We start from the raw sequence: 57,671 nt of genomic DNA, 5'->3' as shown, positions 1-57,671 counted from the left end.
AGCTTGGGAAGGCATCAAGAGTTTTGGTGAAGAAAATGGTCTTGAAGAAGGAGACGGCTACGATTACTTGCAATCCACTTCTGATACAGATTACAACACAAACCTGAACAACCTGGTTCGCCGTGATTTTGATGTAGTATACGGAATCGGTGCTTTGATGAAAGGTTCTGTTGAAGAAATCGCTTCTCAGCAAACTGACGCTCAATTTGCGATTATTGATGAAGTCGTAGATTTGCCAAACGTAGCAAGTGTTATGTTTAAAGAACAAGAAGGAGCATTTCTTGCAGGCGTTGCTGCAGCTCTTATGACTGAAACAGACAAGATCGGTTTTGTTGGCGGAATGGAAATCCCGGTTATTGAACGCTTCGAAGCTGGATTCCGTGCAGGTGTTGCTGCAGTTGATGAATCAATTGAAGTCGATGTTCAATACACAGGTGCTTTTGATAAAGCGGAATTAGGTAAAACTACAGCTAACCTTATGTACGATACGGGAGCAGATATTGTTTTCCACGCAGCTGGCGGAACTGGAAACGGTGTTTTCACTGAAGCTAAAGAACGTAAAGAAGCAGGGGAAGATGTTTGGGTTATCGGTGTAGATGCCGATCAATACGAAGAAGGCCAAATTGGTGATGAAAACGTAACATTGACTTCTGTTCTAAAAGGTGTAGAAATGGCAGTAGTCGAAATTGCTGAGAAAACATTGGCTGGAGAATTTCCTGGCGGAGAAACAACAACTTATGGTTTAGCTGAAGACGGGATTGGCCTTGCTGATTCACGTGGAGCAATTCCGGAAGATGTTATGACTCAAATTGAAGATTACAAGCAACAGATCGTTGATGGCGAAATTACAGTTCCTGAAACTGTGGAATAATCATCGATTCTCACGGTCAACCTCATAAAGACCGGTTCTACCGGTCTTTATGATTTTTTTTTCGCAAAAAATTACATAAAATTAATAGATGAAAGGTTTTTTAAATGGAAACCTTTCCTGTATTAATTAATTCAAGAGAACAGATCAGTTTTCGAGGGAGTGAAAACAGTGGAATATGTTGTAGAAATGCTGAATATCCGAAAGGAGTTCGGAAACTTTGTCGCCAATGACAATATCACTCTGCAGTTAAAAAAGGGTGAAATCCACGCCTTGCTGGGTGAAAATGGTGCTGGAAAATCAACTTTGATGAACGTTCTTTTCGGTCTTTACCAGCCGGAAGGCGGCGAGATCCGCGTCCACGGAAAAAAGGTGGATATTACGAATCCGAAAGTTGCGAACGACTTGGGAATTGGAATGGTTCACCAGCATTTCATGCTGGTCGAAAATTTTTCTGTGACGGAAAATATCATCCTGGGTTCCGAGCCGACGAAGTACGGTGTGACAAATAAGAAAGATGCAGCAAAAAAGGTAAAAGCTTTATCTGAACAGTATGGTTTGAACGTGGATCCTAATGAAATAATTGAAGACATTTCAGTCGGAATGCAGCAACGCGTAGAAATTTTGAAAACGCTTTATCGCGGAGCTGAAATTCTGATTTTTGATGAGCCTACCGCATCTCTGACTCCACAGGAGATCATTGAATTGACTCAGATTATGAAAAGGTTGATTGCTGAAGGCAAGTCCATTATTTTAATTACCCATAAACTGAAAGAGATTATGGAAATTTCAGATCGTGTTACAGTTATCAGAAAAGGCGAAGGAATCGGCACAGTTGACACTTCAGGAACGAATCCGAATGAACTGGCATCTCTGATGGTTGGCCGGAATGTATTATTTACAACTGAAAAAGGTCCGGCATTTCCTAAGGAAGAAGTGCTCGATATCCATGACCTTGTAGTAGAAGATTACCGAGGAGTGGCAAAAGTCAAAGGCTTGAATCTGAATGTACGTAAAGGCGAAATTGTAGGCATAGCCGGGATAGACGGCAACGGGCAATCCGAGTTGATCGAAGCGATTACCGGATTACGCAAAGTGAAAAGCGGAACCATCCGCATCAATGAAAAAGATGTTACAGGTTTGAAACCGCGTAAAGTGACTGAAACCGGTGTTGGCCACATTCCGCAGGATCGCCACAAACACGGACTGGTGCTTGATTTTCCTATTGGATATAATATTGCACTGCAAACATATTACACTTCACCAATCTCCAAACATGGAATCATTGATTACGATAAAATCAACGAAAAAGCAAAACAGATCATTGCCGATTTTGATGTCCGGACACAAGGACCGCACGAACTGGCGCGCTCCCTGTCAGGCGGTAACCAACAGAAGGCCATTATCGGACGCGAGGTGGACCGGAATCCGGATCTATTGATTGCGGCTCTTCCGACACGCGGACTGGATGTGGGTGCAATTGAATTTATTCACAGCCGGCTTATCGAACAGCGTGACAATGGCAAAGCGGTGCTGCTTATTTCTTTTGAACTCGATGAAGTCATGAATGTATCAGATAGAATCGCTGTTATTCATGACGGTGAGATTGTTGATATTGTAACGCCTGAAACAACGACGGAGCAGGAGCTTGGCCTGTTGATGGCCGGACATCATATTAGAGACGAAAATAATGAAACAGAGAAGGAAGGCGAGGATCAGCATGTCGAATAGAGTGACCAATATTCTGGTCCCACTCGTTTCCGTTATACTGGGCTTGCTGGTCGGAGCAATTATCATGCTGGTCAGCGGTTATAACCCGATAACCGGATATACAGCTTTATGGAACGGGATTTTTGGGGATCTGTATACAATAGGAGAAACTCTCCGTCAAATAACACCTTATTTATTGGCTGGTCTGGCCGTAGCGTTTGCGTTCCGCTCAGGTCTTTTCAATATCGGGGTGGAAGGGCAATTGATTGTCGGCTGGTTTGCGGCTGCCTACGTGGGTGTTGCTGTGGAATTGCCGAAAATTATCCACTTGCCGCTGGCTATTTTGGCAGCAGCAGCTGCCGGAGCTTTATGGGGCTTTGTCCCGGGACTGTTAAAAGCGAAGTTTCGTGTACACGAAGTAATCGTGACGATCATGATGAACTATATCGCATTGCACGTAACGAATGCATTAATCAGAACAGTTTCTGACGGCGGAGACCGTACAGAACTGATCTTTACCAGCGCATCGCTGCGTTCTGAGTTTTTTCAAAATCTCACAGAATTCTCACGCCTCCATTACGGAATTCTTTTAGCCTTGATTATGGTTGGTGTCATGTGGCTGATACTTGAAAAAACAACCCTTGGATATGAGCTGAAAGCAGTTGGGTTTAACCAGAATGCATCAGAATATGCAGGGATGAACGTGAATAAAAATATCATTTTGGCAATGGTCATTTCCGGAGCATTTGCAGGTTTGGCTGGAGCGATGGAAGCTCTTGGAACATTCCAATATGTTTCTTCCAAAGGCGGATTTACAGGAATTGGTTTTGATGGGATAGCTGTCGCTTTATTGGGAATGAATACTCCACTTGGCGTTATTTTTGGTGCAACTCTGTTTGGTTCTCTGAAGTATGGTGCCTTGAACATGCCTAACGAAGCAAATATTCCGCTGGAAATCGTGGAAATCGTTATTGCAGTCATCATTTTCTTTGTAGCTTCTGGCTATATTATCCGCCTGCTCTTGCTGCGGGCAGCAAATAAGAAGAAGGAGGCGAAGTAATATGAGTTTCTTGGATGTTTTATATTTCATCATTCCTTCGGCCATCTTCTACGCTGCTCCTTTAATCCTTGTCGCAATCGGCGGTGTGTTTTCTGAAAGATCGGGCGTTGTCAATATCGGTCTTGAAGGATTAATGGTAATCGGTGCATTTACCGGAATTGTATTCAATTTATTCTTTGCGGATACTTTCGGCGGAGCCACTCCTTGGGTGGCGTTGATTGCAGCTATGGTTGCGGCATTGTTATTGTCACTTCTGCATGCTGTGGCTTCGATTTCTTTCCGTGCCGATCAGGTTGTATCAGGTGTGGCAATCAACTTGCTGGCAATTGCTCTTTCACTGTATCTTGTCAAAAAGATTTTTGACAAAGGGCAGACAGATTTTATTACAGAACGTTTCGGTCGTGCTGACGTTCCACTCTTGTCGGAGATACCATTTATCGGGCCACTGTTTTTCCAGTCGGTTTACCTAACCTCCTTTTTTGCAATCGGGGTAGCAGTACTTGCCTGGTTTATTATCTATAAAACTCCATTTGGGTTGCGTTTACGCTCAGTTGGGGAGCACCCTATGGCCGCGGACACGATGGGGATCAATGTTACAAAAATGCGCTACACTGCAGTTATGATATCCGGAGCACTTGCTGGTATCGGAGGCGCGGTGTATGCTCAGACCATTACAAGTGATTTTGGACATGCCACGATCAATGGCCAAGGATTTATGGCGCTTGCCGCTATGATTTTTGGTAAATGGCATCCGCTTGGCGCAATGGGGGCAGCTCTATTCTTCGGACTGGCTCAGTCATTGAGCATCGCGGGATCGAGTATTCCTATCATATCGGAAATACCGAATGTATTCTTGCTGATCCTGCCGTACGTGCTGACAATTTTAGCGCTGGCCGGATTCATCGGTAAAGCGAACGCACCAAAAGCGAATGGTAAACCTTATATCAAAGGTGAGCGATAGAATCTACTATTTAAAGGGGCCGTCAAAGCGACGGCTCTTTTTTTTCTGTTCTCTGAATGACAAGGCTTTTGTCCTTTTGTTGTTGTCCAGACTCCAGCGGCCCAGCTCTTCGGGTCATAAGCCACTCTTGCTGTGTGGCTGAAAACACGCCACTTCGCCAGAGCGTCTTATGCCTTTCAGAGCTTAACGGGCGCCGTCACATTTCTTTATTTGCAATTAACGGAAAGGGTTCGGTATAGTAAAAGAATGAACTATGAGAGGGGATCCATAATGTTTGAAACTATCAGACTCGCGAAAGGCGTGAATGTGCACGTCAATGAAACCACGCAATTCAAAACCGTTAATATTTCGATAAAGTTTAAAGATAAATTATCCAAGGAAAAAGCATCAGCCCGCTCAATCCTGGCGAATGTCCTCCAGCACAGCAATGAAGCCTACCCATCCCATACCGCATTGCGGATGGTACTTGATGATTTGTACGGAACTTCACTGTATATGGACTCTTCCAAGCGCGGCAATGAACATATCGTCAGTTTGAATGTGGAAACGGTCAATGACCAATATCTTTCAGAAACCGGCGTACTCGAAAAAGTATTGAATTTGATGTACCTTGTCCTGTTCAAGCCGAATCTTGAAGATGACCTTTTCAAGGAATCGATTTTCCTTCGTGAAAAAAATGCGGTGAAAGAAAGAATCGAATCCATCTTCGATGATAAAACGCGTTTCGCCCAGCAGCGCATGATGGATTTGGCGCTGCCGGAACATCCGGCGTCCATTCCCGCAAACGGCACAATCGAAGAAGTCGAAGGGATCAGCAATGGTAAGCTGATGGAAGAATACCGGACAATGATCGAATCGAATGAAGTGGAAATTTATGCGGTCGGAGATGTGAAGCCGGAAGTCATCGCCGATTATATCCGCGATTATTTCCATTTTGGGGACCGTGAAAAACCGCTTGCTGCACCATCGATGGAATTGAAAAAACCGGCACAGCAGCGCGTTGCCGAATTTGAAGATATGAAACAGGGAAAACTCCACATGGCGTTTTTCAGCCCGGTAACATTCCGTGATGAAAAATTCCCGGTTATGCAATTATTCAACGGAGTTTTCGGGGGCTATGCACATTCGAAACTATTCGTGAATATCCGGGAAAAAGAGAGTATGGCATATTATGTTTCCAGCTCTTATTCCTCGCAATTCGGTCTGATGTTCGTATTGGCCGGAATCGACGGGAAACTCGAAGAAAAAGCGGTCAAGCTGATTCTGCAGCAACTGGAAGAAATAAAAGCCGGGAACATTTCGGATGTTGAATTTGGTCAGACAAAAGCGTTGCTGACGAACCAGTTGACAGAAGCCCTTGACTCCGCACGCGGCCAAATCGATATTTACGATCAATATATGGAATTGGATGAAGCATTCGAACCGGATTACCTGATCAACAGATGGAATAATGTGACAAAAGAAGATATTGCTCAAGCAGCAAAAGACTTGAGTCTGGAAATGACTTATTTCCTGTCAGGAAAGGAGAGTGACATTGATGCATAAAGTGGAATTCGAACAATTGGATGAAACCTTATACCACGAGAAGCTGGAAAATGGCCTTGAAGTGTTCATTTTGCCGAAAAAGGGCTTTTCCAAAACCTTTGCAACTTTTACCACTAAATACGGCTCGATTGATAATCACTTTGTACCCCGCGGAGAAAAAGAAGCGGTCAAAGTACCGGATGGCATTGCCCATTTTCTGGAACATAAAATGTTTGAAAAAGAAGAAGGGGACATTTTCCAGCAATTCTCAAAACAAGGTGCTTCTGCCAATGCCTTTACTTCGTTTACGCGTACCGCTTACCTTTTTTCAGCTACGGCACAAGTGAATGAAAATGTGGAAACCTTGCTTGATTTTGTGCAGGAACCTTATTTTACGGAAGACACAGTCGAAAAAGAAAAAGGCATTATTGCGCAGGAAATCACAATGTATGACGACCAGCCGGATTGGCGTCTGTATTTCGGCATCATCGAAAATATGTATAAGAACCATCCGGTGAAAATCGATATCGCAGGAACTGTCGAGTCGATTCAGGATATAACAGCTGAACATCTGTATACGTGCTATAACACGTTTTACCACCCTTCCAATATGGTGCTGTTCGTCGTAGGGGCTGTAGATCCGGAAGCAATGATGAAGCTGGTCAAAGACAACCAGTCGCGCAAAACTTTCGAGGATGCGCATGAAATTGAAAGAATTTTTCCTGAAGAACCGGTCGAAACAGCGATTAAAGAACGAGTGCTGGAGATGAGCGTTCAGAAACCGAAAGTTTTCGTCGGCATCAAACCCGAGAAAATGGATATGCAAGGTGAAGAAATGCTGAAACATGAGCTCGCTGCCGAACTGGCGTTTGAATTGCTGTTTGGACGAACTTCGGATTTTTACCATAACGCTTACGAAAAGAACTGGATTGATGAATCCTATTCATTCGATTACTCGTTGGAAAGCGGATTCGGCTATGCCATTATCGGCTCGGATACGGCTGAACCGAATATCCTGGCAGAAGAAATAAAACATACGATTGCGAATGCAGTTGAAAAATGGCCATTCGGACAAGCGGACCTCGACCGTATGCGCCGCAAGAAAATCGGCTTTTTCCTTCGTGCATTAAATTCTCCGGAATATATCGCCAACCAATTTACACGTTACACTTTTAATGGAATGAATCTTTTTGATGTCGTGCCGACTCTTGAGGAAATCGAAGTTGCTGATCTGCAGCGGGCATTTGCACTCGTAAGTGCCGAAAGCCAGCAGTCGGTATTTACGATTGAATCGCCTGATAAGAAGGCAGCGGAGTGAAGAAGTTCGCTCTTGTAATGGGGGCCTCCGGCGAAATAGGGGACTGCATTTCACGGACACTCGCTGCTTCCGGCTGGTCGCTTTACCTTCATTGGAATGCGAACCCGCCGACTGAGCTGGCGGCTTACTTGAGAGAAATGTACCCGCATCTTGAGTTCATTGAAGTTCATGCGGACTTTTCAGAAACGGGATCTTCGGAACATCTCGCAAGCCAGGTGTTTGATGTATCCTGCATCGTTGTAGCGAGCGGACATGCCGTCTCGAAGATGCTGGCGGATACGGCTGATTCCGAAATGGAAACGCTGTGGCGTGTCCATGTCCAAAACCCGGTTTCTGCAGTCCGTCAATTATCGTTCGTATTTCAGCGGCATCCGAAATCCTATATTGTTTTCATTTCATCCATATGGGGAGAAACAGGCGCAGCAATGGAGACCGTCTATTCTTCTGTCAAAGGGGCGCAGCTGGCATTCGTGAAAGCTTACGCGAAAGAGATGGCCTTTTCAGGGACCCGGGTCAACGCCGTTGCACCCGGGTTTATCATGACCAAAATGAACAGCGGCCTGCTGCCGGAAGAACTGGATTCAATTCGGGAGGAGATCCCTCTTGGCTTTGGAAAAACACAGGACGTTGCGGATGCGGTGGATTTTTTGGTCAGCGGAAAAGCGGACTATATTACCGGTCAGACTTTGCGAATAAATGGCGGCTGGCATATCTGAATGCCTAATTACTTATTCTTTGGAAGAGCCCTTTTCTTGCAGCGGTAAATCAGCTATTATAGAAGAATAGGAAAATACTAAAAAATTGACAGCGAAAGGTCGGACGCTCAATGAGAGAATGGTATTTTGAATACGAAATTCAAGTGAACCGTCCGGGTTTGCTGGGAGATATAGCTTCACTGCTCGGGATGCTCCGTGTAAACATCGTCACTATTAATGGTGTGGACCAGGGACGGCGCGGAATGCTGTTGCGCGCGGAGCATGATGTGCAGTTGGAGCGCTTTGAGCAGATCCTTTCTACGATCGAAACAATTGCTGTAACAAAATTCCGTGAGCCGAAACTTCGGGATATTCTTGCGGTTCGCCACGGGCGATATATCCAGCGTGATGCCGATGATCGGAAGACTTTCCGCTTTGTCAGGGATGAACTCGGCCTGCTGGTCGATTTCATGGCGGAGATTTTTAAACAGGAAGGCCATAAACTGGTCGGTCTTCGGGGAATGCCGCGGGTAGGCAAAACCGAGTCCATTGTCGCTGCAAGTGTCAGTGCCAATAAAAAATGGATTTTCCTGTCATCCACCATGATTAAGCAGACAGTCAGAAATCAGTTGATGGGCGACGAATTCAACGACAACAACATTTTCATACTGGACGGCATTGTTACACGACGCGCCCATGATGAACGCCATATGCAGCTCGTCCGTGAAATGATGCGGATGCCGACCATCAAAGTGGTGGAGCATCCGGATATGTTTATCCAGCAATCAGAATACAGCATTGAAGATTTCGACTACATTATCGAGTTGCGCCACCATCCGGATGAGGAAATCACGTATGAAGTGATTGAGAGAGATAATACGATGAATAATAAGAGCCAGATGGACGATATGTTTGGCGGGGGTTTTAATTTTTAGGCAGGCAGGTGATCGTGTTGAATGAAATGGGTACTCGCCTGAAAGAGGCGAGAATCGAGAAAGGTTACAGTCTGGAGGATTTGCAGGACGTAACCAAAATACAGAAACGTTATTTGGCGGGAATTGAAGAAGGCAATTACAGCATGATGCCTGGACAGTTTTATGTCCGCGCTTTTATAAAGCAATATGCCGAGGCTGTCGGACTGAAAGCAGATGAACTGCTGGAACAGCATAAATCCGAAATGCCTGAAACAACAAAAGAGCAGGTAAGGAAACCGATGTCATCTGCCGCTCCGTCCCGCAGAACATCGATTTCAAAACCTTCTTCCAACAGAATCAATGAAAAGATGCCGATGATCATTGTCGCTTTGTTCATTGTCGTGATTTTATTTGTGACTTGGTTCTTCTATAATATGCTGGCTGATCCGACAGAGGAAGAAGCGGAAACAGATGATGGATTGCAATACGAGGCTCCTTCAAAAAACACTTCATCAGCAACTGATGAAGAAGAAGCGGCTAATGAAGAAGAAGAAGAAGAACCCATTGAAGAGGAACCGGCTGAGCCTGAGACAGAATTTACTGTAGTGGGTACTAACGCTGAGACCACGACATTCCAATGGGCAGGGCCTGCAGAACGGGAATTGCTTATTGAAGTTTCCGGCCGATCCTGGGTTGCTGCCACAAATGAAAATCAGGAAGATATGATTACACCGTCTGAAATGCAAGCGGGGGAAAGCGAAACGCTGGATCTCACAGGCGAATCGTATGTTCGGCTTCGTCTCGGCGCTGCGCCGAATGTTAAACTTATATTGAACGGTGAACCGATTGAGTATGAACAGGATCTGACAACACAGAACATTGTCATTGAATTTACAGACGCTGAATAGCCATCTAAACAGATGGCTATTTTTCTTGAAAGTAAGAAAGGAGAAAAAAATGAACATACCAAACCAAATCACTATTTCACGTATTCTTTTAATACCGGTATTCATGATTTTCATGCTGTTTGATTTTGGTTGGGGAGAAATGACCCTGCTTGGTGCAACTTTGCCGATCAGCCATTTTATCGGGGCATTGATTTTCATTTTCGCTTCACTCACGGATTGGGTGGATGGCTATTATGCACGCAAATACAATCTGGTGACGACATTCGGTAAATTCCTGGATCCGCTGGCTGATAAATTATTGGTGTCGGCAGCTTTGATTATTTTAGTGGAACTTGGATTTGCACCATCGTGGATTGTCATCATCATCATCAGCCGTGAATTTGCGGTAACCGGCCTTCGCCTGGTGCTGGCGGGAGAAGGGGAAGTTGTTGCAGCCGGTGGACTTGGCAAAATCAAGACCACTGCGCAAATTCTGGCGATTGCCGCACTGCTTCTGTATGATATGATATTCGCGCTGATCGGCTTGCCTTTCGGATTGATCATGCTTTATATCGCATTGATCTTCACAGTATGGTCCGGTTGGGACTATTTCTACGCAAACAGAAAAGCATTGCTGGCTTCGAAATAAAATGATTTTTTTACCTATATAACGCGAACATAGGAATTATTATTGGAAACCGCTTTGGCGCTTTGGGCAGGGCAAAGGTTATGCTCCTGCATCGCTGCGCTGCTTCGTCGCAGAAGGGCCAAAGCAAAGATTATGCTCCTGCGCACTGCTCGTAGCAAAGGTGCACTATCTCCGTTTGGCGACCTTAGCTCCCGCAAAAAATCGAGAAGACCACTCGTCTTTTACTCCGTCGGCATTCGCCTGCTCTTTGGACGCGCCGGCGCGGGAGATTAACTTTGGTGAAGAGAGTATCAAAGATATGGAGCAAAACAGCGAAGACGCCCAGGGGACCAAGTGAAGTGCTGAGATCCACTCGGACGAAGTGAAACGAGACCGAGTTAGCTCAGCGCGAGCCCCCAGGCAAGCAAGCTGTTTTGCGGAATATCGATTCTTAAATGTATTTTAACTTACATAAGTGCAACAGAAGGGGGATTGCCCGATGAATGCGGAAATAATTGCAGTGGGATCTGAGCTGCTGCTCGGACAGATTACCAATACCAATGCCCGTTTCGTTTCGGGACATTTGGCTGAACTCGGCATCAATGTTTATTACCATACAGTGGTGGGCGACAACCCGGAGCGTCTTGAACAGGCGATTCAAATTGCCGAGAGCCGTGCAGATCTGATTATTTTCTCAGGGGGACTTGGGCCGACCAAAGATGATTTGACGAAAGAAACCATTGCAAGGCATCTGGGCACTACACTCGAAATGGACGACACGGCCATGGTTTCAATAGAAGAATTTTTCGAACGCGTCCAAAGGCCGATGACTGAGAACAATAAAAAGCAGGCAATGGTTCTGAAAGGCAGCGAAGTGCTCGTAAATGACAACGGCATGGCGCCCGGCATGTTCTATAAACATGAAGACCGTGTTTATATCCTGCTCCCTGGGCCGCCGCATGAAATCGAGCCGATGTTCCAGTTTGAAGCCAAGCCGAAATTGATCCGTATGCTGAATAAGGAAAACGTCATCATCTCCCACGTTCTTCGGTTTTATGGCATAGGTGAAGCGGAACTCGAAGACCGTTTGGATAGCATCCTGGAAAAACAGACGAATCCGACAATCGCGCCTCTCGCTTCGGCCGGTGAAGTGACTTTGCGCATCACCGCCAAAACGGACACGACCGAGCAAGCCTGGGAACTGATCAATGCTGCGAAGAAAGAAATTCTCGAGGTTGTTGGCCAATACCTTTACGGCTATGACGATGATTCGCTTGCCTCCCGTGCAGTGGACTTGCTGAAACAGCAGCAAAAGACGATTTCAGCTGCGGAAAGTCTGACTGCCGGCCTGTTCCAATCCGAACTGGCATCGGTTCCAGGGGCCAGTGCAGTGCTTGCTGGCGGAACGATTGCTTATAATGAAGAGATCAAAATCAGCCAGCTCGGTATATCGGCGGAGCTGTTGAAGAGCTTTGGCGTGGTCAGCGAACAGACTGCACTGGCAATGGCCGAGGGAGTTCGGGAGAAATTCGGTACGAACTTCGGCATCGGTTTGACGGGCGTAGCCGGTCCTGATGCGCACGGCGGCCAGCCTGCCGGTACTGTTTGGATCGGAATCGCGTCGGAGTCAGGAACAGACGCATACCGGCTTCAATTGTCGGGCATGCGCAATACGAACCGCATCCGTACGGTGAAATTGGCTTTGCACTATTTAATACGAACACTGAGCAAATAAAAAAACGCGCAAAATTTATTTTTGCGCGTTTTTCCATTCCAAAAATGGGATATGGTCCTGATAGAGCTTTTAAAGTATGAATTTAAAATGCGAACACGAATAAACGTTCGCTTTTTTCTTGTGTATTTCTCAATAACCTAGTATACTAGAAACAGGTAGAAAAATTGGTTTTTATTAAGAGGAGGATTTCTTTTGAGCGATCGTAAAGCAGCGTTAGATGTTGCGTTAAAACAAATTGAAAAACAATTTGGTAAAGGTTCAGTAATGAAATTAGGGGAAAAAAGCGACCGGAATATTTCATCAGTTTCCAGTGGTTCACTGGCAGTTGACTCTGCACTTGGAATAGGCGGATATCCGCGTGGCCGTGTAATTGAAATTTATGGCCCTGAAAGTTCAGGTAAAACGACTGTTTCACTTCATGCCATTGCCGAAGTACAGGCCTCAGGCGGAACAGCAGCATTTATCGATGCAGAGCATGCACTTGATCCGGTCTATGCACAGAACCTCGGCGTCAACATCGATGAGTTATTATTGTCTCAGCCAGATACAGGCGAACAGGCTTTGGAAATCTGTGAAGCATTGGTTCGAAGCGGAGCAGTTGACATCGTTGTAATCGACTCGGTTGCCGCACTTGTACCAAAAGCGGAAATTGAAGGGGAAATGGGCGATTCTCACATGGGCTTGCAAGCTCGTCTGATGTCTCAGGCTCTCCGTAAATTATCCGGTATCATCAACAAGTCAAATTCAATTGTTATTTTCATTAACCAGGTCCGCGAGAAAATCGGTGTTATGTTCGGTAACCCTGAAACGACTACTGGTGGACGCGCATTGAAATTCTATTCATCTATCCGCATGGAAGTCCGTCGTGCTGAAGCGTTGAAGTCCGGCAATGACATCATCGGTAACAGAACGAAGATTAAAATCGTCAAAAACAAAGTTGCGCCGCCGTTCCGTACAGCTGAAGTGGATATCATGTACGGCAAAGGGATTTCGCGTGAAGGTGAAATCGTCGATATCGGTGCAGAACTTGAAATCATTCAGAAAAGCGGTTCGTGGTATTCCTATAAAGAAGACCGCATCGGGCAAGGCCGTGAAAACGCCAAGCAATTCCTGCGTGACCACGGTGATATCAGCAATGAGATTGCAAACAGAATCCGTGAACAATACGGAATGGCTGCAGCATCTTATACGATCGCCGCTTCAAAAGAAGAGCCGGAAGAGTTTAATCTTCTAATCGACGAAGACGATAAATAAGTTCGATTTTTAACAGCTGTTGATGCCGGAGCGATGCTTTGGTGCCACCAGCTGTTTTATTTTCAGCAGCCAGGATTCCAAAGCGCATCTGGCTGACGAAGAGCAGTAAAGCGAATCCCTGCTGCCTTGAAAGGAAGCAGGCAGAAAGTCCGCCTGCTTTTATGGACTTTCACCGGGTTGACACTTCAAAGCTCCATCTATACAATTAAAACTGTATAATTTACTAATTTTACAGCGTTTGAACAGAACGAAAATTCAATCTATTTTTGAAATGTTAAAATGAATAGCAAGAGGAGGTGTCCGAATGGAAAACGTGATCATCTTCGCTTTGCTTGGTATCTTCGTCGGTATGTTTGTTGGTTATTTTGTAATGAAAAAATCAAATGATTCCAAAATGGCTGGTGCGAAAAACTCTGCAGAGCAGATCATTGAAGATGCGAAGAGAGAAGCCGAAGCGCTGAAGAAAGAAGCCCTTTTGGAAGCAAAAGACGAAAATCACAAATTGCGTACTGAAACAGAATCTGATATTCGGGAACGCCGATCAGAACTCCAGAAACAGGAAAATCGGTTGTTGCAGAGAGAAGAAAATTTGGATCGCAAGGATGATGCATTAAACAAAAGAGAAGCAGGGCTTGAACGCAAAGATGAAGCCCTAGCCGAAAAACAACAGCATATTGAACAGATGGAGAGCAAAGCTGAAGACTTGGTTCAACAGCAGCAATCCGAAATGGAACGGATTTCATCTTTGACACGCGAAGAAGCGAAGTCAATCATCCTGCAACAGGTTGAAAATGAACTTTCTACCGATATTGCGGTAATGGTGAAAGAAACTGAAGCCCGTGCAAAAGAGGAATCCGATAAAAAGGCCAAAAACATTTTGTCTCTTGCGATGCAGCGTTTTGCCGCAGACCATGTGGCGGAGACGACAGTTTCAGTCGTCAATCTGCCGAATGACGAAATGAAAGGCCGTATCATTGGCCGTGAAGGCCGGAACATCCGTACGCTTGAAACATTGACCGGCATTGATTTGATTATCGATGACACGCCGGAAGCAGTAATTCTTTCAGGCTTTGACCCAATCAGACGCGAAACTGCGAGATTGGCACTGGAGAAGCTGGTATCCGATGGCCGTATCCATCCGGCACGGATTGAAGAAATGGTTGAAAAGTCCAGACGCGAAGTAGATGAGCAAATCCGTGAAATTGGGGAACAAACCACATTTGACGTTGGGGTACATAACCTGCATCCCGATTTGATCAAAATTCTTGGCCGTCTGCGTTACCGCACAAGTTACGGGCAGAACGTCCTCAAGCACTCAGTGGAAGTTGCATTCCTCTCCGGCTTGATGGCAGCGGAACTTGGCGAAGATGTCACCTTGGCACGGCGCGCAGGATTGCTTCATGATATCGGTAAAGCGATTGACCATGAAGTGGAAGGCAGCCATGTTGAAATCGGGGTTGAACTTGGAACCAAATACAAAGAACATCCAGTGGTTATCAACAGTATCGCGTCCCACCACGGCGACACTGAAGCGACATCGATCATTTCGGTCATCGTTGCAGCAGCTGATGCCTTATCGGCAGCGCGCCCGGGAGCGAGAAGTGAAACTCTGGAAAACTATATCCGCCGTCTGGAAAAACTTGAAGAGATTTCGGAATCCTATGAAGGCGTTGAGAAATCATTCGCCATTCAGGCAGGCCGCGAAATTCGCATCATGGTCAGACCGGAACAGATTGACGATATGACTGCACACCGTTTGGCTCGCGATATCCGCAAGCGGATTGAAGAAGAGCTTGATTATCCGGGCCACATCAAAGTGACCGTGATCAGAGAAACAAGAGCAGTTGAATACGCAAAATAATAGGATGGAGGCTTCGATGAATGTCTATTCAAAGAAGCCTTTTTCTTATGGAAAAAGGTGATAGCATGAAAGTATTGTTTATTGGTGATATTGTTGGATCAATCGGCCGCGATGCATTGGAATCGTATTTGCCGCGCCTGAAGAAAAAATATCAGCCGGATGCGGTAATCGCAAATGGTGAAAACGCAGCTGCCGGAAGAGGAATTACGAAAGCGATTTATCAGGATCTCCTGTTCATGGGCGTCGATATGGTGACAATGGGTAATCACACATGGGACCAGAAAGAGATTTTTGATTTTATTGACGAAGTGGATTACCTGATCCGTCCGGCAAACTTCTCAGCGGAAGCCCCGGGACGTGGAATGGCCACTCTTACGAAAAACGGAAAAACGCTGTCGGTGATCAATCTTCACGGCCGCGTATTCCTGCCGCCGCACGATGACCCTTTCCAGAAAGCGGATGAGCTTCTGGCAGAAGCGAAAGCAATTTCGCCATTGGTGTTCGTGGATTTCCATGCGGAAGCGACAAGTGAAAAAATCGCCATGGGCTGGCATCTCGACGGCCGGGCATCTGTAGTCGTTGGCACTCATACGCATGTCCAGACGGCGGATTCGCGCATACTTCCCGGCGGCACAGCATATATTTCCGACGTCGGCATGACGGGGCCTTACGACGAAGTGCTCGGCATGAGCAAAGAGGCGGTGCTTTACCGGTTCAAGACCAATATGCCAACCCGTTTCGAAGTGCCGAAGCGTGGCCGCGCAGTAGTCAGCGGCTTCTTTACGGAAATTGATGATGAAACAGGCAAAGCGATTTCTTGCGAACGAATCTATATCAATGAAGATCATCCATTCCGAGGATAAGTCACCAGTTGGTGACAATTCATCGACAAATATAGCAATTCACTTGTAGGACGCCGTACCTTTTCAGTATAATAGCCGTAGAGGTCCGAATTCGATTTTGGGCCAACACACCAAAGTAAAAATAACTGAAATTAAATCATGGTCGCTGAACGGTGAACTTTCAAAAGTTGCCGACGGCCAAGAAGTGGGTGTCCAATAGATGACTTATACAAAAGAACAAATCGTGGCAAAATCACGCGAAGTGGCAGATATGATCGCCGCAACTGAAGAAGTGGATTTCTTCAAGCGTGCAGAAGCACAAATTAATGAAAATCAGCAGATCCGCGAAAAGATTGCCAGCCTGAAAAGCCTTCAGAAGCAAGCGGTCAATTTCCAGCATTACGGCAAAGAACGTGCACTAGAATTGATCGAAGGCAAAATCAAGAAAATTGAAGATGAAATTGACGCTGTGCCGATTGTACAGGAATTCAAGCAATCACAGAGCGATGTCAATTCTTTATTGCAGATGGTATCGACTGCAATCGCCAATCAGGTTACAAACAACATCATCACGGAAACCGGCGGCGACCTGCTGCGCGGTGAAACCGGCTCGAAAGTGAAAAATGATTCACAAGGCAGCAGTTGTTCGTAAGTCTTGAGGCCCCATAAATGAAAACAGAAGAACCGAAAGAGCCATCGCTCTTTCGGTTTTTTCTTTTATGCCGCTATTTTTGTTATAATGGAGAAACGAAGAATCGATTGCGAAAGAGGTTTTAAAATGGCGATTACACCAATGATGCAACAATATTTTCAAGTGAAAGCGGATTACCAGGATGCATTCCTTTTTTTCCGGCTTGGAGATTTTTATGAAATGTTTTACGACGATGCCCTGCAGGCATCCCAATTGCTTGAAATTACGCTGACAAGCAGAGGCGGCAACGGGGACGACCGAATTCCAATGTGCGGGGTTCCACATCATGCAGCAAAAAATTACATAGATCAGCTGATTGCCAAAGGCCATAAAGTCGCCATCTGCGAGCAGGTGGAAGATCCGAAACTGACTAAAGGGGTCGTCAAACGGGAAGTAGTGAGGCTCATCACACCGGGCACCCACACAGAAGGCAAAAGCGTGGATTCCAAATCGAACCACTTTATTGCGGCAGCGGAAGAATTGTCGGGTGGCTTTTCGTTATCCTACATCGATATTTCTACTGGGGAATCGACAGCCACATACATAATGGGCCAGGGCAAAGCTTTGCTTCAGGAATTGCAATCGCTCGGAATCCGCGAATTGGTCGTATCCGATTCCCTGTTCCTGTTATTGAATGAAGATGCGCAGGATCTATTGTTGTCGATCGAACCGATGGAGTTTTTATATGAACTGGATGGTTCGTTGGTGAAAGAATGTCCGGCAGAACTGACAGGCAGCAGCCATCGTTTGTTAACCTATATCGCACGTACACAGAAACAATCACTGGAGCATATCCAGCCTTTTGCCTATAACGAGGAAGGGCAATTGCTCAGTATCGATTTCCATTCCAAGCGCAACCTTGAATTATTGCAGTCAATCCGAGGAGCAGAAACGAAAGGGACGCTTCTTTGGTTATTGGATGAAACGGTAACCGCGATGGGCAGCCGCAAACTGAAGCAATGGTTGCATCAACCGCTCGCCAACAAGAGCCGCATCGAAGTTCGCCAGCAGATGGTTGAATCCCTTATCGAACATTATTTCACCCGTGTGGAGTTGCAGAATGCCTTGAAGGAAGTCTACGATCTCGAGCGGTTGAGCGGCCGCATTGCATTCGGCAGTGCCAGCGGTCGCGATTTGGCGCAGCTCAGAAGTTCACTGGAAAAAATTCCGGCAATTATAGACGAACTTAGCGGAGCGGGCAATGGCCGCTTGAGCGATTTTGCAGGACGCCTCGACCGCTGCGGGGAAGTCTGCGAGTTGCTCGAGGCGATCAGCGATAATCCTCCACTGTCAGCAAAAGAAGGTGGCGTCATCCGGGAGGGCTATAACCGGCAATTGGACGAGTACCGAGACGCTTCGCGGAACGGCAAAGACTGGATTGCGCAGCTGGAGCAGCAGGAGCGCCAAAAGACCGGCATCAAAACTTTGAAGATCGGCTATAACCGCATTTTTGGCTATTACATCGAAATTTCAAAAGCCAATATGCATTTAGCCGATTTGGAACGTTATGAACGCAAGCAGACTTTGGCAAATGCCGAACGGTATATTACGCCTGAACTGAAGGAAAAGGAAACTTTGATCCTGAGGGCGGAAGAAGAAAGCTTGAATCTTGAATACAAATTATTCACGGTGATCCGTGATGAAGTGAAACAGTATATATCCCGCATCCAATCTCTCGCTTCTACTTTGAGCGCATTGGACGTCTTCCTCAGTTTCGCGAATGTAGCGGAAAAATACCGCTTTACAAAACCGGATTTTACAGACTCCAGGGACATCTCAATTGTCGGAGGACGCCATCCGGTCGTTGAGAAGATGCTCAACCGGCAGCATTATGTGCCGAATGATTGCATACTGACGGAAGACAGCAATATGCTGCTTATTACGGGACCGAATATGTCGGGTAAAAGTACATATATGCGCCAGGTGGCTTTGACTATTGTACTGGCACAGATCGGCAGTTATGTGCCGGCAGACTCGGCGAAGCTGCCGGTAGTCGATCAGATTTTTACGCGAATCGGAGCGGCGGACGATCTTGTTTCCGGTCAGAGTACATTCATGGTCGAAATGCTTGAATCCCAATATGCCATCACCCATGCCACCGAACGGAGCCTGTTGCTGTTTGATGAAATCGGCCGTGGCACCTCCACTTATGACGGCATGGCGCTCGCACAGTCGATGATTGAATATATACATGAAAAAATAGGTGCCAATACCTTGTTTTCCACCCATTATCATGAACTGACACCGCTTGATCAATCACTCGGGCGATTGACTAATGTCCACGTGGCGGCAATGGAGCAATCCGGTAAAGTGGTATTTCTTCATAAAGTGAAGCCGGGACCTGCGGATAAAAGCTACGGCATCCATGTTGCGGAACTGGCAAATCTGCCGCAAAAAATCCTGTCGCGTGCCCGGGAGCTTTTGACAACTTTCGAAGCAGAGAAAACACAGCAGACCCGGCAAATCGAACAATTATCATTTTTCGATGACCGTGATACAGATAACGAAGAAGTGATTCAGGCAATATCCGATGCGAAAATAACATCAATGACGCCGCTTGAAGCATTGCAGATGATCAATGATCTGCAGCTGAAACTAAGCCGAAAGGAGTGATTCTATGGGAAAGATCCGTTTAATGGATGAGCCTTTATCAAATAAGATAGCAGCAGGTGAAGTTGTGGAACGGCCAACATCTGTCGTCAAGGAATTGGTGGAGAATGCCATCGACGCCGGAAGCGGTACGGTGGAAGTTCTGCTGGAAGAGGCGGGGCTGACGTCGATTCACATCATCGATAATGGGGCGGGAATGGACAGTGAAGATGCTTTGCTGTCTTTTTCCCGTCACGCAACCAGTAAAATCGAGAATGAACACGATTTATTCCGAATCCGCACGCTTGGTTTTCGCGGCGAGGCGCTGGCCAGTATCGCTTCGGTCTCGAAAGTGACTTTGCAGACTTCTGACGGAATTAGCGGCACGTATGTGCACCTCGAAGGCGGTCGCCTGATCGACAGCCGGCCGAATGCCCTGCGCAAAGGAACCGATATAAAAATCGAACAATTATTCTTTAATACGCCGGCACGATTGAAATACATGAAAACACTGCAGACAGAACTCGGCCACACGATTGATTTGATGAACCGATTCGCTCTCAGTTATCCGGCGGTTTCCTTCAAATTGGTCCATGACGGCAAAACCCTTCTGCAGACTTCAGGCAGTGGAGAAATCCGCCGTGTGCTGGCAGATATATACGGTGTGTCCATCGCAAAGAAAATGATTCCGTTTGAAGGTGAATCCCAGGATTATAAAGTTGCCGGTTATACTTCTTTGCCTGAAATTACCCGGGCCAATAAAAACTATATCTCGCTTTTCGTCAATGGCCGCTGGGTGAAGCATTACGCAATCGCAACAACCGTTCACCGCGCTTATCATACTTTCCTGCCGCTCGAACGGCAGCCGATCACCGTGTTGAATATAGAAGGGGATCCCTACCTGACAGATGTCAATGTCCATCCGGCAAAACAGCAGATCCGCCTGAGTAAAGAAAAAGAGCTGATGGAATTGATCCATCAGACAATCCGCCAGGCAGTCAGCACAGCGGTTCGGGCACCGGTCATCGAACAGCCGAAACCGAAAAAGAAAGCCTATTCCCCTTCCAGCCAACTCGATCTCTGGAAAACATCTGCCACTGTAAACGAGCAGAAGGTGACAGAGCAGACGGCATACACGGCGCCATATACACAACAAAATCCAATCGAACAGTCAGTAACTGAAGAAAATCCTGTATCGAATGACACTTCAAATGAATATTCTCCCGGACAACAGGGAATGGAGGAAAGTCCCCAGTTTCCGGAACTGGAAATAGTTGGCCAGATTCACGGCACCTATATCGTGGCGCAAAGCGCGGACGGCTTTTATCTCGTGGATCAGCATGCAGCGCAGGAACGCGTCAAATACGAATATTTCCGTGAGAAAGTGGGACAGGCGGATGCGATGGAACGCCAGTCGCTGCTCCTGCCGCTGACTTTCCATTACAGCCGGGATGAAGCACTCAGGTTGCAGGACAATCTGGACAGTCTGGCAGAAACGGGTGTCTTTCTGGAAGTGTTCGGCGATTCGTCGTTTATTGTCCGGGAGCATCCGACCTGGTTCCCGAAAGGCTTTGAACAGGAAATTATCGAAGAACTGATCGAACAAGTATTGAATGGCAACCGTGCGGATGTGAAGAAGCTCCGGGAGGATGCAGCAATCATGATGAGCTGCAAGCGCTCGATCAAAGCGAATCATTATCTGCAGAAGCACGAGATGGAACAGCTGCTGGTGGATCTCAAAAAGGCAGATCAGCCTTTCACCTGTCCGCATGGCCGTCCGGTCATCATTCATTTTAGAACCTATGATGTCGAAAAGATGTTTAAACGAGTTATGAATTAGAGGAGGTATGTTGTGTTGGAAAGCTATATCTTATCCATCGATCAGGGAACGACCAGCACCAGAGCGATTCTGTTCAATAAAAAAGGGGAACTGGTCCACAGTTCTCAAAAAGAATTCAAACAATATTACCCGAAACCGGGCTGGGTTGAACATAACGCCAGTGAAATCTGGGGCTCTGTGCTGTCAGTTTTGGCTGCTGCATTGACGGAAAGTGGAATCCTGCAGACGCAGATTGCCGGCATCGGCATCACCAACCAGCGTGAAACAACAGTGGTGTGGAATAAAAAGACCGGCCAGCCGATCTATCCGGCCATCGTCTGGCAGTCGCGCCAGACACAGCCCATCATCGATGAGTTGAAAGAAGAAGGTCTTGAGGACTGGTTCCAAAACAAAACGGGGCTTCTGCTCGATCCGTATTTTTCAGGCACGAAAGTCAAATGGATTCTCGACCACGTGGACGGCGCCAGGGAGTCAGCGGAACGGGGCGATCTGCTGTTTGGCACAATCGATTCGTGGCTGATCTGGAAAATGACGGACGGCGCTGTACACGTTACGGATTTTTCCAACGCTTCACGGACGTTGCTCTACAATATCTTCGATTTGAAATGGGACGAGGAAATTTGCGGGAAATTGGGCATCCCGATGGAAATGCTGCCGGAAGTCAAGTCTTCATCCGAGGTCTATGGTGAAACGGACCCGAGTGTATTTTTCGGTCAGCAGGTACCGATTGCCGGCATTGCGGGCGATCAGCAAGCGGCGCTGTTCGGCCAGCATTGTGTGGAAAAAGGGATGGCGAAAAATACATACGGCACCGGTTGCTTCATGTTGATGAATACAGGAGAAGAAGCCGTGAAATCCGAAAATGGCCTGCTGACAACCATTGCCTGGGGACTTGACGGCAAAGTCGTCTATGCTCTTGAAGGCAGTATATTTGTGGCAGGGTCAGCAATTCAATGGCTGCGGGACGGTATGCGCATGCTGAAAAATGCGGCGGATTCGGAGGAATATGCTAAACGGGTCCCCTCTACGGATGGCGTTTATGTGGTTCCCTCCTTCGTGGGTATGGGAACACCTCACTGGGATTCAGAAGCTCGTGGTGCTGTATTCGGTTTGACCAGAGGCACTGAAAAAGAGCATTTCATACGGGCGACTTTGGAATCTTTGGCTTATCAAACTAAAGATGTGCTTGATTGCATGGAGCAGGATTCGGGCATCGACATCAAAGTTTTAAGAGCAGACGGGGGAGCTGTATCGAATGCTTTCCTGATGCAATTCCAGAGTGATATCCTTCAAAAAGACGTGGAACTGGCGAGGCTCAATGAAACCACTGCTCTAGGGGCTGCATATCTGGCGGGTCTTGCTACAGGATTTTGGCAGAATCTGGACGATATAAAAAAGCTCGCAACAACCCAAAAAACATATGAACCACAGATGGATGAGAAAGAAAGAAATGATTTATACAACGGGTGGAAAAAAGCGGTTGCTGCCACCCGTGCATTCAGCAGATAAGGGGTGAGATGTATGTTGTCAGCCAAACTTCGACAAGCGAAATTAGAAGAATTGGAGAATTATAGATTCGACCTACTGGTGATCGGCGGAGGCATAACTGGAGCGGGAATCGCGCTCGATGCCGTTTCAAGAGGATTGTCGGTTGCCTTAATCGAAAAAAATGATTTTGCTTCCGGCACTTCCAGCCGTTCGACCAAACTGATCCACGGCGGTCTGCGCTATCTGAAGCAATTTGAAGTGAAAATGGTGCGTGATGTCGGGCGGGAACGGGAAGTGGTCTACGAAAATGCCGTGCATGTAACAGAACCGCAGTGGATGCTTCTCCCGTTCCATAAAGGCGGAACGTTTGGTCCATTCACCACTTCTGTCGGTTTGCGTATTTATGATTATTTGGCCGGTGTCAAAAAAGGGGAGCGGCGCAAAATGCTGTCCACCGAAGAAGCTTTGGCTAAAGAACCTTTACTCAGAAGTGAAGGTTTGCAGGGCGGCGGCTACTACGTTGAATATCGCACGGACGATGCCAGACTGACGCTGGAAATTCTTAAAAAGGCGGCGGAACTTGGGGCGCTTTGCCTCAATTATGCAAAAGCGGAAGACTTCTTCTATAAAAATGGCAAAGTAGCCGGTGTGGAAGCGGTATGTTCTGTCACGGGCAAAAAGCTGGAGATTTCAGCAACAAAAGTCGTGAATGCAGCTGGACCATGGGTGGACGAAATCCGTGACATCGATTCGACAGCGGCTGACAAACAGATTCGACTGACAAAAGGGGTTCACGTCGTTGTTGACCGCAAAACATTTCCTCTGCGGCAGCCGGTTTATTTCGATGCGCCCGACGGCAGAATGATCTTTGCCATTCCACGTGACGATAAAGCATATATCGGGACGACCGACACATTTTATGAGGGAGACCCGGCAGAAGCAGCGGCTTCAGAAGAGGATGTCACCTATTTATTGAGAGCCATCAGTCATATGTTTCCTTCCGCGAAACTGTCACCTTCCGATGTCGAGTCAACCTGGGCAGGCGTCAGGCCGCTTGTTTACGAGGAAGGCAAAGACCCTTCTGAAATATCGCGCAAAGATGAAGTATGGGAATCGGAAAACGGATTGATTTCCATAGCCGGTGGCAAGTTGACCGGTTACCGCAAGATGGCTGAGGCGATTACCGATCGTGTCATTAAATCGCTGGAGAAAGACGGAGGCAAAAAATACGGCAAATCCCATACCAAAAAGCTTCCTTTATCCGGGGGAGATTTTGGGGGATCCAAAAACTTTCCGCGTTTTGTCCACAGCACGGCGCTGCAATCGCAGCAATTTGGCCTGACGCCGGAAGAGGGACGTATGTTCGCTCAGTTTTTTGGTACCAATGCAGGGAAAGTGTTTGAACATTATTGGAAACGCTCCACAGAACTGCATGAGGATGGGTTGCCCGATGTACTGGCTGCGGTATTATCCTACACGATTGAAAATGAAATGGCCCTCACGCCAAGTGATTTTTTCATTAGAAGAACAGGAGATCTTTATTTCCATATTTCCGATGTCATCCAATACAAAGAACAGGTATTGGGGTATATGGCTAAAGAGTTGAATTACAGTGAAGGGCAGCAAGAGCGCTTCCGCAGGGAATTGAACGATGAACTCGATAAAGCAACCCGTTTTGGAAGGGGACTGCCGCAATGAAGATTACAAAGAATTTTATAAAAGCCTCAGATAACAAAGAAATCTATTACGAGGTTTATTTACCGGAAGAACCAAAAGCCCATGTCCATATTATTCATGGAATGGCTGAACACATTGCGCGCTATGAAGAATTTATCCGATACTTGACTAGTTGTGGCTTTGCTGTATCCGGCCACGACCAGAGAGGGCACGGACGAACAGCGGAAAGAAATGGAGTGCAAGGTTTTTTTGCCGAACACAATGGTTTCAACCGTGTGGTGCATGATGCTCGTGAAGTCATTGAAGCGGTTCAGGATCAAATCGGTGAGCTTCCTTTTATTCTATTCGGCCACAGTATGGGTTCTTTCATTGGTCGCCGATATATTCAACTATTCAGTGAAGATGTAAGCCGCGCTGTATTGTCAGGCACAGGCGGCGACCCGGGAATAGCTGGAAGAATGGGAATCCTATTTGCTAAAGGAAATGGAAAGCTGAATGGCAAAGATGAAAAAAGCAAAGCACTCGGTTCTCTTGTGTTCGGTCCGTTTATCAAGGATTTCAAAGAAGAAGGCTCAGCGTTTGCCTGGCTCAGCAGTGATGCTTCTGAGGTGGCAAAATATGAAAGGGATCCGATGTGCGGTTTTGTTTCCACGAATCAGTTTTTCGCCGATCTTTTTAGAGGGATGCTGCTGATCAATAAAAAAGAGGAAATCAGTAAAATCCGGAAGGACCTGCCTATCCTGTTGATCAGTGGTTCAGAAGATCCTGTAGGGCATAAAGGAAAAGATCTTTTTGCCGCTGCACAAAAATATAAAAAAGCGGGCATTCAAGAGGTACAAATCTTTTTGGGAGAAGGAGCGCGCCATGAACTGCTCCATGAAGTGGAGAAAAAGCGTTATTTCAAGGTAATGGCTGATTGGATGTCCGGCCATGATTGATGTGCTGGCTATAGTCGGTCCGACTGCATCAGGCAAAACGGCTTTAAGCATCCAATTGGCAAAAGCACTGGACGGGGAAATCATCAACGGGGATTCAATGCAGATCTACCGCGGCATGTCGATAGGAACTGCAAAAGTGAAACCTGAGGAAATGGAAGGTATTCCGCACCATCTATTGGATATCAAAGATCCGGAGGAACCTTTTTCAGTGGCAGAGTATCAACAGCTTGTGCGCTCCAAGATAAAAGAAATAAGTGACGCCGGAAAATTGCCGATCATCGTCGGTGGTACCGGACTCTATATCCAGGCTGTTTTATTCGATTACCGTTTTTCGGAATCGCAGGTGGACGAAAAATTACGCAACGAACTTTACCAGGAATTGGAACAGTTCGGACCGGAACATATGCACAATAAATTGATCACATTGGATCCTGAAACCGATATTCATCCGAATAACACAAGAAGAGTGATCCGGGCACTGGAAATCAGGCTTGGCAGCGAAGAACAGGTGGACAGGAGCCTGGCCCTGGAGCCCATGTACAATGAATTGATCGTCGGCATTGATATTGCACGGGACATTCTTTATGAAAGAATCGACTTTAGAGTCGAAACGATGGTGGAAGAAGGCTTGCTGGCAGAAGTGGAAGCTCTCCATAAGCGCGGGTTGCGGGATGTCCAATCCATAAATGCCATTGGATACAAGGAAATTTATGCGTACTTTGATCAAAAAATGGAGCTCGGACAAGCTAAAACTTTACTCAAAAAAAATTCAAGAAATTACGCCAAACGGCAATTGACCTATTTCCGGAACAAACTGCCCGTGCTTTGGATCGATGGAGTGAATGATTTAGAGGAAAATATTGAACAAATTGAATTGTTTTTGCAGGAGAACGACCGTGCACGTCGAATTGAGTTAATGTGTAAACAAAAAAAGAATTGGTGAAATAGGGGGATTTTAATGAAACCAGTAAATATCCAGGACGTTTATTTGAATCAGCTGCGTAAAAATAATATTTTTGTTACTGTCTTTTTACTCAATGGCTTCCAGTTGAAAGGGACCATTAAATCTTATGACAATTTTACGGTGCTGGTTGAGACGGATGGTAAACAGCAACTTATTTACAAACATGCGATCTCCACTTTCTCTCCCGCAAAAGCGGTCTCTATTGAACACCAGGAATAAGAAGTGAAAAGCGACAGCGCCCGCTAAGCTCTGAAAGACATAAGACGGATCAGCGGCGCGGCGTCCTTTGCCGCATAGTCCCGAAATGCGGAAACGGCCGTTCAGCTCCGACAGGCTTAAGATGAACTTCCGAAGCGGCGCTCTTTGCCGTATAGGAAGGACAGCTTAAGACCGAGGAGTTGGCCGTTGGAGACTGGACACGAGCTGGCTTATGACCCGAAGAGCTGGGCCGCTGGAGTCTGGACAGCGAAAAGCGACAACAGACCGGCCACAGTGGTGGCCGGTTTTTTAATTGACAGCACCATTCTTTCCCTATAGCATTTTACTTGGTTAGATTATATATGGAGGTTGATACGGATGAAAAAAATTACAACGGATGAATTGCTGGAGCGTATTGAAGCGGGCGAGCAATTAAATATCATAGACGTAAGGGAAGCGGATGAAGTGGCAGCCGGAATCATTCCAGGTGCGAAACATATTCCTTTGGGTGAAGTGGACAGCCGTGTAGGTGAATTCGAAAAGGACAAGCCATATTATTTGGTTTGCCGGTCCGGTGCCCGGAGCGGAAGAGCAAGTGATTTTCTGAATGAACAGGGAGTTGACGCCACGAATGTAGAGGGCGGCATGCTGAACTGGAACGGGGAAACGACAGCCTGAACAATTTATTGTCCATGAAAAAACCGACCGGATATCAATTCCGGTCGGTTTTTTAAACGGATGTAATTTTTCTGGAAGGCAAACGCCATTTATAGGTGTAGGATAAAATACGCAATACGGTGATGGCTGTAAATAATATATATAGATAAAAATCATTCCGGATCAGATCCACACTGATCAGCAAACCGGCCATTGCTGCCCAGACCGCATAGATCTCCACTTTCAGCACCAAAGGTTTTCGGCCGGCCAGCATATCACGTATGATGCCGCCTCCAGAACCAGTCAAGACCGCTGCGACGACTACTGCGTAAACCGGTAGATTGAGTTCCACTGCATGCAAGGCACCCTGGATGGCAAAAGCCGAAAGTCCGATTGCGTCAAAAAAATGTCCCCAGCGGTTCCATTGTCCAAGCAGGCGGTGAGGGAACAAAAAGACCAATGTGATTGACACCAAAGCCAGCTGGATCATCATTTCTTGCTCCCAAAGATTTGAAACAGGCACGCCAATCAACAGGTTGCGTACAGCACCTCCGCCAAATGCAGTCACTATGCCCAGAAGATAGACACCGAAAATATCGAATTCCTCTTCCATCGCAATAATTGCACCGGATATTGCAAACGCGATAGTACCGATCGCACTTAATACTTCCCACGCCATAAACTTACCTCCCGCTTACTTCAACTCTATGAATTGTAGCAGAATTTGACGCAATTTCAAGCGCATGACAATAATAGGAGGAATAAATAACAGAACGGAGAAAATTATGCTTACTACAATCCGAAAGACAGAAGAAAAAATCCAAAAACAATTACAGGCAGCAGATGAAATCGCTCTTTTTAATCAGCAAAAGGTACTGTCGGCATTCCACAGTCACAAAGTGAGTGATAATCATTTCCACCCTTCCACTGGCTATGGTTATGATGATGAAGGCCGCGATACATTGGAGCGTGTATATGCAGAGGTTTTCAAAGCTGAAGCTGCACTGGTTCGAGCTCAGATCATTTCCGGAACGCATGCCATCACCATTTCATTATTCGGCGTTCTTCGTCCTGGTGATGAGCTGCTGTATATAACCGGAAAACCATACGATACACTGGAATCAATTGTCAGTGGCGGAAAGAAGGATACCGGTTCATTGAAGGATTTCGGCATTGGTTACCGCCATGTCAATTTGACTGCAACTTATGGGATTGACTGGCCGGAAGTCAGCGCTGCAATTAACACGAAAACCAAGGTCATTGCCATTCAGCGCTCGAGAGGCTATGATACGCGGCCTTCTTTTGCGGTTGAGGAAATTGAGGAAATGATTCTGCGGATTCGAGAGCTGAAGCCGGAAGCCGTCGTATTCGTCGACAATTGCTACGGAGAATTCGTGGAAGAGCGGGAGCCGGTTGAAGCGGGAGCGGATCTGATTGCAGGTTCCCTCATTAAAAATCCGGGCGGTGGTATGGCGAAAATTGGTGGATATATTGCCGGCAGACAGGATTTGGTTGAAAAATGCGCTTATCGCATGACTTCTCCGGGTATAGGAGGAGAGGCAGGAGCGTCACTCAATACATTGCCGGATATGTATCAAGGTTTTTTCATGGCTCCGCATATCGTTTCACAAGCCTTAAAAGGAGCGATTTTCACGTCGGCACTGCTACAAAATGCAGGCATGCAGACCAGCCCGCATTTTGCCGATAAAAGGACAGATTTGATTCAATCCGTGTCGTTTGAAACCGCAGAGCAGATGATCGCTTTTTGCCGGACCATCCAAGCCAATTCACCAGTGAATGCGCAATTCCTGCCGGAGGCAGCGTATATGCCGGGTTACGAAGACGATGTAATCATGGCGGCTGGCACGTTCGTGCAGGGTTCAAGCATCGAATTGACGGCGGACGGACCTATACGTCCTCCTTATACAGCTTATATTCAAGGAGGACTTACCTACGAACATGTAAAGATAGCTGTGACCCACGCTGTAGAAGCTCTTCAAAAACAGAAAATAGAATAATAAGTGTCACTTTGTAAGGTTATCTGACAAACTATTGACAGATAACCTTACATCATTTATTATTGTTTAATAAGTACAAATTAAAAGGGTGAACAATATGACGAATCGCATCCGACGGACTATGCCGATCTTACCAATCAGCATAGTAATGCAGCTGACAGATTTAACAGCACGCCAAATCCGTTATTATGAAGAAAACGGTTTAATCAGCCCAGCCCGGACAGATGGCAATAAACGCATGTTTTCGCTTAATGATGTCGATGTGCTGCTGGAAATCAAGGATTTCCTGGATCAGGGCCTCAATATCGCAGGCATCCGAAAAATCATCGAAATGAAAGACCAGCCGCAAAATGTATTGGCTGAACCGAAAAATCTGAGTGATGATGATGTCCGAAGAATTTTTCGGGAAGAAATCATGCCGGGGAATTTTTACAACAGGCCCAATCACAGATCAAGTGATTTATCCCGATTCTATCAATAGAATTGGGCTACATAAAACTTATAGGAGAGTGAAAAGAGCATGGGTAAGTATTCAAAAGAAGACATTCAAAGATTAGTTAAAGAAGAGGATGTAAACTTCATCCGTCTGCAATTCACCGATATTCTTGGAGTTATTAAAAACGTGGAAATCCCGACATCCCAGCTTGAAAAAGCGCTGGACAATAAAATGATGTTCGACGGATCTTCAATTGATGGATTTGTCCGCATTGAAGAATCGGATATGTATTTGTTCCCGGATCTTGATACTTGGGTCGTATTCCCATGGATCACAGGAAAAGGGAAAGTTGCACGCCTGATCTGTGATATTTATAATGCAGACGGCACACCCTTTGCCGGAGACCCGCGCACAAACCTTAAACGCGTTTTAAAAGAGATGGAAGAACTGGGATTCACTCATTTCAATCTTGGACCGGAGCCGGAATTCTTCCTGTTCAAACTTGATGAAAGAGGAGAACCTTCTCTTGAGCTGAATGACCACGGTGGCTATTTTGACCTTGCACCGATGGACCTTGGGGAAAACTGCCGACGCGACATCGTCCTGGAACTGGAGGAGATGGGCTTTGAAATCGAAGCCTCCCACCACGAAGTGGCACCTGGACAGCATGAAATCGATTTTAAATATGCAGATGCCATTAAAGCTTGTGACGACATCCAAACATTTAAATTAGTTGTAAAAACAATTGCCAGAAAACATGGTCTTCATGCTACATTCATGCCGAAGCCTTTGTTCGGTGTCAATGGATCGGGCATGCATATGAACGTGTCGCTTTTCAACGGCAAGGAAAATGCTTTCCTTGATGAAGACGGAGATATGAAACTAAGCCAAACGGCATTCCAGTTCATGGCTGGCATATTAGAGCATGCACAAGGCTTTACAGCCGTAACAAATCCGACTGTCAATTCCTACAAGCGTTTGGTACCTGGTTACGAAGCGCCATGTTACGTAGCATGGTCTGGACGCAACCGCAGCCCGCTTATCCGTATCCCAGCTTCACGCGGCCTTTCGACTCGTGTTGAAGTCAGATCTGTCGATCCTGCAGCAAATCCGTATTTGGCGATGGCAGTATTGCTTGGGGCTGGACTTGACGGCATCAAACGCAAACTGACTCCACCGAAGCCGGTTGACCGCAATATCTACGCAATGAATAAAAAAGAGCGCCAGGCTGTCGGCATTGAAGATCTGCCAGGCACATTGTATGCTGCTTTACAGGAACTTCAGGATGACGATGTGATGACAAAATCATTGGGTGAGCATATCCTCAAGAACTTTGTTGAAGCTAAAGAAATCGAATGGGATATGTTCAGAACTTCTGTACACCCATGGGAACGCGAACAATACTTGAAGATGTATTAATAGAAAAAATTACAGCAGCCTGCGGGCTGCTGTAATTTTAAACTATATTTCATTGAAGTGCGCATAAAAAACTTTGCAGATAGGGTTATAAGCTTTGATATAGTGGTATATTATAAGTGCCGTGCCAATTTAATAACTCGTACTGAATTTTCTTTGTTCGCAAGGAGGATTTTGTTGGAGGTGATTAAATGGCAAAAATTCAAGGGATTGAAAATCTGCTGATTTATCTGGAATCAGTGGGATATCCATTGTCAGAACAGCAAATCAATGAATTTTTATCGGCAAAAAAAATTCCACACAGCAAGCCATATGGAAATATGATTGTATTTGATCGCTCACATATTGAATGGTGGGTGAAAATGCAGCGCAAGACTGACTTATCATTGTAATTTGAACAACACAGGAACTCCGGACTCGCCTGAAATACAGGGCGGCAACGGAGTTTTTGTGTGCAAGAAACAAGGGTTGAGTATTTCTTCCCGGCTCGGACGGTCCACCATTCTATGCTAAACTGTATCAGTAGGGAAGAATCAACGCATAAGGAGGAAATTTTTTGAAAACTTATCAAATTGATTTTCATTTTGATCAAGGCAATACGTTGACGCATTACGTCAAAGCGAGCAGCAAGGAAACGGCCTTGAGCAGTATACCAACAAATGGTACGTATGAATTCCAGGACGAGGCAGACAAGAACAATTATCGGATTACAGTAAACCTGGTAAAATATATAGTCGTTTCTGAACTGTAATATTTTCCAAGTCAATGGATTCGAGAAATGAGCTGCTGACTGCGGCATTTTTAAAAGTTCCAATCGCTGTGAATTAAATTCAAAAAAGAGCCAAGGGAATTTTCCCTTGGCTCTTTTTTACTGACTTTAATGTATTTGGCGATAAACCCCTACGACCTTGCCGAGAATGGAAACAGCGTCCACGATGATTGGGTCCATTGAAGAGTTTTCAGGCTGGAGGCGGAAAAAGTTCTCCTCCCGGAAAAAACGTTTCACAGTAGCTTCGTCTTCCTCGGTCATAGCTACGACTATGTCCCCATTATTCGCTGTCTGCTGCTGTTTGACGATTACATAATCGCCGTTCAGTATGCCAGCTTCTATCATACTTTCCCCCATGATCTCAAGCATAAAGATATGATCATCTTCAGTGCCGTAAGTTTGCGGCAAAGGGAAATATTCCTCAACATTTTCGATGGCTGTAATTGGCTGACCTGCTGTTACTTTACCGATTAATGGCACATGCAGTACCGGGCTTTTGTCAATCAGCGCCTCATCAGTGGTAATGACCTCAATTGCTCTTGGTTTGGTTGGGTCCCGGCGGATCAGGCCTTTGCTTTCCAGTCGTGCAAGATGGCCGTGGACAGTAGAGCTTGAAGCCAGACCAACTGCTTCACCGATTTCACGTACGGAGGGCGGGTAACCCTTTTCACGCACTTCATTTTTAATGAAAGTCAGAATATCTTCCTGGCGTTTCGATACTTTCTTCAACAGTTTCACCTCTTTTAGTAAACTTCTTATTTTCTAATTTAATTATATCAACTTGGGTATTGAAATGCAAACATAGGTTCGAATTTTGTGTTGACAAAAACACCTGTTCGCATTATTATAAGAACATACATTCCGAACGAACATTCCCAGGAGGCGATATTTTTGACATTTATTCAGAAAAACTCATACGTATTTGGATTCTTTTTTCTCATACTCATCCTTTCATTTTACTATGTTCTATCCCATAATAATAATCAGGCCCATACAGTCCAGATGAAGATAGAGCAAGGTGATACCCTGTGGACACTGGCCGATGAATACAGCGGGAATATTCCGCACCATGAATGGATTGATGAAATTATGAGAGAAAATAATTTGACTGCACCTGTCATCACAGCTGGCCAAACTCTGCTGATTCCGGACGAACAGCTGGACTTTGCTCCAGACGACAGCTTAAAACTTGCGAGTGATGCAGAATGAAGAAAAAAGCTTTTCTTTATTGCCGCGTTAGCACAGAAAAAGAGACCCAGGAAACTTCTCTTGACCGCCAGGAAGAAGAACTGATGAAGTTTGCCTTCGATCAGGGATACCTGGTTGAGCAGGTATTTCGTGATCAGCACAGCGGCTATGAAATGGATAGGGACGGACTGCTTGAAATGCTTAACAGCATCAAGACCGATAAAATGGATGCAGTATTCGTTCAGGATGAAACCCGTCTCGGGCGGGGACATGCGAGAATTGCGCTGCTTCATGTCATGAAGAAATACGGCGTCGATGTCTACACTCTGTCCGACAAAGGCCAGATTGCGCTGAACGATATGGACGATATGGTTCTGGAGATATTGGCCATTGTAGAAGAATATCAGCGTAAAATACATAATGCCAAGATAAAGCGGGGCATGCGGCGTGCTGTGGAAAATGGTTATAAACCAGAGAAAAACCTTAAAGGCAAAGGGAATCCGCAAGGACGTGAACGTCTGGAATTGCCTTTGGACCAAATCGTCAATCTGAAAGCCAGCGGTATGACTTTCCATGAGATTGCCGTGACACTGGAAGGTTTCGGCTATAAGGCCAGCAAAGCGACAGTGCACCGGAGATACAAGGAGTTTCAACAATTATCACAACACTAATTTCTTGCACATGCCTTTCTTTTTTTATACCATGTAAAAGTAGAAAGGCGGATGTTTATGTTAGTACCTGATAAAATGAATCGTATAAATGAACTCGCAAAAAAATCCAAGACTGCCGGGTTGTCAGTAGAAGAAGCGAAAGAACAAAGCGCTTTACGACAGGAGTATTTGGAAACATTCCGTAAAACGATGCGAGGCACAATTGAAAATGTTACAGTCATTGATCCCAATGGGGACGATGTGACTCCTGAAAAGGTCAAAAATAGCCGGGAGAATAAGTATTTGAATTAATACTTATTCTCTTTTTCGTTGTATTCTTTTCTATTGTTGACTAAACTAGAAAGGGAGAAAATTTTTTGTATCAGAGAGGATGTTACGATGTCGAATCACACTGACCAATTAGCAGTAACCACTATTCGCACACTTTCCATAGATGCGATTGAAAAAGCGAACTCAGGCCACCCAGGCTTGCCTATGGGGGCAGCACCAATGGCTTATACATTATGGACTAAACACATGAATCACAACCCAAAAAATCCTGATTGGTTTAACCGTGACCGCTTTGTATTATCTGCAGGGCACGGCTCGATGCTTCTATACAGCTTACTGCATTTGAGCGGATATGGACTTGAACTGGAAGAAATTAAGAATTTCCGCCAGTGGGATTCAAAAACTCCGGGGCATCCGGAATATCACCACACTGTTGGTGTAGAGGCCACTACCGGACCGCTTGGACAGGGAATCGGCATGGCTGTCGGCATGGCGATGGCTGAAAAACATCTTGCGGCAACATACAATAAAGAGAATATGGATGTTGTCGATCACCATACTTTCGCTTTGTGCGGAGATGGGGATTTGATGGAAGGTGTTGCGGGCGAAGCTATTTCCCTTGCAGGCCATTTGAAACTGGACAAACTGGTTATTCTTTATGACAGCAACGATATTTCGCTTGATGGAGATCTCAGCATGAGTTTTTCCGAAGATATCCAAAAGCGCTTCGAATCCTACGGATGGAATTATTTGCGTGTCGACGACGGCAATGAATTGGATGATCTTTCAGCGAAGATTGCAGAAGCAAAATCTTCCACTGACAAACCGACTTTGATCGAAGTGAAGACCGTTATCGGTTATGGCGCACCGAACAAATCCGGTAAAGCGGATGCTCACGGGGCACCTCTTGGGGAAGACGAGATGAAACTGGTCAAAGAGTATTATGAATGGACGTTTGATAAAGATTTCCACGTGCCGGAAGAAGTCTACGAGACATTTAAACAGTCTACGGATGAACTTGGCGGTAAAGCGGAAGCGGAATGGAATAAATTATTCGAGCAATACGAAGGAGAATATCCTGAATTGGCTGAACAGCTGAAAGCTGCAATTCGCGGAGATCTTCCAAAAGACTTCGATGCTGAATTTCCTTCATATGAAGTAGGCAAAAAGCAGGCGACGCGTGCTTCATCTGGTGATATGGTCAACGCAATAGCTAAAACTGTCCCTTCTTTCTTCGGAGGAAGTGCTGACCTTGCAGGTTCAAATAAAACGAACATCAAGGGCGGCGGCGATTTCGACGCTGAAAATGCTGCTGGCCGTAACATTTGGTTCGGTGTACGTGAATTCGCAATGGGGACTGCTTTGAACGGCATGGCGCTGCATGGCGGCTTGCACGTTTTCGGCGGCACGTTCTTCGTATTCAGTGATTATGTCCGTCCTGCAATCCGCTTGGCGGCTCTAATGGGCTTACCGGTTACATTCGTCTTTACGCATGACAGTGTTGCTGTCGGTGAAGATGGTCCAACCCACGAACCTGTTGAACACTTGGCGTCTCTTCGCGCAATGCCGAACTTGAACGTCATCCGTCCAGCAGATGCCAACGAAACGAAACAAGCATGGAAATTGGCATTGACTGCAAAATCACACCCTACTTTACTGGTACTTTCACGCCAGGATCTGCCAGTGCTTGAGCAGACAGGAGAGCTTGCTGAAGCGGGAGTGGAAAAAGGCGCATATGTGGTTTCAGGAGCTGATAACCCACAAGCGATTTTACTTGCTACCGGTTCAGAAGTAAGTTTGGCTGTTGAAGCGCAAAAACAACTGGCTGAAGAAAATATTTCAGTGTCAGTAGTTTCAATGCCATCTTGGGATCGCTTCGAAAAACAGGATAAAGAATATAAGCAATCGGTAATACCGTCAACAGTTAAGAAACGTCTTGCCATTGAGATGGGCTCATCTTTCGGATGGGACCGTTATACAGGTGATGAAGGCGATGTTCTTGCAATTGACCGCTTTGGAGCAAGTGCTCCGGGCCAACGCATTATCGAGGAATTCGGATTCACTCCAGACAATGTGGTTGCAAAAGTGAAAAAATTGATCAACGGGTAATGGATTGCGGGAGCGAAATCGCTCCCGTTTTTCTTTTTTTCTTGTTATGGTCAGAGAGCCTGTTTTATAGTATAATTTTTTTGGTGCACTAATATATTTAAGCAACACGAGGGAGGTAATAAATTTGGATACATGGATCTGGATCGTAATCGTGATTTTCGCTTTGCTCGCAGGTGTTGCTCTTGGATTTTTCATCGCACGCCGCTATATGATGAAGTATCTGCAAGACAATCCACCGATTAACGAAGAAATGCTCCGCATCATGATGATGCAAATGGGACAAAAACCATCTCAGAAAAAAATCAACCAAATGATGGCTCAAATGAATAAAGCGTCAACTAAACCTGAAAAACCGGCTAAAAAAGCCAAAAAATAAAAAGCACTCGAATGAGTGCTTTTTCTATTTCTATATAGTTTACATTACTATATTATGTCAACAGATATTATTGATGAAAGAAAATTAAAAACCGATATTCCGCAAAACAGCTTCGAAGACATTAGCCGAAGCATGCGAGGCTAAGTCTTTGCGACGAAGCAGCGAAGCGATGCAGGAGCACCCGAAGGGACTCGCACTTCGTCGAAGCGAAGTTGGAAAGCCAACTCCGCTTCTGCTCCCCTAGGCGTCTTCGCTGTTTTGCTCCATATCTCAGATTACTTTCTATAAAGGAATACAAGTTTAAGTATGTTGCACGTGAGAAAGTGGACACTGCCATTCTGCACACAACAGAATGAAGCGGCAGGCCGCTCCACGTGGGAAGCGTCCGCCTAGAGCGAAATGATTGGAGAAGTTGTTGGTTTCTCGACATTTAAAGAAAACTTCCTCTTCAGGAAGTTTTTTCTTTTTCACTTTCAGCCCTGTCGATGGGGAGTGAGGCAGTCCGCTCAAGTTCTTCCGCCGCAATAATGCCATGCTCGATAAGAAAGCTTTTTACAGTTTCCGTATATTCTTCTGGATTTTCATTGAAAGATTGGGCGTGGCCACCCTGGTCAAACAATTTCAAGGTTTTTGGACCTTGTTTTAATTGGTGCATTTCGATGCTCATTTCGGGGAGCACGAATTCATCAGGTAAACTATGCACAAACAGAACAGGCTTCTTTATCGATTTAACTGCCTCTCTGGGAGACATTGTGCTGATATGATAACCATCCCTTAACTTCATGAAAAAAGCGGCAAGTTTTAGTGCAAAGGGTGTTTTTAAGGGAGTTGTTGTCTGCATAACATGCAGGACCTGTTCAGATATATCCGAATAACCGCAGTCGGATATATAGAATGCGGCGTCATCCCTCATTCCGGCATAGAGCAAAGTAGTGGCAGCACCCATCGATTCCCCGTGGATGCCGAACACCAAATCCGGGCCCGCATGTTGCTTCAGCTGATCCACCACCGCTTGGAGGTCCAGCTTTTCATAATGCCCAAAGCTGGTCGTTTTGCCACCGGACCCGCCGTGGCGCCGGTGATCATAAACTACAGAATTGAACCCGAGCGACTCAAACATCCTTGCAAACTTAAAAGAATTGACCTTTGTTTCTGTGACTCCATGGCAGATGATGACATATCTTTGGGTGTCATGCGGCTCCAGAAATACCGCATGGACCTGATAGCCGTTTTGGGACTCGATCCAGTGTTCCTGCTTTTTAACATTGGCATACCAGACTTCATCATAGCGTTTGGCTGAGGTTTCGCGCTCCAAAATCAAATCTTCGTCTTTTTTCTTTACGTACATAAGCCGGTTGCTGGCAATGATGCCGGTGATTGCAGCCAGCAAGGTAAAAGTACTTGAAATTGCAGCTGAAATTTGGAGGACGCGTTTTTTCATGTCCGATGCTCCTTTAAAGTCGGTTTTTGTATAAGGTATACATTCCCGTATTAATCGGATTTGACACATGCGGTTCAATTTTTTCTATCGCACTATACAAAAGATTCAGGTCAATGCCCGTTGGTATATCCATCCGGTGCAGCATATTGACAACGTCTTCGGTCGCGACATTGCCGGTTGCGCCCGGGGCGAACGGGCAGCCGCCAAGTCCGCCAGCTGAAGTGTCGAAACGGTCGACGCCAGCCTGCAGCGCGGCAAAAATATTGGCGAGCGCCATTTTTCTGGTGTCATGAAAGTGGGCAGTCAACAGAGTTTCGGGGAATTTTTCTTTCAATTGTTTGAACAGAGTGTAACTCTCTGCAGGATTTGCCATTCCGATGGTATCAGCAACACTCAGTTCATCGACACCCCAGTCGACAAATTGCTGGCATAAATGGATAGTATCTGCCGTTTTTACAGCTCCTTCGAACGGACAGTAAAAAGCTGTTGAAATGCAGGCACGGATAAAAATACCGTCTTCTTTTAATTGGAGTATGAGTGGTTTTAAGGCCGCCATGCTTTCAGCAGTCGTTTTATTGATATTTTTTTTATTGAAAGAATCAGATACTCCGACGAAGACCGCAAGAGCATCCGCACCTGCTTCGCGCGCAGCGCCAATGCCGCGTTCATTCGGTGTCAGGACGAATTGGCGGCCGATCTTATTTGCGCTGGCAACAATTTCTTTGGAATCCGCCATTTGCGGCACCCATTTTGGTGACACGAATGAAGTTAATTCCATTTCTTCAATGCCTGCCTGTTGCAGCGCTTTGATAAACGCCAATTTATCGCCGGTCGAGACCAGGCGCTTTTCATTTTGCAGGCCATCACGCGGTCCAACCTCGATAATCGTTACTGTTTTTGGTAAACTTAACATAGTATCCCCCCCTGCTTCCATTGTATCTATGCGGGGGATAAAAGAGCAACCAGTTTCAATCAAACAAGGGGGAAATGAAAAATGTCACAGGAAATTGTAATCGTAAGTGCAGTGCGAACTGCAGTGGGGTCGTTCCAAGGGAGTCTGAAAGATGTACCCGCCACCCAGTTGGGTGCAATCGTCATAAGGGAAGCGGTCAAACGCGCCGGGTTGAAACCGGAACAGATATCTGAAGTGATTATGGGGAACGTCCTTCAGGCAGGGCTCGGGCAAAACCCGGCGCGCCAGGCAGCAATTAACGCAGGCTTGCCGGAAACGGTGCCATCGATGACCATCAATAAGGTTTGCGGATCCGGTTTGAAATCGATCCATTTGGCTTATCAGGCAATATTCGCAGGAGATGCGGAAATTGTTGTTGCGGGCGGAATGGAGAATATGAGCCGTGCGCCTTACCTGCTGGAAAATGCAAGAGGCGGATTCCGGATGGGAGACCAGAAAGTCATCGACAGTATGGTTGCAGATGGTTTGACTTGCGCCTTCAACGATTATCATATGGGCAACACAGCTGAAAACCTTTGCGATAAATATGGCATTTCAAGAGAAGAACAGGATAAATTTGCCGCACGCTCTCAAGCACGTGCGGCTGCAGCAGTAGAAGAAGGTAAATTCGAGGACGAAATTGTTCCTGTGGAAATTCCACAGCGCAAAGGAGACCCGATTATCTTCTCGGTTGATGAGTACATCAAAGCTTCTTCCACCGAAGAGAAACTTGGTAAACTGCGTCCGGCCTTCAAAAAAGATGGCAGTGTAACCGCAGGCAACGCATCAGGAATCAATGACGGGGCGGCTGCAGTTGTGGTAATGACAAAAGCGAAAGCGGATGAACTCGGCTTGACACCGCTGGTTACGATTGCTGCAAACGGCAACGCCGGGGTGGATCCGGCAATTATGGGCATCGGACCTGTGCAGGCTGTGAAAAACGCATTGGCAAAAGCGGGAATGTCGCTCGAAGACATTGAGCTGATCGAAGCGAATGAAGCATTTGCGGCACAGTCCATTGCGGTCGACCGCGAATTGCAATTCAATCATGACATCCTGAATGTCAACGGCGGAGCGATTGCAATCGGTCATCCGATCGGCGCGAGCGGAACACGCATATTTGTTACATTGCTGCACGAAATGCAGAAACGTGATGCGAAAACAGGTTTAGCGACATTATGCATTGGCGGCGGCCAAGGTGTCGCAACAATCGTAAAACGTGCGTAAGGAGCGGGTTCAAGTGGCAAGAAAAGAAGAGAAAAACAATAGTTTATTCAATGAAGACGTTCTGGCAAAATTGAAAGACACCAAAAAAGCGTTGCAGGCTGAAGAGCAGCAACAACGTGAAGAAGCAGAAGCAAAACGGATTTTTGATCGCAAACAGCGTGAAAAGAATATGTCTTTTGCTGAACTTCTGGATAAACACGGTGATCAGGGCGGTAAGTTTTAAAGTTGTAATGTACCGGATGGGCAATTTTGGACATCCGGTATTTTTATTGGCGAAAAAAAATTAATGCGGCGTTGAATATTGTTTTTGACTTGTGATGAAGATTACGTTACATTGTTAATTGGCGAACGATTGCCGGTGAATTAAAATATAATGTTCGTATATAGGAGTGTAAATGATGGAAAGTGTATTTGATTACGAAGATATTCAATTGGTTCCTGCAAAAGCGATAGTAAACAGCCGTTCTGAATGTGACACATCAGTGGAATTTGGCAGACGCAGATTCAAGCTGCCGGTAGTCCCGGCAAACATGCAAACGATCATCGATGAAACGACAGCGATTTATCTTGCGGAAAATGATTATTTCTATATTCTTCACAGATTCAAACCGGAGCAGCGCATTGATTTCATTAAAGATATGCAAAGCCGTGGCTTGTATGCTTCCATCAGCGTTGGGGTAAAAGATGAGGAATATACCTTTGTAAACCAGTTGGCAGAAGAAGGGCTGACACCTGAATATATGACAATCGACGTGGCGCATGGCCATTCCGATGCAGTCATCAGTATGATTAAGCACATCAAGAAATTGGTGCCGGGAAGCTTCCTGATAGCCGGCAACGTCGGAACGCCTGAGGCTGTCAGAGAATTGGAACATGCCGGGGCCGATGCCACAAAAGTGGGTATTGGGCCAGGGAAAGTGTGCATCACCAAAATCAAGACCGGTTTCGGTACAGGAGGCTGGCAGCTGGCTGCTGTGAGGTTGTGTTCAAAAGCAGCGAGCAAGCCGATTATTGCTGACGGTGGAATCCGGACACACGGCGATATCGCAAAATCTGTACGTTTTGGTGCGTCGATGGTTATGATCGGTTCCTTATTTGCAGGACACGAAGAATCTCCAGGCGAAACAGTGGAGCGGGATGGCATCTTGTATAAAGAGTATTTCGGATCGGCTTCTGAATTTCAAAAAGGTGAAAAGAAAAACGTTGAAGGCAAAAAGATGTTCGTCGAATACAGAGGGGCATTGCAGGATACATTGACTGAAATGGAACAGGATCTGCAATCCTCGATTTCGTATGCAGGCGGCGATAAATTGGAAGCCATCCGTTATGTTGATTATGTGGTTGTGAAAAATTCAATTTTTAATGGCGATAAGGTCTATTGAGCAACTTTCCAGTCCGACCAGACGGGCACTAAGATATAAAAGAGCCGGCACAGAAAGCGCGTTGATGCGCTTCCTGTGCCGGCTTTAATTTTGGCAGCTATTTCTTTCTGTTTAGAGGAAGAAGTGGCTCCGGGTTATTCCTTGCTGGAACCATTCAAACTATAACGAACCGTTTCCTTATCGGAATCGGTTGGAAGCTGGAAGTCATGGCTGTATTTTTCGTGGCCTTTGCCGGTAATGACAATCCAGTCGCCTGCAGAACTTTGGCTGATGGCTTGCTGTATGGCTACTGTCCTGTCCATCAATACGCTGCCTTTATTATTGCCATATTGTTCAACGAAATCAGAAGACATTTTCTGCATCTCTTGGGCTGATACCGAATTCAGGTCATCAGTCGTGATGATAAACCGGTCACTGATCCGGGAAGTGATTTCGATCATTTCTTTCCGCTTGGTGGTGTCACGATCTCCGCGGAAACCAAATATATGGACAATCCGTTTTGCGCCGGATTCTTTTGCCGTCGTCAGGCAGTGGTAAACCGCATCGGGGGTGTGGGCATAATCGACAATCACAACGGCGCCGGTTGATGTTTTAGAAGTTTCAAATCTTCCTTCTACTCCCTCAAAATTGGCAATGGTGCGATGAATGGCATCTTTAGGAACGCCGAGGGTTAAGGCGGATGCGTAAGCCATCATGGAATTATAGATATTGTGTATGCCTGCCATCGGAGACAGGAGGATGGTTTCGTGCGGGTCTCTAAAATGGACAGCAGAATGCGCCATATCAATGGAAGCAATTTGCAGTGAACTTTCAGGGCGACGCCCAATGCTGCAGACATTTACTCCTTTTTCCAACAGTTTGTGATTGAGTTTTTCGCCCCATTGGTCATCAATATTGATAATCGCTGTACCGCCTGGCTTTAAATGATCGAATAGCACTGATTTGGCTTCAAAATAATTATCCATTGAACCGTGATAGTCGAGATGCTCATGATGCAGATTGGTGAACAGGCAGAGATCAAATTCGATGCCTTCGATTCTATGCTGTGTAAGTCCGTGCGACGATACTTCCATGACTACTGCCTCGTCATTGCTGAGTGCCAGTAATTGTTCCAGAATAAGTGAGCTGGGAGTTGTGTTGGCGGACTTGATGGATGCATTGTTCACGATATTCTGAATGGTACCCATAACTGAACAGGAGATTCCATTTTGTTCCAGCAGGTGCTTGATCAAATAACTTGTGGTAGTTTTGCCGTTGGTTCCGGTTATCCCAATCATAATCTTACGGCTGGCAGGATCTCTGTAGAAATTCTTTGCCATGACGCCCAGGGCAATCCGCGTATTGGAAACTTGCAGGTAGGGTACAGAGAGGTCTGTTATGTCCTGTTCGCCGACAATTGCTGCAGCACCTTGTTGGATGGCGTGCTGGATATGTTTATGGCCATCTTCTTTAAAGCCCTTGATGGCAACGAAAAGAAACCCCTCATTGACCTCCTGGGAGCTATCAGCCAAGCCATGGATAGGCAGGTCATATATATAGTTGTCTATGTTGTTCAGGAGGGTGACTCCTTTTAGCAATTCGTTAAGTTTCATTATATATGCGGACCTTTCTATCAGTGATTTTTTATTCCCCAGCAAAGTTAGAGGAGCTGAAAAGTAAAACCGGTATGTAGTGGGAATATGAGCCAAAATGAAATAATTAATCCTGTAACAATTACAACACGCATCCGGTTGGAAACCAAGTAACTTTAGAACTAGTACTTTCTTATTTATCAGATAATTCCTACTATTTAGTCTATTATAGAAGAGCACTTAATTCAACAAAAAGGATAGCGATATTCCAGCTTGTTGAGAAAGTAAAAATGAAAATCGATATTCCGCAAAACAGCTTCGAAGGCAGTATCCGACCCCTGCGAGGATATTGCCTTTGCGACGAAGTGCGTAGCACTGCAGGAGCACGATTTTAAGGCTGCTCCTGTCTCTGCATCGCTACGCTAGCTTCGAGACATGAAAGGGCGTTGCATCGCTGCGCTAGCTTCGTCGCAAAGACTCGGCCGAACTACCTTCGGCCAACTCTTGGCTCGCGCTGAGCTAACTCGGTCTCGTTTCACTTCGTCCGAGTGGATCTTGCACTTCGTCGGCATTCGCCTGCTCCCCTGGGCGTCTTCGCTTTTTTGCTCCATATCTCAGATTGCTTTCTCTAAAAGCATACACTTTTAAGTCAGTTTCAAGAAACAAGTATTCCGATTTCACCTTGAACCCGAGTAAAGCGCCCGTCTAAAGCGAAATGATTTGAGAAATGGACAGTTTCTCGACAGCCTGGATATTCCATTTTTCAAAGTTCAGAAAATCAAAAGGAACTGCAATCGCAGTTCCTCACTTTAATCACGATGCTGCGTATAGTTGGATTGTTTAGTAAGTTTTTTTGCTGCAGCGATCTGGTCTGTTGAAATTTCTGTATGATAGGCGGCCACAGTTTGCTGGATCTGGGCAGCAGAACTCGCACCGGCCACTACCGAAGCGACAGTGTTGTGCTGCAAAACAGAATGAATGGCCAGCGCATTTAAATTGTCTTCAATTTTCATTAATTCAGTCAGCACTTTTTCGAGTTCATCTGCATTGTAATCCATATAACCGTCATTATTTTTTAATCGTTCAAGTCCTTCGGTCGTCAATAGACCTTTTGCGAAAGTTCCGCGGGTCACGACAGATCTTCCAGCATCGCCGATTTTGTCGAGAAATTCTTCGGGCCTGCGGTCAAGGAGGCTGTATTGCATCATCACAGAAGCGATGTCGCTGTTTGCCAGATAGCGGTTGATGACGTTCGGCCTGATGGAAGAAATGCCGTATTCGCGAATCAGGCCTTCTTTTTTCAGGGATTCAAATGCATCGATCGTTTCTTCGGAGGAGTCAGTAATCATCCCGCCGTGAAGTTGATACAAGTCAATCCAATCGGTGTCCAATCTTTTAAGGCTTTGGTGTACTTGAGATTTGATATAGGACTTTGATGGATTCCATTGAACTTCATCTGAATCGTGACGCCACTCATTGCCCACTTTTGTCGCTAAAATGATTTCGTTGCGACGTTCTCCGATGGCATTTCCGACGATTTCTTCGTTTTTCCCTTTGCCGTATAGGTCAGCTGTATCGAAATAATTGATGCCGCCATCAAGGGCACTATCAACAATGATCCTTGCTTCATTTTCATTATTTGGCAAAGACATGCAGCCGAGGGCAATTTCACTGACTTCGAGAATACTGTTGCCTAATTGATTGCGTTTCATCGTTTCACCTCATTTTAGAATACTATTCTTCTTATGTTATACTTTGCGATAGAAAAATCACAAATGAAAAGAGGCTCATTATGAAAAAGTTTGAAGAAAAAACAATCCGTTCTGAACGGATATATGAAGGGAAAATCATCAATTTGAAAGTGGACGAAGTGAATTTGCCCAACGGAAAGACGTCCAAGCGCGAATTGATAGAACACCCGGGAGCTGTAGCCATTCTGGCATTCACCCCAGAAAACAAAATAATCATGGTGGAACAATACCGTAAAGCCCTTGAACGCTCGATTATTGAAGTGCCGGCAGGAAAACTTGAAAAAGGGGAGTCTCCTGAAACGACAGCGATGCGTGAACTCGAAGAGGAAACCGGTTATTCGGCTGATTCACTTGAATTGATCCAGTCATTTTCCACTTCCCCCGGTTTTGCTGACGAAGTGGTACATCTGTTTTTTGCAGAAGGATTAAGGAAAGCTGAATCGGGCGCAGTCACGGATGAAGATGAATTCGTTGAACTGATGGAAGTGACGGTGGAAGAAGCTGAGGAAATGATGCGGGACAACCGTATATTTGATGCAAAAACAGCTTTTGCTGTGCTGTGGGCAAAACAACGATTATCAATTGAGAATTAGAAGGATTTGTACATGATAATCATTATAATTAAAAGACTGCTTGCATCCTTGTAATTGAGAACGCACCTTTGATATAATGAAGACAGTTTGAGGGAGGGCGTCGCATGGAAACCAGGATTGATCGGATCAAAAAGCAATTACACGCTGCGAGCTATAAATTGACGCCACAGCGCGAAGCGACAGTTCGAATATTGCTAGACCATGAAGAGGACCATCTCAGTGCTGAAGACGTCTATCTATTAGTAAAGGATATCGCACCGGAAATCGGGCTGGCTACTGTTTATCGGACTCTGGAGCTATTAACTGAATTAAAAATTGTTGATAAAATAAATTTCGGTGATGGAGTTTCCCGCTACGACCTTCGACAAGAAGGCGCAGCACATTTCCATCATCACCTTGTCTGTCTGGAATGCGGGGCAGTGGATGAAATACAGGAAGATTTGCTTGAAGATGTCGAAAATGTTGTAGAAAAACGCTGGAACTTTCAAATTAAAGACCACCGCCTTACATTCCATGGCATTTGTTGGCGCTGCCATGACCGCAGCACACAGGATGATCTATCAGAAAACCGAGGCGATAGTGAGTAACGGCCAGTAATGGCCGTTTTTTTAATTTAAAGATCACTTCAGTAATAAAAGTTCAAGGAGGCGGAGAAAATGAAATACGCAAAAGATGCGCTGGATGATTATTTGCAGTTTCTCAGGGTGGAAAGGCAGCTTGCGGCCAATACATTATTGTCGTATGAGCGCGATCTGAAGAGTTATGTACAGTATTTGAAAGAAGTGGAACAATTGGAATCGCTGCGAAACGTAGAACGCATACATATTCTTAATCACCTCAGCCATCTGAAAGAAACTACAATGTCATCGAGGACAGTGGCAAGGCATATTTCATCGATCCGCTCTTTTCACCAATTTCTGATCAGAGAGCGGATTGTGGATAAGGATCCGACGGTTCATCTGGAGATGCCGCAAATGGATAAAAAATTGCCGAATGTACTGTCGATTGAAGAAGTTGAGGCTTTGATAGAAGTCCCTGACACCTCCAAAGCGAATGGCAAGAGAGATCAGGCGATGCTTGAATTATTATATGCCAGTGGGATGCGTGTCAGTGAATGTATCAGCCTGGATATGGAAGACGTAAATTTGACGATGGGCTTTGTGCGCTGTTTCGGAAAAGGCGGAAAAGAACGCATAATCCCTTTGGGCAAATCAGCACTCGCCGCCTGCAGGGACTATATATCGGATGCCCGTGGCGATCTGGCAAAGCCCGGTATTACGACAGATGCTTTATTCATCAATCAAAGGGGTAAAAGACTTACTAGGCAGGGATTCTGGAAATTGTTGAAGCAGCATGCACAGAAAGCCGGAATTCAAAAAGAATTGACACCTCATACTTTGCGCCATTCTTTTGCCACACATCTGATTGAAAACGGGGCAGATCTTCGGGCAGTGCAGGAAATGCTGGGCCATGCGGATATTTCAACCACGCAAATTTATACCCATGTCAGCAAAACCCGGTTAAAAGATGTCTATTCTCAGTTCCATCCCAGAGCCTGACAAAGGTCAGACATCTGACATTTTAAAAATATATGTTAAAATAATCATGTAAATGAGGAGGATGTTAAATGACAATTAAAAACTTCAATCGCATTCATCTAGTAGTATTGGATTCTTTAGGCATTGGCGAAGCGCCGGATGCGGAAGCTTTCGGTGACGTTGGATCTGACACCCTTGGCCATATCGCTGAAGCGGTTGGCGGCCTATCTATGCCGAATATGAAAAAGTTGGGACTCGGTAACATCAAGTCTGTGCAAGGAATTTCTCCTGTAACGACTCCTGAAGCTTATTATGGCCGTTTGCAGGAAGCTTCTGTCGGCAAGGATACGATGACGGGACACTGGGAAATAATGGGCCTTAATATCGATACGCCGTTCAAAGTGTATCCGGATGGATTTCCGCCAGAATTGATTGCTCAGCTTGAGGAAAAAACCGGCCGCAAAGTGATCGGCAACAAGCCAGCCAGCGGCACAGAAATTCTGGATGAGCTCGGAGAACAGCATATGGAAACAGGAGCAATCATCGTCTATACATCCGCTGATCCGGTTCTTCAGATTGCAGCGCATGAGGAAATCGTGCCGCTTGAAGAATTATATGAAATTTGTGAAATTGCGCGGGAGTTGACCTTATCTCCCGAATTTTTGGTTGGCCGTGTAATCGCCCGCCCTTTCCTTGGTGAAAAAGGCGCATTCAAACGGACAACAAACCGGCATGATTATGCCCTGGCACCATTTAGCCGTACAGTTATGAATGAACTGAAAGACAATGGCAAAGATGTCGTTGCTATCGGAAAAATCGATGATATATACAACGGTGCAGGCGTAACAAAAGCAGTGCGCACGAAAGACAACACGGATGGCATGGATAAATTGGCTGCAGTAGCTGGCGAAGAATTTAACGGTCTCAGCTTTTTGAACCTGGTGGACTTCGATGCGCTGTTCGGCCATCGCCGTGATCCCCACGGATACGGAGCGGCACTTGAGGAATTCGACCGCCGATTGCCGGAAGTGCTCGAAAAGATGGACAGTGACGATCTTTTGATCATCACGGCTGACCATGGCAACGATCCGACATTCCCGGGCACGGACCACACACGTGAATTCGTCCCGTTGCTTGCCTATTCCCCTCGCTTTGAAGCAGGGAAAGAACTGGGTCTTGGTTCAACATTTGCCGACATCGGTGCGACAATAGCAGAAAACTTCTCGGTGCCAATGCCGAAATTCGGCACGAGTTTCCTATCAAAATTAAAATAAAAAGGCGGTTGACCTTCATGAGAATGGTAGATTTGATTGAAAAGAAAAGAGACGGTTTTGAACTTTCTACAGAAGAAATCCAATATATCGTAACGGGCTATACGGCAGGGAATATCGATGATTATCAGATGAGCGCTTTTCTGATGGCAATCTATTTCCAGAACATGACGGACCGTGAACGCGCAGACCTGACACTGGCCATGGCGGCTTCAGGAGATCAGATTGACCTCTCCGCTATTGACGGCATCAAAGTGGACAAGCATTCTACTGGCGGTGTAGGCGATACGACAACCTTGGTACTTGGACCATTGGTTGCGGCATGCGGAGTGCCTGTTGCAAAAATGAGCGGACGTGGCCTTGGGCATACTGGGGGCACGATCGATAAACTGGAAGCGATTGAAGGCTTCCATGTGGAATTATCCACCGAAGATTTTATCAAACAGGTCAATGATATCAAGGTTGCGGTCATCGGCCAAAGCGGCAATTTGACTCCGGCTGATAAAAAGTTGTACGCATTAAGAGACGTTACAGCAACTGTCAACAGCATTCCGTTGATCGCAAGCTCAATCATGAGCAAGAAGATAGCCGCTGGAGCAGATGCCATCGTTCTCGATGTGAAAACCGGCGAAGGTGCATTCATGAAAACGGCTGAAGATGCGGAAGAGCTGGCGCACGCTATGGTCGGCATAGGAAATGCCACAGGGCGCAAAACAATGGCGATCATTTCCGACATGAGCCAGCCTCTCGGCTTTGCAATCGGCAATGCGCTGGAAGTGAAGGAAGCCATCGAAACTTTGCAGGGGAATGGACCTGAAGACCTGACGGAACTTTGCCTCGTGCTTGGCAGCCAGATGGTTGTTGTAGGCGGAGGAGCAGACAACCTTGACGAGGCGCGGAAAATGCTTGAAGAAGTGATCGATAACGGAAAAGCATTGGAAGTTTTCCGCCAGTTTATCGCAGCCCAAGGCGGCAAACCTGCCGTCGTGGACGATGTCAGCCTGCTGCCTCAAGCAAAATTCATAAAAGAAGTCCCTTCACAAAAAGAGGGGTATATTTCCTTTATGGAAGCGGATGAAATCGGTACTGCGGCAATGGTTCTCGGAGCCGGCAGAGCGACAAAGGATTCTGAAATCGATCTGGCCGTCGGCATCGTCCTCCATAAAAAAGTAGGAGACTTCGTGAAAAAAGGCGAATCCATCGCAACTGTCTATTCAAATACAGAGGACCTCGCGCAATGTACGGAGATGTTATATAATAGTATAGAATTCAAAGATGAACCGGTTGAAAAGATTCAGCTGATTTCAAAATTGATTACAGACTAACAGAATCTTGCCGGATTTTCCGGCAAGATTTTTCAAATTCTCATTTCAGGAGGGCGATTATGCATTTATACGGTACTCAAACCATTGACGGACAAGGCCATTTAACTATCGGAGGGGTTGATTCGGTAGATCTGGCCAAACAATATGGAACTCCACTTTTTGTTTATGATATCCAATTATTCCGTGACCGGGCATGGGCGTTTCAGCAAACATTTGAAGACGCAGGAATCGGTTACCAGGTGGCTTATGCCAGCAAAGCCTTTTCGAGCATTGCCATCTACCAGGTGGCTTCGCAGGAGAATCTGTCTCTTGACGTGGTGTCGGGCGGAGAACTGTACACGGCCATCAAAGCCGGCTTTCCGAAAGAAAAAATCCATTTCCACGGCAATAATAAAAGCCTGGATGAACTCCGGATGGCTTTTGATGAACAAATCGGATGCATCGTCGTTGATAATTTCCATGAAATCGCACAATTGAAATTGCTTTCTGAACAACTGGCGAAGCCGATGAACATTCTGTTGCGCGTTACACCAGGCATCGAAGCTCATACACATGATTATATTACGACGGGCCAGGAAGATTCGAAGTTTGGTTTTGATTTGAATAACGGCCAGGCGGATCTGGCATTCAAGGAAACATATCAGCATGAATACCTGGCGGTGCTCGGGCTTCATTGCCATATCGGATCACAGATTTTCGATACGGCTGCCTTCCGGATGGCGGCTGAAAAACTGGTTGCCAAAATGGCCGGCTGGCAGGAGGAATTCGGTTATCGCTGCACAGTGCTGAACCTCGGTGGCGGATTTGGTATACGCTATACAGAGGAAGACCAGCCGCTTGAACCAGCAGAATATGTCAAAGAAATGATTGGAACTGTCAAAGAGGTTTCAGTGAACTCCGGTTTTACAGTACCTGAAATATGGATTGAGCCCGGCCGTTCATTGGTAGGAGATGCGGGCACGACGCTTTATACAGTCGGTTCGATGAAAGAAGTGCCGAATGTGCGGAAATACATTGCGGTTGACGGGGGCATGTCGGATAACATCCGGCCGGCTCTATACGGAGCTGCCTACAGCTCGGCAATTGCCAACAAAGCAGGACATGCATTGACCGAAACCTATACGGTGGCAGGAAAATGCTGTGAATCGGGCGACAAGCTGATTGAACGGGCAGAATTGCCGCAAGCTGAATCTGGAGACATTTTGGCTGTATTCTGTACAGGGGCTTACGGCTATTCGATGGCGAGCAACTACAACCGCTTAGCCCGGCCGGCAGTGGTCTTTGCAGAAAACGGTGAACACCAGCTGGCAGTCAGACGTGAAACGCATGAAGATATCGTCCGGCTCGATTTGGATTACGGAATAAAGGCGGGGCATGAATGAATAAAAATAACCTGATTCTACTGCTCATTCTTTTGTTGTTGGCACTCGGATGGGGCCTGGTCTACTGGTTATTCTTTGCCGATCAGGTGGGATGACTTCACACCAGCTTGAGTTATTGATCGATATATAGTAGGATAAGTTAAGTTGTTTCAAGTAGAAAACGAGGGATTATTATGTTATTCAGATACAAAAAATCATTCGAGAAAATTGCGATGGGCTTGATGTCGTTCATGCCAAAAGAGCGTGAACTGAAAAAGTTGCAGCAGACCATGCATATATATGAAGAAAATCCGAATTGGCAATTATACCTTTGGAAAAAAGACGAGGACTTTGTCGGGTTGCTGGGTGTAGAAGTGGCTGAGGACCGATTCACTATACACCACATTTCCGTCAACCCTTCTCATCGGGGAGAAGGAATCGGACACGCGATGGTCGATAAAATCCAGCAGATTATGCAGGACAAAGAAATGCTGTCGACCAAAGAGACTGAAGCTTTCCTTACAAAATGTCCACAGAAAAAAGGCGAACTTTAATTTAAAGGTTCCGCCTTTTTTTTTGTTCCCGCAAATTGATGATGGATGTTCGGTCACGCAGTCTGTGCTTGTGCATAAGAAAATGTGCATCGAGGCTTTCCCCCGGATTGTCCGCCATATATTCCTGTACCACCTGAGCCAGTTCATCAGAAATGACGGGCAATCGATATGCTGAAAACTCTCGGCGCTCCGTCACAGCTTGAATGGATGCCGATAGCTGCTCTACAAGCAGTTCGCTGTCAAAGCCTTCTGTCCATACTCCCGCATCTGATAACTTGTCTTTCGCCCGGATAAAGGAGCGCAATGCTCCAGGAAAGTTGCTGCGGCGCCAATGGTACATGCCGACAGCCAGTTGGATCCATCCTGCGAGGGGATGCATCTTGTCTTTAGGTGCCACATTCTTCCAATATTCTTCGCCGACTTCATGGCACTCGAAATAATCTTCATTGAAATTGAAGTGTATAATGTATTGGATAAAGAGCGGATGATGGAGTGGGTGCATTTTGATCCCCTTTCTACTATAATATATTGAGTATCTTTAACAGTCAGGTGGTTGAACGGATGTCCTATGAAGTAAAGGTGGAGGCTTTTGAAGGCCCTCTTGATTTATTATTGCATTTAATACACCGTTTGGAAATTGATATTTACGATATTCCGGTTTCGCAAATCACTACCCAGTATATGGAGCATATCCGTGCGATGCAAGTTCTCGAGTTGAATGAGGCAAGTGAATACCTTGTTTTTGCAGCAACTCTGCTGGCTATAAAGAGTAAAACCCTGCTGCCGGTCCATCAGGGCGATCTGGAAGATCCCGAATATGAATTTGAAGAACAGGATCCTCGTGATGAGCTGGTTTCAAGGTTGATTGAATATAGGAAATTCAAGGAAGCATCTGCCCAGCTGAAAGAACTTGAATCCGGCCGCGCGGCAATCTATACAAAGGCGCCAATGGATCTTTCGGAATATCAGACACTGGCGCCTTTCGAGAATATTGACCTCGAAGTGAATGCTTACGATATGCTCGGGGCCTTTCAGAAAATGCTCCGACGAAAGAAATTAAAAGCACCGCTGTCTGCCCGGATTGCCAGACAGGAAATTTCGATCAAAGACCAGATGACATCGATTGTCAGCATCTTAAAGGCCTCCAAAGGGAAAGCGCCATTCACGGAAATGTTCCCAACCGATGACCGGACTGTCATGGTTGTGTCTTTCCTATCGATATTGGAGCTGATGAAAAGACAGGTCGTGTCGGTTGATCAGGAAAAAAATTTCACTGATCTGATGGTCGTACTTAGAAAGGAATCGTGGGATTATGATGACGCATCTTTCGAGTAAAATAGAAGCTTTGCTTTTTGTAGCAGGTGATGATGGCCTGTCGATGAAACAGCTTGAATTTCTCACTGAAACCGAGGATACGCTCATTTTGGAAGAAATTGCCGCGATGGCTGCAAGATATGAACAAAGCGAAACAGCCGGAATTATGATCAAAGAACTTGCCGGTGTCTATCAATTGGTTACAAAAAAAGAAGTGGCCGATACCATTCAACGCCTGGTGGAAAATCCGACTGTCCAATCATTATCTCAGGCTTCCCTTGAAGTACTGGCCATCATCGCTTACAAACAGCCGATTACGAGAGTGGAAATCGAAGATCTCAGAGGTGTAAAAAGCGAAAAGGCTTTATATACGTTGGCTGGCAAAGGTTTGATTCAGGAAACCGGCAGAGCCGAGGGCACCGGACGGGCAATCCTTTACGGAACGACCAGCGAATTCCTGAATTATTTCGGTCTGAAGAATTTGGATGAATTGCCGGTGCTGCCGGAAGAAGCCGGGTCAGACGCAGATGATGATACAGATCTTTTCATGACGAAATTCCAGGAAGCGTTCAAAGAAGAAGCGAAAGTATAACATAGAACATTAAATAAGATGGGGTGAGTTTATGGAACGATTGCAAAAAATGCTGGCACATGCCGGTGTCGCTTCAAGACGGAAAGCGGAACAGATGATCTTGGACGGCAAAGTCCGTGTAAACGGCAAAGTAATAAAGGAACTGGGAACTAAAGTCTCTTCTTCCGATACGATCGAAGTGGAAGGCGTACAACTTGAAAAAGAACAGAAAGTCTATTATCTCTTATATAAACCGCGTGGTGTAATTTCAGCTGTTTCGGATGATAAAAACAGAAAAGTGGTTACCGACTTTTTTGAAGACATTGATAAACGCATCTATCCGGTAGGTCGTCTCGATTACGATACTTCCGGTTTGCTGATCATGACGAATGACGGAGAATTTGCGAATATCCTGACGCATCCGAAATATGAAATTGATAAAACCTATGTGGCAAGACTGAAGGGGATACCTGAAAAGGATGAACTTCGGAAATTGGAAAGAGGCATCAAATTGGAAGACGGAATGACTGCACCTGCGAAGGTTAAGCTTCTTTCAGGTGACAACAAACAAGGTAAAGGAATTGTCCAGATCACCATACATGAAGGGCGTAACCGCCAGGTCAGAAGAATGTTTGAAGCAATCGGCTACCCTGTCCAGAAACTGAGCCGCGAGCAATTCGGATTTTTGACATTGCAAGGACTCAATGCTGGCGAATCGCGGCAGTTGACAGCGCACGAAGTGAAATTGCTGCGTGTGATGGCTGAAACCGGTAAAAGGCATTAACGTTCACAAACCCTTCAAAACTCCAGGTTTTTTGCATATTAAACTTTGCTATAATTGGTTCAACAATGACCTCGGAGGAGGAGAAATGCATGATGGAAGGCAATAAAGCGAAGAAACCGTCTAAAAAAAGAAATCGCGCTGTGATGCGTTCAGTCATATTATCATTGCTTGTGCTCGCCATCGGCTACACTATTTATAATAGTGTTACTGCAGATGATGTCGAAGTGCTGAAAGCCGGCGACAAGGCACCTGATTTTGCCCTGCAGGATATGGAAGGCAATAGCCATAAACTGTCGGATTATGAAGGTGAAGGAGTTTTTCTTAATTTTTGGGGTACCTGGTGTGCGCCTTGCGTAAAGGAAATGCCTGCAATGGACAGACAATATAAAGAGTTTGAAGAACAGGGTGTCCAAGTGCTTGCAGTGAATATAGCCCAATCTGAGTTCGAAGTGCAGTCATTCGTTGATCGTTTCGATTTATCTTTTCCAGTAGTGATTGACAAGTCAAAGTCGGTTATGACAGCTTATAATATCAGGCCATTGCCGACTACCATCCTCGTGAATCCGGAAGGTGAAATCGAGAGAATTGTTACTGGTGAAATGACGGAACAGGATATAGAAGGCTTCATGGAAGAAATCAGACCTTAATGAGGAGTTTTTGGGATGGAAAATTTACAATGCAAATGCGGACACATCAACCCACCGGGAACGATTCTTTGTGAATCATGCGGCCGTTCGCTGACTGAAGAAGAAAAGAACAAGCAATTGGTGGATATGCGCTATGAAGGGACTGCCCGTCGGTCTCAGACGTATAATAAATCGATTATAGATAAGATATGGAATTTCTTTTCCAGCGTGAAAGTAGGAGTCAGCATCATTGTGATTCTGCTGGTTGCCGCCGCTATGGGAACCATACTTCCGCAAGAACAGTATATTAATGTCCCTGACAGAAATGACGCTACCATCCAAGCCTATTACGCTGATGTTTACGGAGAAATAGGTAAGATATACCATTTCCTCGGATTTCACGATCTTTATGGATCCATCTGGTTTATCGTCCTGGTGGGGATGCTGGCCATTTCGTTAATTGTTGCCAGCCTTGACCGGTTCGTTCCACTCTACCGTTCGTTAAAAAACCAGCGCGTCCTGCGCCACCAAAGTTTTATGAACAAACAGCGCATTTACGCAAATGGCAGCGCGCCTGCAGATACAATGCAAAAATCAGAAGAAAAGCTGAAACAGCTGAAATATAATGTTACAGTCGATAAGAATGGCTTACTTGCTGAAAAAGGCCGTTTTTCACGATGGGGCCCTTACGTCAATCACATAGGCCTCATCATTTTCCTGTTCGGGGTTATGCTGCGCATGATGCCCGGATTTTATGTGGATGAAACTTTATGGATCAGGGAAGGGGAAACCCGTGCAATTCCTGACGCTCCTGGGTATTACCTGGAAAACAAGAACTTCATCGTGGAAAGTTATACCGGTGAAGGGGACGAAGAACGTTTTGAAGAAGCAATTGAACGCGTTGGTTCTGTAGCGAAGAATTACCAGACAGACATCGTATTATACGAGGCACCTGATGAAAGTCTTCCTGGAGCCACAGAAAATATGGAAACGGTGAAAGAACATGCAATCCGCGTCAATCAGCCTTTGAAATTCGATGGCTATGCCGTTTACCAGATGGACTTCCGTCAAAATGAATTAAGATCAATGACGTTCGATCTGACGAATAAGGAATCGGAAGAATCGCTTGGTTCGTTTACGGTGGATCTGGTGAGCCCTGAAGAATCCTATGATTTAGGGAACGGAGCGAGTGTTGATTTACTGGGCTATTATCCCGATTTTTCCGGCTTTGAAGACGGTGAACCACAAACTGCAACACCGGTTCCAAACAATCCAGGCTTCCTTGTGAGAATGTTCACTCCCGAAACGCCAGACGGGGAAGTCAGCTTTATCGTTATACAGAACACAATCGAGCCGCTGGGAGACAATCAGTATAAATTGACTTTCCAATCTGCGGAAACCCGGGATGTTTCCGGCTTGACGATCCGAAAAGACAGAACTCTGCCAATCCTTGGTCTGGGCGGTCTGATCTTTATGATCGGCGTGGCTCAGGGGATGTATTTCAATCATCGCCGATTCTGGATTCAGCAGCAGGAGGATGGATCGGTTATATTAGCCGGTCACACCAATAAAAACTGGTTCGGCTTAAAGAAAGATCTTGACCAGGTTTCCGAATTTGCATCACTTCCTCCATATATTGACCAGCAGGAAGAGATCGAGAAACAGGAAAAGCTGAAGAAAGAGCAGAAAATGGAAGGTGATGAATTGTCATGACATGGGCAGATACAAGTTCGAATCTACTGTACGTCGCTTTCATAGCGTATTTGATTGCCTCGATCGTTTTTGGCGGGGCAGTCAAAGGCAATAAGGAAGGGTCATTTAAATCAGAAGGCCGCTGGGGCAATATTGCATTCATCGTCACAGTTATAGGCTTTCTTGCGCACCTTGGCTATTTCATTACCCGTTGGGTAGCAACAGGGCATGCGCCGCTCAGCAATATGTTTGAATTCACAACAGCTTTCGGTATGACGCTTGTTGGTGGATTCATCATCATTTATTCGCTTTATAAAACGCCGGTCCTTGGCATGGTAGTGCTTCCCGTCGCTTTATTGATCATCGCTTTTGCCAGCATGTTCCCGAGTGAAGTCAGTCCGCTGATTCCGGCGCTGCAAACAAACTGGCTGGCGATTCACGTCAGCACAGTAGTTATAGCTGAAGGGGTTTTGGCGATCAGCGCCGGAGCCGGTTTAATCTATCTATTGAAAGTCGTTGATATGAACAAAAAATCGAAACAGCGATTTTGGCTGGAAGCGATGATGTTCTCATTGGTCATCGTACTCGGTTTTGTCGCAGCAAACAGCTATTTCACCTTAACGGGTTATGAAGCTGATTTCACTTATATCGATAAGGACGATAATGAGGCATTAATCACTTATAATATGCCTCCGATTGCCGGTATGAACCAATATACAGCTTTGACAGAAGGGGCAATGGAGCCGTTGTTTGAAACGCCGCCAATCGTCAATGCCGGGAAAGTTACGACAATGCTGTGGTCACTGATTGTCGGTACAGTGCTTTACTGGCTCATTCGTTTAATCGCACGCAAACGCATTGCGGCGATATTCAAACCCTTCGTCAAGAATGTTAATCTGCAATTAATGGATGAAATCAATTATCGTGCTGTAATCATCGGCTTTCCGCTCTTTACACTGGGCGCATTGATTTTCGCCATGATTTGGGCACAAATAGCCTGGTCGCGTTTCTGGGGCTGGGATCCAAAAGAAGTATGGGCACTTATTACATGGTTGTTCTATGCGGCTTACCTTCACCTCCGCCTGGGCAGAGGCTGGCAAGGCGAGAAGTCGGCATGGCTTGCTGTAATAGGGTTTGCCATCATCATGTTCAACCTTGTGGCAGTC

57 protein-coding genes (2 of these 57 cut by a window edge) are annotated in these 57,671 nt (G+C 45.8%); 50 read left to right on the top strand and 7 right to left on the bottom strand.

Features of this window, described 5'->3' with window-relative positions; translation table 11 throughout:
• The 24 genes from ACFQ1X_RS05860 to ACFQ1X_RS05745 form a co-directional block, all read left to right on the top strand.
• Window positions 1-871, top strand: the 3' portion of a protein-coding gene (locus tag ACFQ1X_RS05860) for a BMP family lipoprotein (RefSeq protein ID WP_144837245.1). Its footprint begins 203 nt before the window's first position; 871 of the gene's 1,074 nt are visible here — the last part of the coding sequence; the start codon falls outside the window, past its left edge; it ends in the stop codon at window positions 869-871.
• Window positions 872-1,039: 168 nt separating this feature from the next.
• Window positions 1,040-2,599, top strand: coding sequence for an ABC transporter ATP-binding protein (locus ACFQ1X_RS05855; RefSeq protein ID WP_144837242.1), 1,560 nt, complete (start codon window positions 1,040-1,042; stop codon window positions 2,597-2,599).
• Window positions 2,589-3,638 carry an ABC transporter permease gene (locus tag ACFQ1X_RS05850; protein WP_144837239.1) on the top strand — a complete coding sequence of 350 codons (1,050 nt, stop codon included), beginning with the start codon at window positions 2,589-2,591 and terminating at the stop codon, window positions 3,636-3,638. Before ACFQ1X_RS05855 ends, ACFQ1X_RS05850 begins: the two co-directional genes overlap by 11 nt.
• 1 nt (window position 3,639) lies before the next feature.
• Window positions 3,640-4,599 carry an ABC transporter permease gene (locus ACFQ1X_RS05845; protein ID WP_144837236.1) on the top strand — a complete coding sequence of 320 codons (960 nt, stop codon included), beginning with the start codon at window positions 3,640-3,642 and terminating at the stop codon, window positions 4,597-4,599.
• A 270-nt stretch (window positions 4,600-4,869) separates the two neighbouring features.
• Complete coding sequence (yfmF, locus tag ACFQ1X_RS05840) at window positions 4,870-6,144, top strand: EF-P 5-aminopentanol modification-associated protein YfmF (protein ID WP_144837233.1); 1,275 nt, start codon at window positions 4,870-4,872, stop codon at window positions 6,142-6,144.
• Window positions 6,137-7,441, top strand: coding sequence for an EF-P 5-aminopentanol modification-associated protein YfmH (gene yfmH / locus ACFQ1X_RS05835; protein ID WP_144837230.1), 1,305 nt, complete (start codon window positions 6,137-6,139; stop codon window positions 7,439-7,441). Before yfmF ends, yfmH begins: the two co-directional genes overlap by 8 nt.
• Window positions 7,438-8,157, top strand: coding sequence for an elongation factor P 5-aminopentanone reductase (ymfI, locus tag ACFQ1X_RS05830; RefSeq protein ID WP_144837227.1), 720 nt, complete (start codon window positions 7,438-7,440; stop codon window positions 8,155-8,157). Before yfmH ends, ymfI begins: the two co-directional genes overlap by 4 nt.
• Before the next feature lie 110 nt (window positions 8,158-8,267).
• A complete protein-coding gene (locus tag ACFQ1X_RS05825; RefSeq protein ID WP_144837224.1) occupies window positions 8,268-9,071 on the top strand; it encodes a YmfK family protein in 804 nt (267 codons plus the stop codon).
• 26 nt (window positions 9,072-9,097) lie between these two features.
• Window positions 9,098-9,958, top strand: coding sequence for a helix-turn-helix domain-containing protein (locus tag ACFQ1X_RS05820; RefSeq protein WP_379082016.1), 861 nt, complete (start codon window positions 9,098-9,100; stop codon window positions 9,956-9,958).
• A gap of 49 nt (window positions 9,959-10,007) precedes the next feature.
• Entirely contained in the window at window positions 10,008-10,586 is a 579-nt protein-coding gene (gene pgsA / locus ACFQ1X_RS05815) for a CDP-diacylglycerol--glycerol-3-phosphate 3-phosphatidyltransferase (protein WP_144837221.1), read from the top strand.
• A gap of 478 nt (window positions 10,587-11,064) precedes the next feature.
• Complete coding sequence (locus tag ACFQ1X_RS05810) at window positions 11,065-12,300, top strand: competence/damage-inducible protein A (RefSeq protein WP_144837218.1); 1,236 nt, start codon at window positions 11,065-11,067, stop codon at window positions 12,298-12,300.
• A gap of 192 nt (window positions 12,301-12,492) precedes the next feature.
• Window positions 12,493-13,554 carry a recombinase RecA gene (recA, locus tag ACFQ1X_RS05805; RefSeq protein ID WP_144837215.1) on the top strand — a complete coding sequence of 354 codons (1,062 nt, stop codon included), beginning with the start codon at window positions 12,493-12,495 and terminating at the stop codon, window positions 13,552-13,554.
• 304 nt (window positions 13,555-13,858) lie between these two features.
• A complete protein-coding gene (rny, locus tag ACFQ1X_RS05800) occupies window positions 13,859-15,415 on the top strand; it encodes a ribonuclease Y (RefSeq protein ID WP_144837212.1) in 1,557 nt (518 codons plus the stop codon).
• 65 nt (window positions 15,416-15,480) lie between these two features.
• Entirely contained in the window at window positions 15,481-16,278 is a 798-nt protein-coding gene (locus ACFQ1X_RS05795; protein WP_144837637.1) for a TIGR00282 family metallophosphoesterase, read from the top strand.
• A 199-nt stretch (window positions 16,279-16,477) separates the two neighbouring features.
• Complete coding sequence (locus ACFQ1X_RS05790) at window positions 16,478-16,909, top strand: RicAFT regulatory complex protein RicA family protein (protein WP_144837209.1); 432 nt, start codon at window positions 16,478-16,480, stop codon at window positions 16,907-16,909.
• A 126-nt stretch (window positions 16,910-17,035) separates the two neighbouring features.
• On the top strand, window positions 17,036-19,561 hold the full coding sequence (mutS, locus tag ACFQ1X_RS05785; RefSeq protein ID WP_144837206.1) for a DNA mismatch repair protein MutS: 2,526 nt from the start codon (window positions 17,036-17,038) through the stop codon (window positions 19,559-19,561).
• A 4-nt stretch (window positions 19,562-19,565) separates the two neighbouring features.
• Entirely contained in the window at window positions 19,566-21,377 is a 1,812-nt protein-coding gene (mutL, locus tag ACFQ1X_RS05780) for a DNA mismatch repair endonuclease MutL (RefSeq protein WP_144837202.1), read from the top strand.
• A gap of 15 nt (window positions 21,378-21,392) precedes the next feature.
• Window positions 21,393-22,886 (top strand): glycerol kinase GlpK, encoded by a 1,494-nt coding sequence (glpK, locus tag ACFQ1X_RS05775; protein WP_144837635.1) that lies wholly within the window; start codon window positions 21,393-21,395, stop codon window positions 22,884-22,886.
• Between the two features lie 12 nt (window positions 22,887-22,898).
• The gene (locus ACFQ1X_RS05770) at window positions 22,899-24,563 is read left to right on the top strand and encodes a glycerol-3-phosphate dehydrogenase/oxidase (protein ID WP_144837199.1); all 1,665 of its coding nucleotides are present in this window, start codon (window positions 22,899-22,901) and stop codon (window positions 24,561-24,563) included.
• Entirely contained in the window at window positions 24,560-25,480 is a 921-nt protein-coding gene (locus ACFQ1X_RS05765) for an alpha/beta fold hydrolase (RefSeq protein ID WP_144837196.1), read from the top strand. Before ACFQ1X_RS05770 ends, ACFQ1X_RS05765 begins: the two co-directional genes overlap by 4 nt.
• On the top strand, window positions 25,473-26,423 hold the full coding sequence (gene miaA / locus ACFQ1X_RS05760) for a tRNA (adenosine(37)-N6)-dimethylallyltransferase MiaA (RefSeq protein ID WP_144837193.1): 951 nt from the start codon (window positions 25,473-25,475) through the stop codon (window positions 26,421-26,423). The genes ACFQ1X_RS05765 and miaA overlap by 8 nt, the downstream gene beginning before the upstream one ends.
• A 15-nt stretch (window positions 26,424-26,438) precedes the next feature.
• Window positions 26,439-26,663 carry an RNA chaperone Hfq gene (gene hfq / locus ACFQ1X_RS05755; protein ID WP_033544068.1) on the top strand — a complete coding sequence of 75 codons (225 nt, stop codon included), beginning with the start codon at window positions 26,439-26,441 and terminating at the stop codon, window positions 26,661-26,663.
• 186 nt (window positions 26,664-26,849) lie between these two features.
• The gene (locus ACFQ1X_RS05750; RefSeq protein ID WP_379081722.1) at window positions 26,850-26,981 is read left to right on the top strand and encodes a hypothetical protein; all 132 of its coding nucleotides are present in this window, start codon (window positions 26,850-26,852) and stop codon (window positions 26,979-26,981) included.
• A gap of 39 nt (window positions 26,982-27,020) precedes the next feature.
• Entirely contained in the window at window positions 27,021-27,320 is a 300-nt protein-coding gene (locus ACFQ1X_RS05745) for a rhodanese-like domain-containing protein (protein ID WP_144837190.1), read from the top strand.
• A 52-nt stretch (window positions 27,321-27,372) separates the two neighbouring features.
• On the opposite strand, the gene ACFQ1X_RS05740 is transcribed toward ACFQ1X_RS05745, so the two are convergent.
• Window positions 27,373-27,978, bottom strand: a complete 606-nt coding sequence (locus ACFQ1X_RS05740) for a trimeric intracellular cation channel family protein (RefSeq protein WP_144837187.1) — start codon at window positions 27,976-27,978, stop codon at window positions 27,373-27,375.
• A gap of 106 nt (window positions 27,979-28,084) precedes the next feature.
• Here ACFQ1X_RS05740 and ACFQ1X_RS05735 point away from each other — a divergent pair, with 106 nt between their 5' ends.
• From ACFQ1X_RS05735 to ACFQ1X_RS05715, 5 genes are all read left to right on the top strand, one after another.
• Window positions 28,085-29,317 carry a methionine gamma-lyase family protein gene (locus ACFQ1X_RS05735; RefSeq protein WP_144837184.1) on the top strand — a complete coding sequence of 411 codons (1,233 nt, stop codon included), beginning with the start codon at window positions 28,085-28,087 and terminating at the stop codon, window positions 29,315-29,317.
• Window positions 29,318-29,414: 97 nt separating this feature from the next.
• Window positions 29,415-29,798 carry a MerR family transcriptional regulator gene (locus tag ACFQ1X_RS05730; RefSeq protein ID WP_144837181.1) on the top strand — a complete coding sequence of 128 codons (384 nt, stop codon included), beginning with the start codon at window positions 29,415-29,417 and terminating at the stop codon, window positions 29,796-29,798.
• A gap of 39 nt (window positions 29,799-29,837) precedes the next feature.
• Window positions 29,838-31,172 carry a type I glutamate--ammonia ligase gene (gene glnA, locus ACFQ1X_RS05725; RefSeq protein WP_144837178.1) on the top strand — a complete coding sequence of 445 codons (1,335 nt, stop codon included), beginning with the start codon at window positions 29,838-29,840 and terminating at the stop codon, window positions 31,170-31,172.
• A gap of 188 nt (window positions 31,173-31,360) precedes the next feature.
• Window positions 31,361-31,561, top strand: coding sequence for a hypothetical protein (locus tag ACFQ1X_RS05720; RefSeq protein WP_144837175.1), 201 nt, complete (start codon window positions 31,361-31,363; stop codon window positions 31,559-31,561).
• A 164-nt stretch (window positions 31,562-31,725) separates the two neighbouring features.
• Entirely contained in the window at window positions 31,726-31,920 is a 195-nt protein-coding gene (locus ACFQ1X_RS05715) for a hypothetical protein (protein ID WP_144837172.1), read from the top strand.
• Window positions 31,921-32,046: 126 nt separating this feature from the next.
• Here the strand turns inward: ACFQ1X_RS05715 and lexA are convergent, their stop codons facing one another.
• Window positions 32,047-32,667: a transcriptional repressor LexA gene (lexA, locus tag ACFQ1X_RS05710; protein ID WP_144837169.1), complete on the bottom strand. Its 621-nt coding sequence runs from the start codon at window positions 32,665-32,667 to the stop codon at window positions 32,047-32,049.
• Window positions 32,668-32,829: 162 nt separating this feature from the next.
• Between lexA and yneA the strand changes: the two genes are divergently transcribed.
• The 5 genes from yneA to ACFQ1X_RS05685 all read left to right on the top strand — a co-directional run bounded on the left by yneA (window position 32,830) and on the right by ACFQ1X_RS05685 (window position 36,552).
• Complete coding sequence (gene yneA, locus ACFQ1X_RS05705) at window positions 32,830-33,147, top strand: cell division suppressor protein YneA (RefSeq protein ID WP_144837166.1); 318 nt, start codon at window positions 32,830-32,832, stop codon at window positions 33,145-33,147.
• On the top strand, window positions 33,144-33,797 hold the full coding sequence (locus ACFQ1X_RS05700; protein ID WP_144837163.1) for a YneB family resolvase-like protein: 654 nt from the start codon (window positions 33,144-33,146) through the stop codon (window positions 33,795-33,797). Before yneA ends, ACFQ1X_RS05700 begins: the two co-directional genes overlap by 4 nt.
• Before the next feature lie 57 nt (window positions 33,798-33,854).
• Entirely contained in the window at window positions 33,855-34,088 is a 234-nt protein-coding gene (locus ACFQ1X_RS05695; RefSeq protein ID WP_144837160.1) for a DUF896 domain-containing protein, read from the top strand.
• 87 nt (window positions 34,089-34,175) lie between these two features.
• Window positions 34,176-36,176 carry a transketolase gene (gene tkt, locus ACFQ1X_RS05690; protein WP_144837157.1) on the top strand — a complete coding sequence of 667 codons (2,001 nt, stop codon included), beginning with the start codon at window positions 34,176-34,178 and terminating at the stop codon, window positions 36,174-36,176.
• A 124-nt stretch (window positions 36,177-36,300) separates the two neighbouring features.
• Window positions 36,301-36,552, top strand: a complete 252-nt coding sequence (locus tag ACFQ1X_RS05685) for a YneF family protein (RefSeq protein WP_144837154.1) — start codon at window positions 36,301-36,303, stop codon at window positions 36,550-36,552.
• 448 nt (window positions 36,553-37,000) lie between these two features.
• Here ACFQ1X_RS05685 and ACFQ1X_RS05680 read toward each other — a convergent pair whose 3' ends face one another.
• Complete coding sequence (locus ACFQ1X_RS05680; protein ID WP_144837151.1) at window positions 37,001-37,993, bottom strand: alpha/beta hydrolase; 993 nt, start codon at window positions 37,991-37,993, stop codon at window positions 37,001-37,003.
• 13 nt (window positions 37,994-38,006) lie between these two features.
• Window positions 38,007-38,906 (bottom strand): hydroxymethylglutaryl-CoA lyase, encoded by a 900-nt coding sequence (locus tag ACFQ1X_RS05675; RefSeq protein WP_144837149.1) that lies wholly within the window; start codon window positions 38,904-38,906, stop codon window positions 38,007-38,009.
• 81 nt (window positions 38,907-38,987) lie between these two features.
• Here ACFQ1X_RS05675 and ACFQ1X_RS05670 point away from each other — a divergent pair, with 81 nt between their 5' ends.
• The 3 genes from ACFQ1X_RS05670 to guaC all read left to right on the top strand — a co-directional run bounded on the left by ACFQ1X_RS05670 (window position 38,988) and on the right by guaC (window position 41,554).
• Window positions 38,988-40,172: an acetyl-CoA C-acetyltransferase gene (locus ACFQ1X_RS05670; RefSeq protein WP_144837146.1), complete on the top strand. Its 1,185-nt coding sequence runs from the start codon at window positions 38,988-38,990 to the stop codon at window positions 40,170-40,172.
• A gap of 13 nt (window positions 40,173-40,185) precedes the next feature.
• Entirely contained in the window at window positions 40,186-40,395 is a 210-nt protein-coding gene (locus ACFQ1X_RS05665) for a DUF3886 domain-containing protein (protein WP_144837143.1), read from the top strand.
• A 175-nt stretch (window positions 40,396-40,570) separates the two neighbouring features.
• A complete protein-coding gene (guaC, locus tag ACFQ1X_RS05660) occupies window positions 40,571-41,554 on the top strand; it encodes a GMP reductase (RefSeq protein WP_144837139.1) in 984 nt (327 codons plus the stop codon).
• A 134-nt stretch (window positions 41,555-41,688) separates the two neighbouring features.
• Here the strand turns inward: guaC and ACFQ1X_RS05655 are convergent, their stop codons facing one another.
• The gene (locus ACFQ1X_RS05655; RefSeq protein WP_144837136.1) at window positions 41,689-43,146 is read right to left on the bottom strand and encodes a UDP-N-acetylmuramoyl-L-alanyl-D-glutamate--2,6-diaminopimelate ligase; all 1,458 of its coding nucleotides are present in this window, start codon (window positions 43,144-43,146) and stop codon (window positions 41,689-41,691) included.
• 788 nt (window positions 43,147-43,934) lie between these two features.
• Window positions 43,935-44,837 carry an aldo/keto reductase gene (locus ACFQ1X_RS05650; protein WP_144837133.1) on the bottom strand — a complete coding sequence of 301 codons (903 nt, stop codon included), beginning with the start codon at window positions 44,835-44,837 and terminating at the stop codon, window positions 43,935-43,937.
• Window positions 44,838-44,917: 80 nt separating this feature from the next.
• Between ACFQ1X_RS05650 and ACFQ1X_RS05645 the strand changes: the two genes are divergently transcribed.
• From ACFQ1X_RS05645 to ACFQ1X_RS05615, 7 genes are all read left to right on the top strand, one after another.
• Window positions 44,918-45,469: an NUDIX hydrolase gene (locus ACFQ1X_RS05645; protein WP_144837130.1), complete on the top strand. Its 552-nt coding sequence runs from the start codon at window positions 44,918-44,920 to the stop codon at window positions 45,467-45,469.
• Between the two features lie 104 nt (window positions 45,470-45,573).
• Window positions 45,574-46,056 (top strand): ferric iron uptake transcriptional regulator, encoded by a 483-nt coding sequence (gene fur / locus ACFQ1X_RS05640; protein ID WP_144837119.1) that lies wholly within the window; start codon window positions 45,574-45,576, stop codon window positions 46,054-46,056.
• Between the two features lie 69 nt (window positions 46,057-46,125).
• Window positions 46,126-47,028, top strand: coding sequence for a site-specific tyrosine recombinase XerD (gene xerD, locus ACFQ1X_RS05635; RefSeq protein ID WP_144837116.1), 903 nt, complete (start codon window positions 46,126-46,128; stop codon window positions 47,026-47,028).
• A 68-nt stretch (window positions 47,029-47,096) separates the two neighbouring features.
• Window positions 47,097-48,281, top strand: coding sequence for a phosphopentomutase (gene deoB / locus ACFQ1X_RS05630; RefSeq protein ID WP_379081706.1), 1,185 nt, complete (start codon window positions 47,097-47,099; stop codon window positions 48,279-48,281).
• 17 nt (window positions 48,282-48,298) lie between these two features.
• The gene (locus ACFQ1X_RS05625) at window positions 48,299-49,603 is read left to right on the top strand and encodes a pyrimidine-nucleoside phosphorylase (RefSeq protein WP_144837113.1); all 1,305 of its coding nucleotides are present in this window, start codon (window positions 48,299-48,301) and stop codon (window positions 49,601-49,603) included.
• A gap of 59 nt (window positions 49,604-49,662) precedes the next feature.
• A complete protein-coding gene (lysA, locus tag ACFQ1X_RS05620) occupies window positions 49,663-50,985 on the top strand; it encodes a diaminopimelate decarboxylase (protein ID WP_144837110.1) in 1,323 nt (440 codons plus the stop codon).
• Window positions 50,986-51,158: 173 nt separating this feature from the next.
• Window positions 51,159-51,518, top strand: coding sequence for a GNAT family N-acetyltransferase (locus ACFQ1X_RS05615; protein ID WP_144837107.1), 360 nt, complete (start codon window positions 51,159-51,161; stop codon window positions 51,516-51,518).
• Between the two features lies 1 nt (window position 51,519).
• On the opposite strand, the gene ACFQ1X_RS05610 is transcribed toward ACFQ1X_RS05615, so the two are convergent.
• Window positions 51,520-52,020: a DUF309 domain-containing protein gene (locus ACFQ1X_RS05610; RefSeq protein ID WP_144837104.1), complete on the bottom strand. Its 501-nt coding sequence runs from the start codon at window positions 52,018-52,020 to the stop codon at window positions 51,520-51,522.
• 59 nt (window positions 52,021-52,079) lie between these two features.
• Here ACFQ1X_RS05610 and ACFQ1X_RS05605 point away from each other — a divergent pair, with 59 nt between their 5' ends.
• The 6 genes from ACFQ1X_RS05605 to ccsB all read left to right on the top strand — a co-directional run.
• Entirely contained in the window at window positions 52,080-52,853 is a 774-nt protein-coding gene (locus tag ACFQ1X_RS05605; RefSeq protein ID WP_144837101.1) for a segregation/condensation protein A, read from the top strand.
• Window positions 52,831-53,424, top strand: coding sequence for an SMC-Scp complex subunit ScpB (gene scpB / locus ACFQ1X_RS05600; protein WP_379081700.1), 594 nt, complete (start codon window positions 52,831-52,833; stop codon window positions 53,422-53,424). The genes ACFQ1X_RS05605 and scpB overlap by 23 nt, the downstream gene beginning before the upstream one ends.
• Window positions 53,425-53,455: 31 nt before the next feature.
• Window positions 53,456-54,187 carry a pseudouridine synthase gene (locus tag ACFQ1X_RS05595; protein ID WP_144837098.1) on the top strand — a complete coding sequence of 244 codons (732 nt, stop codon included), beginning with the start codon at window positions 53,456-53,458 and terminating at the stop codon, window positions 54,185-54,187.
• Window positions 54,188-54,276: 89 nt separating this feature from the next.
• Window positions 54,277-54,834 carry a thiol-disulfide oxidoreductase ResA gene (gene resA, locus ACFQ1X_RS05590; RefSeq protein WP_144837095.1) on the top strand — a complete coding sequence of 186 codons (558 nt, stop codon included), beginning with the start codon at window positions 54,277-54,279 and terminating at the stop codon, window positions 54,832-54,834.
• A 15-nt stretch (window positions 54,835-54,849) separates the two neighbouring features.
• Window positions 54,850-56,526, top strand: a complete 1,677-nt coding sequence (locus tag ACFQ1X_RS05585) for a cytochrome c biogenesis protein ResB (RefSeq protein WP_144837092.1) — start codon at window positions 54,850-54,852, stop codon at window positions 56,524-56,526.
• Window positions 56,523-57,671, top strand: partial view of a c-type cytochrome biogenesis protein CcsB gene (ccsB, locus tag ACFQ1X_RS05580; RefSeq protein WP_144837089.1) — the 5' portion only. It continues 36 nt past the right edge of the window; 1,149 of the gene's 1,185 nt are visible here — the first part of the coding sequence; it begins with the start codon at window positions 56,523-56,525; the stop codon falls past the right edge of the window. The genes ACFQ1X_RS05585 and ccsB overlap by 4 nt, the downstream gene beginning before the upstream one ends.

Source organism: Metaplanococcus flavidus (genome assembly GCF_042675885.1).
Taxonomy (GTDB): domain Bacteria; phylum Bacillota; class Bacilli; order Bacillales_A; family Planococcaceae; genus Planococcus; species Planococcus flavidus.
Note: the sequence above shows the minus strand (reverse complement) of the source record. Positions and strands in the feature narration are given on the sequence as shown.

Bases quoted from the DNA above. Each gene is read 5' to 3' on its own strand.
- ACFQ1X_RS05850 (WP_144837239.1), top strand. From the start codon at position 2,589: ATGTCGAATAGAGTGACCAATATTCTGGTCCCACTCGTTTCCGTTATA.
- ACFQ1X_RS05845 (WP_144837236.1), top strand. From the start codon at position 3,640: ATGAGTTTCTTGGATGTTTTATATTTCATCATTCCTTCGGCCATCTTC.
- yfmF (WP_144837233.1), top strand. From the start codon at position 4,870: ATGTTTGAAACTATCAGACTCGCGAAAGGCGTGAATGTGCACGTCAAT.
- yfmH (WP_144837230.1), top strand. From the start codon at position 6,137: ATGCATAAAGTGGAATTCGAACAATTGGATGAAACCTTATACCACGAG.
- ACFQ1X_RS05825 (WP_144837224.1), top strand. From the start codon at position 8,268: ATGAGAGAATGGTATTTTGAATACGAAATTCAAGTGAACCGTCCGGGT.
- ACFQ1X_RS05820 (WP_379082016.1), top strand. From the start codon at position 9,098: ATGGGTACTCGCCTGAAAGAGGCGAGAATCGAGAAAGGTTACAGTCTG.
- pgsA (WP_144837221.1), top strand. From the start codon at position 10,008: ATGAACATACCAAACCAAATCACTATTTCACGTATTCTTTTAATACCG.
- ACFQ1X_RS05810 (WP_144837218.1), top strand. From the start codon at position 11,065: ATGAATGCGGAAATAATTGCAGTGGGATCTGAGCTGCTGCTCGGACAG.
- rny (WP_144837212.1), top strand. From the start codon at position 13,859: ATGGAAAACGTGATCATCTTCGCTTTGCTTGGTATCTTCGTCGGTATG.
- ACFQ1X_RS05795 (WP_144837637.1), top strand. From the start codon at position 15,481: ATGAAAGTATTGTTTATTGGTGATATTGTTGGATCAATCGGCCGCGAT.
- ACFQ1X_RS05790 (WP_144837209.1), top strand. From the start codon at position 16,478: ATGACTTATACAAAAGAACAAATCGTGGCAAAATCACGCGAAGTGGCA.
- mutS (WP_144837206.1), top strand. From the start codon at position 17,036: ATGGCGATTACACCAATGATGCAACAATATTTTCAAGTGAAAGCGGAT.
- mutL (WP_144837202.1), top strand. From the start codon at position 19,566: ATGGGAAAGATCCGTTTAATGGATGAGCCTTTATCAAATAAGATAGCA.
- ACFQ1X_RS05770 (WP_144837199.1), top strand. From the start codon at position 22,899: ATGTTGTCAGCCAAACTTCGACAAGCGAAATTAGAAGAATTGGAGAAT.
- ACFQ1X_RS05765 (WP_144837196.1), top strand. From the start codon at position 24,560: ATGAAGATTACAAAGAATTTTATAAAAGCCTCAGATAACAAAGAAATC.
- miaA (WP_144837193.1), top strand. From the start codon at position 25,473: ATGATTGATGTGCTGGCTATAGTCGGTCCGACTGCATCAGGCAAAACG.
- hfq (WP_033544068.1), top strand. From the start codon at position 26,439: ATGAAACCAGTAAATATCCAGGACGTTTATTTGAATCAGCTGCGTAAA.
- ACFQ1X_RS05745 (WP_144837190.1), top strand. From the start codon at position 27,021: ATGAAAAAAATTACAACGGATGAATTGCTGGAGCGTATTGAAGCGGGC.
- ACFQ1X_RS05740 (WP_144837187.1), bottom strand. From the start codon at position 27,978: ATGGCGTGGGAAGTATTAAGTGCGATCGGTACTATCGCGTTTGCAATA.
- ACFQ1X_RS05735 (WP_144837184.1), top strand. From the start codon at position 28,085: ATGCTTACTACAATCCGAAAGACAGAAGAAAAAATCCAAAAACAATTA.
- ACFQ1X_RS05730 (WP_144837181.1), top strand. From the start codon at position 29,415: ATGACGAATCGCATCCGACGGACTATGCCGATCTTACCAATCAGCATA.
- glnA (WP_144837178.1), top strand. From the start codon at position 29,838: ATGGGTAAGTATTCAAAAGAAGACATTCAAAGATTAGTTAAAGAAGAG.
- ACFQ1X_RS05720 (WP_144837175.1), top strand. From the start codon at position 31,361: ATGGCAAAAATTCAAGGGATTGAAAATCTGCTGATTTATCTGGAATCA.
- ACFQ1X_RS05700 (WP_144837163.1), top strand. From the start codon at position 33,144: ATGAAGAAAAAAGCTTTTCTTTATTGCCGCGTTAGCACAGAAAAAGAG.
- ACFQ1X_RS05695 (WP_144837160.1), top strand. From the start codon at position 33,855: ATGTTAGTACCTGATAAAATGAATCGTATAAATGAACTCGCAAAAAAA.
- tkt (WP_144837157.1), top strand. From the start codon at position 34,176: ATGTCGAATCACACTGACCAATTAGCAGTAACCACTATTCGCACACTT.
- ACFQ1X_RS05680 (WP_144837151.1), bottom strand. From the start codon at position 37,993: ATGAAAAAACGCGTCCTCCAAATTTCAGCTGCAATTTCAAGTACTTTT.
- ACFQ1X_RS05675 (WP_144837149.1), bottom strand. From the start codon at position 38,906: ATGTTAAGTTTACCAAAAACAGTAACGATTATCGAGGTTGGACCGCGT.
- ACFQ1X_RS05670 (WP_144837146.1), top strand. From the start codon at position 38,988: ATGTCACAGGAAATTGTAATCGTAAGTGCAGTGCGAACTGCAGTGGGG.
- guaC (WP_144837139.1), top strand. From the start codon at position 40,571: ATGGAAAGTGTATTTGATTACGAAGATATTCAATTGGTTCCTGCAAAA.
- ACFQ1X_RS05655 (WP_144837136.1), bottom strand. From the start codon at position 43,146: ATGAAACTTAACGAATTGCTAAAAGGAGTCACCCTCCTGAACAACATA.
- ACFQ1X_RS05650 (WP_144837133.1), bottom strand. From the start codon at position 44,837: ATGAAACGCAATCAATTAGGCAACAGTATTCTCGAAGTCAGTGAAATT.
- ACFQ1X_RS05645 (WP_144837130.1), top strand. From the start codon at position 44,918: ATGAAAAAGTTTGAAGAAAAAACAATCCGTTCTGAACGGATATATGAA.
- fur (WP_144837119.1), top strand. From the start codon at position 45,574: ATGGAAACCAGGATTGATCGGATCAAAAAGCAATTACACGCTGCGAGC.
- xerD (WP_144837116.1), top strand. From the start codon at position 46,126: ATGAAATACGCAAAAGATGCGCTGGATGATTATTTGCAGTTTCTCAGG.
- deoB (WP_379081706.1), top strand. From the start codon at position 47,097: ATGACAATTAAAAACTTCAATCGCATTCATCTAGTAGTATTGGATTCT.
- ACFQ1X_RS05625 (WP_144837113.1), top strand. From the start codon at position 48,299: ATGAGAATGGTAGATTTGATTGAAAAGAAAAGAGACGGTTTTGAACTT.
- lysA (WP_144837110.1), top strand. From the start codon at position 49,663: ATGCATTTATACGGTACTCAAACCATTGACGGACAAGGCCATTTAACT.
- ACFQ1X_RS05615 (WP_144837107.1), top strand. From the start codon at position 51,159: ATGTTATTCAGATACAAAAAATCATTCGAGAAAATTGCGATGGGCTTG.
- ACFQ1X_RS05610 (WP_144837104.1), bottom strand. From the start codon at position 52,020: ATGCACCCACTCCATCATCCGCTCTTTATCCAATACATTATACACTTC.
- ACFQ1X_RS05605 (WP_144837101.1), top strand. From the start codon at position 52,080: ATGTCCTATGAAGTAAAGGTGGAGGCTTTTGAAGGCCCTCTTGATTTA.
- scpB (WP_379081700.1), top strand. From the start codon at position 52,831: ATGATGACGCATCTTTCGAGTAAAATAGAAGCTTTGCTTTTTGTAGCA.
- ACFQ1X_RS05595 (WP_144837098.1), top strand. From the start codon at position 53,456: ATGGAACGATTGCAAAAAATGCTGGCACATGCCGGTGTCGCTTCAAGA.
- resA (WP_144837095.1), top strand. From the start codon at position 54,277: ATGATGGAAGGCAATAAAGCGAAGAAACCGTCTAAAAAAAGAAATCGC.
- ACFQ1X_RS05585 (WP_144837092.1), top strand. From the start codon at position 54,850: ATGGAAAATTTACAATGCAAATGCGGACACATCAACCCACCGGGAACG.